The following is a 56,020-nucleotide window of genomic DNA, read 5'->3' as shown; positions in this document are numbered from 1 at the left end:
ACCTGCCGTACGCCAGGAGAACTCCCTGTTCGACGGCCGGGACCTGGTCCGCGCCACCGTGGCCCGACTCGGCGCCGCACTGCGCCGGCACGGCCTGACCGAGCTGCCGCCGCCGGCCGCCGCCCTCGCCGTGGCCCCGCCCAGCGTCGCCACCCAGGGTGGCTGGCCGATGCGCTACACGTCCTACGTCGGTGGCGGCGAGCTGCCGGCCTGGCTGCGCGAACCGGGTGAGCGCCCCCGGATCCTGGTCACCCGCAGCACGTTGACCGGCCCGGGCGATCGAGGGCCGATGCCCGCCGTGGTCGCCGCCGCCGCCGAGGTGGACGCCGAGATCGTGCTGGTCCGCCCCGACGAGCGGTCGGCCCGTTCGTTGCCCGGCAACGTGCGGGTGGTCGACTGGATTCCGCTCGACGAGGCGTTGCCGGCGAGCGCGGCGCTGGTGCACCACGGCGGGGCGGGCAGTGCCTTCGGCGCCCTCGCCGCCGGCCTGCCCCAGCTGGCCACCACCGGTCCGGGGGACCGGCGGCACAACGCCGAGTTGGTGGCCCGCCGGGGTGCCGGCCTGGCGCTGCGCCCCAAGGACATCACCGCGCGGGCGCTGACCCAACTGCTCACCGACGACCGCCTGCGTACCGCTGCGGCGCAGGTCAGCCGTGAGATCGCCGCGATGCCGCCACCGGCCGACCTGGTCGCGCGGCTGGCGGCACTGGTCTGACTCTTAACTTGCGGGTCACGTCGTAACGACGGACCGCAGGGATGGCGGCCTGGTCGCAGAGTTGCCGGCCTGAAGTAGCTCCCGCCACGGGACGCGCGGGGTGGCGTGCCCATCCCGCGCGCACACAGGTTGAGGACACATGCGTACCACCACGATCGGCGACGTGAAGGTCCTGCTGCCGGACCTCGAACCGGACGACCTCGACACCACGACGAACCTTGCCGACGGCCTCACCGACGCGCTCGTCGAGGGTGCCGCGTGGCACGGCTCGCACCTTGAGGACGCTCGCATCCGCAGCAGCCTGATCACCGGCGTGGACGTGAGCGGGAGCACCTGGGAAGCCGGCGGCCTCTACGGTTGCGAGATCACCCGCACCGACTTCTCCGGGGCGACCCTGACCGGCCTCACCATGGAACGCTGCGCCATCACCGGCTCCCGGTTCACCGGCACCAGGCTCACCGACGTACGCCTCAAGGACGTCCTGTTCGACGGCTGCCGCTTCGACTACGCCACCTTCCAACGCCTCACCGCAGCCGGCTCGGTCGCCTTCACCGACTGCACTCTCACCAACGGCGTGTGGTCCTCCTGCCGACTACAGCGCATCGTCCTGCGGTCATGTGACCTCGCCGGCCTGGAATTGGACGCTTGCCACCTCGACGGCACCGACCTGCGGGGCAGCCGGCTCCAGGGCCTCAATACGCCGCTGGACAACCTGCGCGGGGTCACCCTCGGCGAGGACCAACTTCCTGACCTCACCCGGCTGACCGTCGCCGCCCTCGACCTCACCGTCCGCAACAAATGAGGCTCACCGAGGACAACCGGGTCCTTGAAGCTGCAGCCGCCCGCTCGAACAGCCGCTGCCTCGACAAACGCCTCGCCGACCTCGAAGCCGAACTCCTCGACGCCCAGATGTCGAAGCCGACAAGGAGCTCCGCTTCTTCCTCACGGTGACCAACCGCAAGTCCCAAGAGTCACGGCACAGCGGGCGGATGTTCCTCTTTAAACTCGTCTGAGCTGACCTCCAGCATCTTGCCGGCCGGGCCCATCCGGAACATTCGCGGCGGCCCCATGTCGCGCCTCGCCTGTTCGTAAGCCGCCTCGCGGGCTTCCTGCTCCTGACCGGAAGGGTCACCGACGCGGAAGACATGCATGTGAACGCTGTCGGCATCGATGCTGTCCGGATCAGGCACGCCTTCAATGACGAAGCCGAACAACGCGCTCAGCGCTACCTCGCCTAAATCCAAGGGATGGAACGGCAGCGGATAGGGATCTTGGTCCTCCCACGCCGGATCCAGCTCGACCGGATGCAGGCCGTTCCAGTAAGGGCGCTCGAAGTCGAACGGCTCACCGATGTTCTCCTCAATGCCGCCGTCGGGCGACAGGCTCAAGGAGCGGATCAGCTTCCCGTCCTCCCAGACAGCGAAGCAGAGCCAGTCCACGACCGAGTGCATGCCGTGCATGATGATCCGCCTGCCGGCACCGGCTCGGAGCAGGTGCTCAGGCAGTTCCGACGGACGGTCGAGGACAAGTCTGCGATCGCACAGCAGCTCAGCTCCGGGCAGGACCGTGGCATGAATGATGTCGTCGGGCGGATAGGTCACATCGAGAGTGCTGTGGCCCTCCGGCGTCACGTCGTACCCGGGAAGAATCTCCCGGACAACGGCTTCCGCCTCTGCTACGTCGGACGGGGTCGCACCCAGCAACGCCGGCCGCAAGTCGCCGTCGGTGAAAGCCAACAGAGCAGTCTTCGCCCCCATGACGCCTCCTGATCTGCCTGCGCCTGCCCGCACCATACCCGGGAATGATCATGGCTGACTGTCCGGCGAGGCTCGCTAGGGGCTCGATCAACCGGATGAGCTCACCGCCGAGCACCTGAGCGGCTGGCACGTCGCCCACGACGTCCTGGGCTGGCCCGACGAAATCGTCCTACCCCGAGACCACCGGACTGAGCGAGGCCGTCGTGACCATCGCTGCCGTGGCCGGGCCGCCCCAGACAGGACGCGATGACGATGCGCCTCCGAGCTTTCCGTCCCGGTAGAGCAGCTCAGCCGGCTACCGATGTCGCCGTTGGCCAACATCGGTCCCGAGTGGCTCCCCGATGCCTAGACTCGACCATGATCATGCTTCCGCTCCGCGTGGCCACACCGGACGGCCGGTCGGCTGCGGCAGGATGACCGGATGCGACACGTCGTGCTGTTCCACTCCGTGTACGGGCTGCGGCCCGCCGTGCGCGCCGCCGCCGACCGGATGCGCGCCGCCGGGCACCAGGTCAGCACCCCTGACCTGTACGGCGTCCCGGCCGCCGACACCGTCGAGGAGGGGTTCGCGCTGCTCGACAAGATTGGCCACGAGGTGGTGCTGGACCGGGCCCGGGCCGCGCTGCGTGACCTGCCACCGGAGACGGTCCTCGCCGGGTTCTCGATGGGCGCCGGGGTGGCCGGGGCGTTGCTGGCCGAACGCCCCACAGCAGCCGGTCTGCTCCTGCTGCACGGTACCGGCGGGGCCCCGGACGCGGTCCGGCCCGGGTTGCCGGTGCAGCTGCACCTCGCCGACCCCGACCCCTATGACGCGCCGGACGAGGTCGACGAGTGGCAGCAGGCCATGACCGATGCGGGCGCCGACCTGACGGTCTTCCGCTATCCCGGCGTGGGCCACCTGTTCACCGACCCGGGCGTGGCCGAGTACTCCCCGGACGCCGCCGCGGCGGTCTGGCCGCGCGTGCTGGCCTTCCTGGCCGCCGGCTGAGCACCCGTCCCGCGGACCGCGGGCGACCACCCCCGGCCGCTCGCTCGGGTTGGGTGGACCAAGGCGGGGTGGGGCGCCCTACGGCGTCAGCACGATCTTGCCGCGCGCATGGCGGGACTCACTCAACTCGTGGGCGGCGGCCCCCTCGTCCACGGAGAACACGGCCGCGACGGGCACAGTGAAACGACCCCGTTCGGCGAGTTCGCCGGCGGCGGCGATTCCTTCGAGAGCCGGTGTGTCCGCGCCGGGGCCAGAGCCGCGCGACAGGTGCACGCCGTGGGTCGCGGCGTTGATGTCGGCGATGCTCACGACCCGGTCCGGGCTCGCGACCAGGCCGACCAGGTCTGGCACAGAACCAGAGCCGGCACAGTCGAGTACGACATCCACCCCGCCGGGCAGCAGAGCGTGGACCCGCTCGGCCAGCCCGGGGCCGTAGCTGGTCGGGATCGCCCCGAGCGAGGCGACGAATTCATGGTTGCGGTCGCTGGCCGTGCCGATGGCAGCCGCGCCGCGAGCGATCGCGAGCTGGATCGCGGTCGTACCGACCCCGCCGGCCGCGCCCTCGATCAACAGCGTGGTGCCGTCCTTGACGCCCAGCCGGTCGAGCACTCGGGTGGCCGTCTCGATGTTGCCCGCCGCGCCCCCGGCCTGCTCCCAGGTCAGGGCGGCCGGCTTTCGTGCCCACGCGGCCAAGACGGCGTATTCGGCGTTCGCTCCGCCCATCTGGGCGTAGTCCGTTATCCCGAAAACCTCGTCGCCTATCCGAGCCGTGGTCACCCCGTCACCGACCTCATCCACCACGCCCGCGGCGTCGACACCGGGCACGTGCGGCAGGCGGAGCGGAATCCAATCCTGGAATCGGCCGGCGCGGACGTACGTGTCGGCCGGATTGACGCCCGAGGCTCGAACCGCCACCCGTATCTGGCCGGGTCCAGCGTGCGGCTCCGGTGCCTCCGAGACCTCAAGGACACTCGCGGGACCGTACTTCGAAAATTGCAAAGCCCTCATGCGGACGGACGCTAACGCACGCCGCTGTCCGCCTCGCTAAAGTGAGAGTCGTGACCGATCGTTTGCCTCACGCTCTTCGCTCCGACGCCCTGGACAACCGCGAGCGCATCCTCGAGGCCGCCCGCGCGGTCTTCGCCGTTGACGGCCTGGACGTGCCGATGCGGGAGGTCGCCCGGCGCGCCGGGGTTGCGCCCGCCACCCTGTACCGCCGATTTCCGACCAAGGAGATGCTGGTCACCGAGGCATTCGCAGAACAGATGCACGTGTGTCGCGCCGTTGTCGACGAGGGCCTTGCCAATCTGGATCCATGGCAAGGTTTCTGTCTCGTGATCGAGAAAATGTGTGAACTGCACGCACGCGACCGAGGCTTTACCGCAGCCCTTGTTTCCACCTTTCCGCATGCGGTTGATTTCGACGCGCGCCGTGAATACGCACTCAGAGCGATCGACGAACTGGCCCGGCGCGCCAAGGAGGCGGGTCGCCTGCGCCCCGACTTCGTCCTGGACGACGTACTCCTCGTGCTCATGGCCAACAGCGGTATCCACGCGACCTCGCCGGCCAGCCAGGTCAGCGCTTCCCGGCGCTTCGCCGCGCTCGCCATCTCGGCGTTCCAAGCCTCCCCGGACGCCTCGCCGCTCCCGCCCGTAGCGCGGTTGGCGCCGCCGCCATCGGTATCCGGACGCAGCCAGGTGGGCTAGGACCCCGATGACACTTCGCCGGCCCGGACCGTCGCGTCGATCATGTTCAGGGCGACGCGGGGTTTGGTCGCGAAGCCGACCCAGCCGGGTCGGGCGAGCCCCCGACTCGGCTGGGTCGATGACTCGCCGACCTCGCTCAGCGGGCGCTGGCGCCGATGCGCGGGGGAGTGGCGGTGCCGTGCACCCGCTTGGCGTGCCGGGCGTAGAGCCGGGGCGCGATGATCGGCATGAGCAGCCGGGCCGGCAGCGGGGCGTGCGCCAGCACCGCCTTGACCACCTCCGGGTCGCCCTCGTACATGGCCAGGCCGAAGGCGAGCGGCAGCTGCTTCTTCGGGGACTTGCTCATGCCGTGCTCGCCGAGTTGCATCCACTCCCGGGCGGTGACGTGCCGTTCCGCCAGCGGCAGGATCTGGCTCTCCTCCAGCGCCATGTGCTCGATCAGCGCGGCGCGGAGCTGCTCCAGGGCGTCGGTGAGCTGCTCGCCGCCGCGTCCGGTGCGGCGCCACTGGGGGAGCAGGGTAACCACCGCCGCGTGGGCGTCCTCGATGGCGTGGTGCTGCGCCTCCATGGTGGGGACGATCGCCGCGGCCTCCGCGCCGCCGCGCTCCAGCAGCCGAGGCCACAGCAGCAGGTCCTCGCCCTCGTGGTGCAGGTGCAGGATGTGGCAGAGCATCTCGGCGTGGGCGCCGACGACCTCCGCGCGCGTGGCGTCGCCCGGCGTGACGCCGCTGACGAGCTGCGGTAGCAGGCTGAACTCGCGACGGAGCGCCGAGTGCGCCATGTACATGTCGCGTACGTCGGCCATGGCTTCGCGGTGGTTCTGGTTCACGGTGACCTTTCCGAGGGATCAACTGGCACAGATGTGTTGATCATGCTCGGTGTCACTTGGAACCGGCTTGGAATCCACAAACCGTGACGGTCAGTCGGCCAGGGCCGCCGTCGCCTCGGCCAGCCAGTGCGGCGACTCCCACCGGCGGGCCACCCGCGCGGCGAGGGTGAAGTGCCGGGTCGCCTCCTCGGTGCGGCCCAGGAGCCGGAACAACTCCCCGAGCGTCAACGCGACCGGCCGCACCACGGCCGCGGTGGTGGAGAAACCGGCAAGTTGGTCGCCTACCGGGAGCAGCGCGTCGATCACGGGTCGGGCCAGGTCCCGTCGACCCAGCGCCACGATGACCATCCCGCGTACGGTGAGCAACGCCGACTCGAAGTAGTCCGGGCGGTAGGTGTGCCGCCCGACCGGCATGGCCCGCGCCTCGTCCACGCGTCCGCTTCCGATCAGCGCCAGCGCCAGCAGGTCGTCCACGATCGGGCCCAACGACCTCCGTATCCGGCGGGTCGCCTCCAGGTGCTCACCGAAGCGCCCCTGGCTGATCAGCAGGGTCCCGGTGGAAAAGTAGTGGAAGGCCTCGGCGTGCAGCGAACCCTGCCGCCGCATCTGCACGGCGACCTGGTCGTAGTGTCCCCGTGCGGCGGCGAAGTCGCCGGCGATGTGCGCGAGGGCGCCCAGCGAACACAGGTTGATCGTCTGCGCCTCGTTGAGCTGGTACGTCTCGGCCAGCCACCCCTGCCGGGCGACGCTGAGGCGCAGTTCGTCCGGCTCGTTGAGCGCGGCCGCGCAGTGGCCCAGCGCCTGCTCGGCGACCGAGCGGTAGGCCACCAGCGCGTGCTCGTCGGCGAGGTCGCGCAACTCCACGGCGAACGCCCGCCGTTCCGGCGCCTCCCGCTCGTAGCTCATGGTGCGCAGCCGCGCGGCCAACCCGAGGGCGCGCAGCTCGGGGTCGTCCAGCCGCCGCGACAGGGTCAGCGCCTCCCGTCCGGCCGCCACGCCTCGCGGATCGGATTCGCCGTCCAACTCGGTGGCCAGCGCATCGAGCAGCCGGCAGCGGGCGACCGGGTCCAGGTCGTCGGCGCGCAGAAGCCGGGTGAGCAGCTCGACGACGCGGTGGTCCACCACCCCGTACTCGTGGGTCAGCCACGGGGTGGGGACGGTCCACGCGGTGAACGCCGCGACCAGCAGGTCGTCCCGGTCGGCCTCCGCGGCGACGTCGATCGCCCGGGCCCGGGTCAGCCGGGCGCCGGCCACCGCACCGGCCCGCGCCTGGGCGCGCAGCAGTCGTCCGAGCAGGTCGACCCGGAGCGCGTCGCGGTCCCCGGCGACAGTGGCGGCGGCCTCGACGGCGTTGCTGAGCAACTCGATCGCGGCGTCGTACGCGTACCGCCGCTCGGCCAGTTCGGCGGCCCGGACGCCGTAGTCGACAGCCAGTGGCGCGGTGTCGGCCGACGCGGCGCGGGCGTACTGGTGGGCCAGGGCCGGGTAGTCGTCGGGCCGCAGCCGGCGGGTGGCGGCGGCGATCCGCGCGTGCAGGCGGGTGCGGCGCAGCTGCGGCAGGTCGGTGTAGATGGTGTCGCAGACCAGGCCGTGTACGAACCGCACCCGCCCGGGCGCCGGTTCGGTGAGCAGCCCGGCGGCCAGTCCGGCCTCCAGCGCCCGCAGGACGGTGCCCTCGTCGGTGCCGGCGGCGTCGACGAGCGTGCGCACGTCAGCCTCCCGCCCGACGGCCGCGGTGAGGCGCAGCACCGACACGGCCGTCGCCGGCAGGCGGGAGAGTCGTCGGCGCAGCACGTCGCGTACACCCTCGGGCACGTCGGAGGTGGCGACGAGCGTGCCCTCGGCGGCGAGCAGCCGCGCCGACTCCCGGACGTAGAACGGGTTGCCACCGGTCCGCTCGGCCAACGCGGTGACCGTGTCCGGGTCGACGGTGGTCCGGGCCAGCGCGCCGAGCAGCCGTTCGACCTCGGGTGTGCTCAGACCGCCCAACGGGATCCGCTGCGGTGACCGGCGGGCCAGGACGGCCATCGTGTCGCCGAGCCGCTCGGCGTTGTCCGCGGGCCGCAGCGCCGCGACGAACAGGACGGTGCCGGTGGTCATCTCGGTGACGCTCTGCAACAGGAGCAACGTCTCGGCGTCGGCGGCGTGCAGGTCGTCGAGGATCACGGCGACCGGCCTGCGGGTCGCGGCGGTGTCCAACCAGGCGCCGACGGCGCGGTGCAGCCGGAACCGGCCGGCGGTGACGTCGCCACCGGGCTCAGCGTCGCCCCCGCCGAGCAGCGGGGCCAGCGCGGGTGCCATGTCGCCCGGGGGTGCCTGCTCGGCGAGTTGGCGCAGCGCCTCGACCCAGGCCCAGGCCGGCGGGGCGCCCTCGACCTCGGGGCAGCGGCCGACGGCGACCAGCCAGCCGTGGGCGCTGAGCTCCTCCCGGAAGCGAGTGAGCATGCTCGTCTTGCCGGCCCCGGCCTCCCCGCTGACCAGCGCGACGCGCGGCCCGCTCGCCACCGCGTCGGCGGCGGCCCGCCGGAGCGCCTCCAGCTCGACCTCCCGACCGACGAAGACCTCCTCGGACACCTGTCGCTCGGCGCGAGCCGTCGTCGCCGGCACGGGTGGCAGCAGGTCGAGCCGCTGGCCCAGGATGGCGGACTCCACCTCGACCAGCGCCGGGCCCGGGTCCAGTCCGAGTTGGTCCGCCAGGGTCGCCCGCGCCCGGCGCAGCGCGGCGAGCGCGTCGCCCTGCCGACCGGTACGCCACAACGCCAGCGCCAGCAGCCGCCAACTCTCCTCCCGCAGCGGCGCCTGCCGGGTCAACAGTTCCGCCTCCGGCACCGCCTCGGCCGCGTCACCGCAGCGCACCGTCGCGTCGAGCAGCAGCTCCCGGGCGCCGAGCCGCAACTCCTCCAGCCGCAGCACCTCCGGCTGCGCCCACGGCTCACCGGCGAACTCGGCGTACGCCCGACCGCGCCACAGCTGGAGCCCGCCGCTCAGCAGTTGACGTGCCCGGCCCGGATCGGCGGGGCCGACCGCACGTGCCTCGGCGAGCAGTGTCTCGAACCGAAAGGCGTCGACGGCGTCGGCGGGCAGCCGCAGCGCGTAGCCCGGTGGCGCGGTGATCAGAACCCGGGCCGGCGCTCGGCGCTCGCGGGCCGGCTCCAGAACGCGGCGCAGATGCGAGACGTACGCCTGGAGGGAGGCGATCGCCCGGGGCGGCGCATCACCCCGCCACAGATCCTCGATCATCTGACCGACGGAGACGACCTCGCCACGAGCCGCGAGCAGCAGCGCGAGCACGGCGCGTTGACGGGGGCCGCCGAGGTCGACCGGCCCGCCTGTGTCGATCTCGACCTCAAGCGGCCCGAGCACCCGTAGCAGCATGACGGAACCAATCCTAGTCACGCTGGTGGACGGCTCACCCGTTCCTGCTGGGCAGTGAGCAGCCAGCTCACCACTGCGCGGAGTCAGGCGGAGGCTGCCAGGCCGTCCGGTCGGCGGACCAACGGCGGGCGGGGTATCGCCCGTACCCTGCCCGGCGGAGCGCCAACGTCGGCCCGCGTCCACCGCCCAGCCGAACCCAGTGGCGTCGGCGCGGCGGGCCGTCCGATGTCCCGGGGCGCATTACCGCCCGCCCCGAGCGGAGACAGCGACGCCGCCGTGGCCTGCGTCGGCGCTACGTCGTCCATTGCGGTGACGGCTCGAAGCCGGCGTGCGACAGCCCTACGGTCGGTGCCGGGGCCCGACACCGCGGGACGGGCGGCCATCGTCGGGGCGGGATTGGGTCGCCTCAGCGCCGTCGGGTCGGTGGCACCGCCCGGCCCCACCGGGGTCAGCGCCGCGAAGACGGCGTCGAGGCGTCCGGCCCGAGCGCCGACCGTGTCGAGGCGCACGATCTCGGCGCTCCTCGCCGCCGGGCCGTTGAGCGCACCGGCGCGAACGGCGCCAGTGTGCTGCCCGGACGGGTCGGCGTCCCGGTGCGCGCTGTCGAGGTGCGGGACGCCGGCGACCCGGCGCTGGAAGACGGCCCGTAGGGCGCGGGGCAACCGCTCGGCGGCGACCTGGCGCAGCGCGGGCGCGGCGAACGCGTACCCGTCGACGTGGTGGGGGAGCAGCAGCCCGGTGGCGACCAGCCCGCGCAGCGCGGGTGCGGACCGGCCGGGCCTCCAGCCGAGTGCCCGGTCCACGGCCGCGCCGGAGATCAGGCCGCCGAGGGTGCCGGCGGCCATCAGCACCGCCCGCCGCTCACCGTCGAGGTGGTCCAGTTCCGCGCCGACGGCCCGGCGTACCGCCTCGGGCAGCGGGAGCGCCGCCGGGTCGGCACCGTCCACGACCGACGTGACGTACGCCGCCGCGTGCCCGGGCCGGCCTCCCACCAGCGGCAGCAGCCGGTCGACCAGGGCCACCGGCTGCCCGGCCCGGGTGAGCAGGTGGCGCAGCAGCCGTCCGGACTGCACCGTGGCCAGCGGTCCGATCGTCACCCGTCGGGCCGGGCCGGGCCGGGCGTCGGCCCACTGCGGCTGGTGCACGGTGAGCAGGGCCAGTGGCAGCCCGCGTTCCGTCGCCGCGCCGAACAGCGCGTGCAGGAACCGGCTCACCGCCGGCGCGGCCCGGTCCAGGTCGTCGACCGCCACGACCAGCGGCCGGTGGGCGGCCAGACGCAGTAGGACCTCCCGGCAGATCGCCGCGCCGGCGAGGGCGGCGGCGGAGTCGTCCGGTGTGGTCAGCATCCGCTGGAGCACCGGGACGGCGGTGGCCACCCTGGTCGGCGGGAACAGCGGCGTCAGGGCGGCGACGAGCCGGTCATGGACCGCCGCCGGGCCGTCGCTGGGCCGGATCCCGGCGAGGCCGCGGAGCAGGTGCGCGACCGGCGCCAACGCCTGATCGGGGTACGGCTGGCAGGGCGCCACGCACCAGCGGACCGACAATCCGTCCACCGTGGTCAGCCCTCGGGTCAGTTCGTGCAGCAGCCGGCTGCGTCCACTGCCGGTGGGACCGACCAGGGAGATCCACCGTGGCGTCCTCTCCCGGATGGCCCAGCCCAGCTGATCGCGGATGGTCGCCAGCTCGCGGCGTCGACCGATCAACGGGCCGTCGTGCCGCTCGGCACTGGGGCGTACCGGGCCGACGGCGTGCCAGATCGGCATCGGCGGCACCCGGCCGGCGACCGGCACCGGCGCCAACTGGCGTTGGGCGATCAGGCCGGCGGTGGCACGGGCGGTGACCGCGCAGAGCGCGACGGCGCCGGGTGCGGCGTACTCCTGCAGGCGGGCCGCGGTGGTGATCACCGCGCCGCTGGCGACGCCGTGCCCTCCGGTGACGACGTCGCCCAGGTCGACCACGACCTCGCCGGTGGCGACTCCGACCCGGACGCGCAGCCTGATGTCGCCGACCATGGGCCGCCGGTCCAGCGCGGCCTGGATCTCGAGGCCGGCGCGCACCGCCCGGTACGCGTCGAAGCCGTCGGAGTGCCGAGCGCCGAAGAGCGCCATCACGGCGTCGCCGACGTACTTCTCCACCACCCCCTGCCAGCGGTGCAGCACACCGGCGACGGTGTCGAAGTAGGCCCGCTGCAACGCTCGGACGTCCTCCGGGTCGAGTCGGTCCACCAGGGCCGTGGAGCCGACGATGTCCGCGAAGAGGACGGTGACGACGCGCCTCTCCTGAGGCACCGGCCAGAGCGGGGTGACGGTCCGTTGCGTGTCGACGATGATGCTGGTGGTCATGGGTGTCGCACCGGCCCTTCTTCCCGCTGTTGCCTGATCACCTCCGGAGGTTGGCATTCCTGGGCCGACGGGGGATCTGCAGAACGACGTATGTCGGCCACCTGCAACCTTTAGTCGCAAAGTCGACGCGAGGAGTACCACAAGCGGTAGGCGGCCGTAGAACGGTGTGGGGCCCTGTGATTAGGCTGCGTGGCATGGCCAGCGATGTGGACACCGCACCGCTCGTGGGCCGGACCGAGCTCGTGCAGACGGTTCGGTCCGCGTTGCTCGGTGACGCCGCGCACGGGCAGACCGCGGCGGTCTTCCTGACCGGCGAGAGCGGTGTGGGAAAGACCCGGCTGTTGGGTGAGATCGGCGACCGCCTGCGGGAGCGGGGCGCCGTGGTGCTCACCGGCAGCTGTCTGGACATCGGCGACGCCTCACCGCTGCACCCGCTGTTGCAGGCGCTGCGCCGCTTCGACGCCGAAATGTCCACCTCGCACGCTCGCACCTCCTCGGCCGTGCGGGGGCTGTTGCAGATGTTCGCCGACGAGACCGCCGGCCCGGACGGCGCGGGCGCGTTGCTGGAGCGGGTCTCCCGGGGCCTGCACCTGATCGCCGAGGGACGTCCGCTGGTGCTGATCCTGGACGACCTGCAGTGGGTCGACCGCAGCACCCGGCAGCTCCTGCTCTACCTGCTCGCCGGCTTGGGCGATCTTCAGCTGTCGGTGCTGGCCGCGGTGCGCGCCGAGTCGTTGCAGGGCGCGCACCCACTGCGCCGGGTGCTCACCGAGCTGCGTCGGCTGCGCACGGTGCGGGTGCTCGACCTGGCGCCGCTGGGTCGGGCCGACACCGAGACGCTCGCCGCCGCGGTGGTCGGCCGGACGCTGGCCGCCGACGCCGCCGAGCAGGTGTGGCAGCGCAGCGGAGGCAACCCGTTCGTCATCGAGGAGCTGGCCCGGGATCTGCGCGACGGCCGCGACGGCCTGTCCGAGACGCTGCGGGAGATCTTCCTCGACCGGGTTGACGCGCTGCCCCAGCACGCGCACGCCGTGGTGCACGCGGTGGCCGCCGGTGTCGAGCCGGTGCAGCACTGGCTGTTGGCCGAGGTGCTGCGGATGCCGGAGGACGAGCTGATCGCCGCGGCGCGGGCCGCGGTGGCGCACCGGCTGCTGGTCGGCGCCGACGACGGCTACCGGCTGCGGCACCGCCTCGTCGCCGAGGTGCTGGCCCACGAGCTGCTGCCGGCCGAGCGCTCCGGGCTGCACCGCCGCTACGCCGAGGCGCTGACCACGGCGCCGGGCGAGCTGCACCAGGCCCGGCTGGCGCACCACTGGCGGCTGGCCGGCGAGCCGGCGCGCGCCCTGCCGGCGGCGGTGGCAGCCGCCCAGGAGGCCGAGCGGCTGCACGGTTACGCCGAGGCGCACCGGCACTGGTCGGCGGCGTTGCAGTTGGCCGCCGAGCCGGGCCCACTGACGGTGGACCGGGTCGAGTTGCTCGAGAACGCCGCCGAGGCGGCCCACCACTGTGGGGAGCACGCCCGGGCGCTGGCCCTGCTGGAGGAGCTGGCCGCGCTGCGGGGTGGCGAGCCGAGTTGCGCGCTGCACATCCGCCGCGCCCGCTACCTGGCCGCCGCCGGTCGCTCCGCGCTGGCCGAGGAGGAATACCAGCGGGCGCTGAAGGCGGGGGACTGCTCCCCCCGGGACCGGGCGAGCGCGGCCGCCCGCCTGGCCGAGCTGCTGCTGCACCTGGGTCGGTATGCCGACGCCGGCGAGCGGGCCCGCGAGGCGCTGGCGTTGGCCGAGAACGTGGAGGGCTCGGCCACCGAGGTGGTGCTGGCCAGTTCGGCGCTGGGCTTCAGCGACGCCTGTCTGGAAGACCCGGACGCCGGTCTGGCGGTCATGCGCGACGCCCTCGACACCGCCGAGCGCGCCGGTCAGCCCGAGGACGTGGCGTGCGCGTACCTGCATCTGGCGGAGCTGCTGACCGGGCCACTGAACATCCTCGAAGAGGGCGTCGTGGTGGCCCGGCGGGGCGCCGAACGGGTGGCCGAGCTGGGGCTGGGCCGCACCTGGGGCACCCGACTGCTGGCCATCGCCATCAACGGGCTGTTCCGGGTGGGCCAGTGGGCCGAGGCGGAGAAGGTGGTGGCCGCGGCCCTGCGACACCGACCGTCCGGTGCGGACGCCGTGGAGCTGCTGCTGGCCCGGTGCCGGCTCTCGGTGGGCTACGGCGACATCGAGGCCGCCGATCGGGACCTCGACGCGGTGGCGACCCTCCTCGCCGGCGGCGGGGCGCGACACGTCATTCCGCTGCTCACCCTGCGCTCCGGGCTGGCCATGTGGGAAGGCCGGCACGACGTGGCGCGGCAGGCGGTGCAGCGCGGCCTCACCGAGAGCCGCTCCGACGACGTGATGATCCTCTCCGCCCTGGTCTGGCACGGCCTGCGCGCCGAGGCGGAGGCGCACGCCAGCCGCACGGTGGAGGTGGACCCGACGGCGGTACGCCGGCTGCGCGACGTGGCCGAGCGGGTGGCCCGCAAGAGCGCCGGGGCCGCCCGGCCGGTGCGCTCGGTGGTGGAGGGCTTCCTGGCTCTGTGCGCCGCCGAGGTGAGCCGCCTCGACGGCAGCGACCCGGAGCTGTGGGCCCTGTCGGCCGCCGAGTGGGATCGACGCCATCACCCCTACCCGGCCGCCTACTCGCGGCTGCGGCAGGCCGAGGCGCTGCTGGCCCGCCGCAGCCGGGTGGCCACCGCCGGCAAGCTCCTGCGGGAGGCGTACCGGGTCGCCCAGGGGTTGGGCGCGGTGCCGTTGACCTCGGAGATCCGCGAGCTGGCCGGGCGGGCCCGGGTGTCGCTGGACGAGCGGGACGCCACCCCCGGCACGCGGAGCGCGCCGGGGGTGGCGTCCGACGACGAGTTGACGGCGCTCACCGCACGGGAGCGGGAAGTGCTCGCCCTGGTCGCGGAGGGGTTGACCAACAAGGAGATCGGCCAGCGGCTGTTCATCAGCGAGCGGACCATCGGCGTGCACGTGTCGCACATCTTCGACAAGCTCCAGGTCCGTACCCGGGTGCAGGCCAGCGCGATCCAGTTGCGCAACCAACGGGGCTGACTGGCCTTCGTACGTATCCCGGCGCGTGTGCGCGCCGGGATACGTCGTTCTACTGATCCGGCGGGCCGGTGTCGGCTGAGAGGCTGAGCCGCGTCGACGACGGCACGGGGGATGCCGCCGACACCGATGGAGGAGAAATGATCGAACCGGTCTGGGGGCCCGTGCACCGGGACATCGTCGACCTGCTCGCCGATCATCCCGCGGACGTGCCGGCCGTGGTCGATCACCTGACCAAACTCCAGGACATGTTGGTCCGGCTGCCACCGTTGGAGGCCAGTTGCCCACTGGCCGACTTCAACAGGCTCTACCTGACCATCACCAGCAGTGTGCTGGACGGGCTGTACGACGACCGCTTCGTCGATCCGGCCTTTCTCTCCCGGCTCGACGTCGAGTTCGCCGCCCGCTATTTCGACGCGATGCGTCTCTGGACCGACTCCAGCCCCGGCACCCCGAAGGCGTGGTCGTGCCTCTTCGAGCGGATGCGGGGGCCGGACGCCCGGCCGTTGCCCTCGGCGGCGGCCGGGGTGAACGCGCACATCAACTTCGACCTGCCGTTCGCCCTGGTGACCACGTTCGACCACCTGGAGTCGGAACCGGTCGACGGCAGCGACCAACACCACGACTACCTGGAGATCAACAAAATCTTCGCCGACAAGATCCCCGGCCTGCGTCGGGGCTATCTGGAGCGGTGGCAGCTGCTCATCGACATGCTCAACGGCGACATCGACGACTGGTACCAGGGGGAACTGGTCGAGTACACGCGCGATGTCGCCTGGCGCAACGCGCAGAAGATCTGGCGGTGCCGGCACGATCCGGACGCCCGCGAGTGTGAGCGCACACGGTTGGACGACAACGCCGCGGCGCTCGGCCGGCTGCTGCTCTCGCCCCTCGGGGCGTTCCTGCAGTAGCCGGGACGGGGGGTCCCCGCGTTCCGCCCCGTGGGGGGCGGCGGAGCGCGGGGACGCGTCCCACAAGTTCCACCCGGTGTGGCCGCCGAGATCGGTTGGCCACGTTGGGGGACAGCCGGTCGGCCCGGGGGGTGTCGACCGTCTGCCACCGTCGGCCGGCCCGGGGGGTGCCGGCCGGCGGTGGGGGAGCGCCGGGCTGGGGCTGGGGGGCGGTCACGTCGACGGCGTGCGGATCCGGGGTGTCGGCGGGCTCGGATCGGGTACGCCCGCGCCATGACCGTCCTGGCCCGGCGTCGGCCCGCCGCCCGCCCCCGGCCCGCGCGTCCCGGCCCTCTGCGGCCGGGTGGCCCGGTGTCGCGACCCACCGCTCGGCCCGATGCCCGATGACCGGCGTCGCGACGCGGTTCCCGTTCCGCTTCGATCCGATGTTCCGCCCGGCGCTGGCGCTGCTGGGGGTCCGCCCGGCGACGGCGTGGGTCGCCGTCTCCGAGCGGGATCTGCTGATCCGGTACGGGCCGTGGCGGCTGCGGACCGACCGGGACAACGTCACCGCCGTCGAGCTGAGCGGGCCGTACCGCTGGTGGCGGGCGATCGGCCCACACCTGTCACTGGCCGACGGCGGTGCGACCTTCGGCAGTAGTGCGGTCGGCGGGATCTGTCTGCGCTTCCGCGCGCCGGTGCCGGCGCTGGTGCCCGGCGGGCGGCCCCGGCACCCGGCGGCCACCGTGACCGTCGCCGACCCACCCGCGCTTGCCCGGCTGCTCGCCGTCCCGGACCTGTCCTGAGCAGGCCGGACAGGTGCCCGGTTCCGCCGACCGGGCGCCGGGGCAGCGCCTACCGTCGGATCAGGACCTGTGAGGGTGGAACTGGCGATGGGTGACGAGCACCGAGCGAAACCACGACGCTGGAGCGGACGCCGCCACGCGCCGAGCGGGCCGGACCCGGCACTGCGGGCGGCCCGCGACCCGGCCCGCCCGCACCGCGGCGGCCGGCAGGGGGTCGTGGTGCCCGAACGTGTGGCCACCCCGTCCCGCTCGGCGCCGACGGCCAGTCCGCTGCGTCGGTGGCTCTTCCAGCACCAGGTGCAGCCGCCCGGCCCGGAGGCGACCGAGGGGCAGAACCGTCGGCACGCCTGGTGGCAGGTGATGTGCCTGACCGGCGTGGACTACTTCTCCACGCTGTCGTACCTGCCGGGTATCGCGGCGGTGGCGGCCGGTGCGCTCTCCCCGCTGGCGACCCTGTTGATCGTCGTGCTCACCCTGTTCGGCATGCTGCCGATGTACCGGCGGGTGGCCCACGAGAGCCCGCACGGTCAGGGTTCGGTGGCGATGCTGGAGCGGTTGTTGCCGTTCTGGCGGGGCAAGATCTTCGTCCTCGTGCTGCTCGGCTTCGTGGCCACCTCCTGGATCATCACGATCACCCTCTCCTCGGCCGACGCCACCGTGCATCTGTTGGAGAACCCGTACCTGCCGGACGCCCTGCACGGGTCCCTGGTGCCGGTCCTGGTGACGGTGGTGCTGCTGCTCGTCCTCGGCGGGGTGTTCCTGCTCGGGTTCCGCGAGGCGGTGGTCGTGGCCATCCCGCTGGTCGCGGTCTTCCTGGTGCTCAACGCGGTGATCGTCGTGGTCGCGGTGGCCCGCATCGCCGAGGACCCGGGCATCGTGTCGAACTGGACGGCCGCGGTGACCTCGACCGGCGGCGGACCGGGGCACGTGCTGCTCACCGCCGTGTTGGCGTTCCCGTTGCTGGTGCTGGGGCTGTCCGGTTTCGAGACCGGGGTCAGCATGATGCCGCTGGTCGCGGCCGACGGCCCGGACAAGCAGGCCCGGCTGGCCGCCCGGATCCGCAACACGCGTCGGCTGCTCACCACCGCCGCGCTGATCATGTCGGTGTACCTGATCTCGACGACCTTCGTGACCACTGCGCTCATCCCGAAGGAGGAGTTCCGGCCGGGCGGCGCCGCGAACGGGCGGGCGCTGGCGTTCCTGGCGCACACCTATCTCGGTGAGGTGTTCGGCAGTGTCTACGACGTGAGCAGTGTGCTCATCCTCTGGTTCGCCGGCGCCTCGGCGATGGCCGGGTTGATCAACATTGTGCCGCGCTACCTGCCGTCGTACGGCATGGCGCCGGAGTGGGCGCGGGCGGTCCGCCCCGTGGTGATCGTCTACACCGTCGTCAGCGTCGCCATCACGATCGCCTTCCGCGCCGACGTCAACGCCCAGGCCGGCGCGTACGCCACCGGGATCCTGGCGATGATGGTCTCCGGGGCGGTGGCGGTGACGATCTCGGCGGCCCGTCACCACCAGCGTGGCTCCGCGATCGGCTTCACGGTGCTGACGCTGGTGCTGTTGTACGCGCTGCTGGAGAACGTCATCGAGCAGCCGGACGGGATCACGATCTCCGCGCTGTTCATCCTCGGCATCATCGTGGTCTCGTTGGTCTCCCGGGTCACCCGGACCACCGAGCTGCGTGCCGAGCGGATCGAGTTCGACGAGCCGGCCCGGCGGTTCATCACCGAGTCGCTGGCGCACGACGGGCAGCTGCACCTGATCGCGAACAAGCGGCAGAAGGGGTCGGTGAAGGAGTACACGCTCAAGGAGCGGGCGCAGCGCGGGATGAATCCGGTGCCCGGGGCCGCTGACGTGCTGTTCCTGGAGATCGATGTGGTCGATCCGTCGGAGTTCAGTCAGGTGCTGCGCGTGCACGGGATCGAGGTGGGCGGCTTCCGGGTGCTGCGGGCCAACAGTCCGGCGGTGCCCAACGCGATCGCCGCGATCCTGCTGGCCCTGCGGGACGCCACCGGGGTCCGGCCGCACGCGCACTTCGAGTGGTCGGAGGGGAGTCCGATCGCCCACCTGGCGCGCTACCTGATCCTGGGCCGGGGGGACACCCCGCCGGTGGTGCGGGAGATCATCCGTCGGACCGAACGGGACCCGTTGCGCCGGCCCGGCATCCACGTCGGCGGGTGACGTCGATGCCGGTATGCCAGCTTTGAAGATGAAAGAGGGCACTATTCACGTTCACACCTTCCTGTCCGTATTAGGGACCTATCGTGACGTTTGGTGGTCGGCGAGCACGTCGAGCCCCCGCGCCCGGATCGGCGCGCGGTCACGTCAGGTAGGCAGGAAGGTAGGCACCGTTGATGTCCACGTACCGAGAGGGAGACCGCGCCACCCGGCCCAGACGGCGGTCCCGATGGTTCTTAGCCAGCGGTTTGCTGGCGGGGAGCCTGGTCGTGGGAGCGGCCGGAGCGGCTGCCGCCGCCGACCGCGCCCTCACCCTCCCAGGTCTGGCCCGGCTGACCCCGGCGGCCGACGACGACCGCCGCGACGGTGACCGGCAGGCGCCGCAGCAGGGCCAGGACGGTGCCGAGCGGGCCCGTCCGGCTACCCCCGGCACCGGCAAGCGGGGCGTCGTGTCGGTGCCGTGCGACGCCGCGAAGCTGGTGGCGGCGCTCGTGACGGCCAACGCCGAGGGCGGCGGCGAACTCCGCCTCGCGCCCAGGTGCCGCTACACCCTCACCGAGGCGTTCCACGAGACCGACCAGTACGACGGCGGGATCCGCGACGCCCGGGAAACCGCCGACGCGGCGGAGACCCCCGGCGACGCCGACGCGCCGCCGCACAACCCGGCCGACGACACCGCCGGCCTGCCGGTGATCTACCAGGCCATCACGATCGACGGCGCGGGCGCCACCATCGCCCGGGATGCCCAGGCCGCCCCGTTCCGCTTCTTCACCGTCCGCGACGGCGGCGAGCTGACGCTGCGCGACATGGAACTGCACAACGGCCGTTCGGCCATCGAGGGCGGCAGCGTGCACGTGGTGCACGGCGCCACGGCCGTGGTGGAACGGGTCACCGTCACCCAGAGCACGTCGCTGTCGCCCGAGGGCGGCGGTGGCGGCATCTTCAACGACGGCAACATGGTGGTCACCGACTGCACGTTCGTCGGCAACAGCGCCTCCGGCGCCGCGGGCAAGGGCGGGGGCCTGCTCAACGGTGGTGTACTGACGCTGAAGCGCTCCGAGTTCCACCGCAACAGCGCCAACGGGTACGGCGGCGGGCTCGGCAACTACCGCGGTGCCGCCGACGTGGAGAGCGTCTCCTTCACCCACAACAGCGCCGGTCAGGGTGGTGGGCTGGCCAGTTTCTCGGCCCGCACGAAGGTCTCCGACACCGAGTTGCTGAACAACACCGCGCAGGTCGGCGGCGGTGCCGCCAACTCCGACGCGGTGCTGGTGATGCGCACGATGACCATCCGCGGCAACACGTCCACAGTCAACGGGGGCGGCATCTCGACCGTGAAGGGCCTGACGCCGATCGACGACAGCGTGGTCGAGGGCAACACCACTCACGGCTTCGGGGCCGGCATCTACGCCGAGAAGGCCAACCTGCTGGTCCGCGGCAGTGACGTGACCAAGAACGAGGCCGTCGGCGCGGCATCCCAGGGAGGCGGTATCTACGCCAACGCGGGCTCGGTGGCGATCTACACCAGCAAGGTCACCCACAACGCGTCGACGGTGAAGCCCGGTGGCATCTTCGGCATGCACGCCCAGGTCAAGATCGACGATGAGAGCGAGGTCGTCGAGAACGAGCCGACCAACTGCGAGGGCAGCCAGGTGCCGATCGCGCACTGCTTCCGCTGAACGTCGACACGCGCACCTCATCCCGCGCAGGCGAGCCGCCCCGATGATCGGTCGGGGCGGCTCGCCGCACCCTGCCCGGGTCGGGCGCTGCCCGCCGGCGTCAAGCCATCGCGCGCCGGCGTCAAGCCATCGCGCGCAGGCGGCCGGACAGGTCGCCGGCGAAGAAGTCGAGGAAGCCGTCCGGGTCGGGGCCGGCGTTCTGCAGGACGATGTGGTCGAAGCCGGCCTCGACGTACGACCGGACCTTGGCGACGTGTGGCTCCGGGTCCGGGCCGACGGCGAAGAGTTGCCGGATGTGCTTCTCCTCGACGTACGCGCTGGCCGCGTCGAAGTTGACCGGGTTCGGCAGCTCGCTCATCACCTTCCAGCCGGTCACCATCCACCGGCTCGTCTGCAACACCGCCTGCACCGCCTGTCGTTCGTCGGTGGCCCAGGCCAGTGGCACCTCGGCGTAGCGCGGGCCGGAGCCCTGTGCGCGTCGGTAGTGCTCGACGATCGACGGTTCCGGTTCGGTGGCGAACAGGCCGTCGCCCAACTCGGCGGCGAGCCGCGCCGACGCCTCACCGCTGGCTGCCACCGCGATCACGGGCAGGGTGTCCGGCAGATCGAAGACCCGGGCGTCCTCCAGTTGCAGGTGCCGGCCCTCGTACGACTGGTAGCCGCCCTGCCAGAGCAGCCGGATGATCTCCAGCGCCTCGCGTAGTCGCTCGTGTCGGCCCCGCACGCTGGGGAAGCCCTGCCCGACCACGTGCTCGTTGAGCCGCTCGCCGGCGCCCACCCCGAGGGTGAACCGGCCGTCGGAGATCAGTGCCATGGTCGCGGCGGCCTGCGCGATGATCGCCGGATGGTAGCGGACCGTCGGGCAGGTGACACCGGTGGCCAGTCGCAGGGTGCTGGTCTTGGCCGCGATGGCGCCGAGGACGCTCCAGGTGAAGGACGAGTGCCCCTGAACGTCCAGCCACGGGTGGAAGTGGTCGCTCATCTCGACGAAGTCGAAGCCAGCCCGCTCGGCCAGGACGGCCTGTCGGATGATCTCCTGCGGGCCGTACCCCTCCGAGGCCAACTTGTAGCCGATCTGCATGCCCACACCCCGATCGCGTTCGCCGACTGAGGCATCGGCGGTTCCCGGCCCGGGCATGGGCAAACGCCCGGCGAGCCGCAAACCAGCCTCCTAGGATGCTCTAGGCGGTGTGCGGCCCGCGACGACGACCGTCTTCACCCATCGGCCAGCGTCAGCTCATGCCACCGTCACCCACCAGCAGATCGATGACGCCCGTCAGGTCCTCCTCGCCGCCGCCCTGCGCCAGGCGGCGGCGCATCAGATCGAAGTAGGGGCTGAGCAGTTCAGGGCTGACGCCCTGCTGTTCGGCGGTGCGCAGAAAGGTCGGCGTGCCGGCCACCTGCATGGCGAGCGGGGAGACGACGCCCCTGGTGTAGTCCCCGGCGCGCAGTTGGTCGGCGGTCTGGTGAACCGCCGGGATCATCGCGACGAGCCAGTCGGCGAGCAGTGCGGCGAGCGCGCTCGGGTCGATGTCCTCTCGACGGATCAGGGCGAAGGCGTGTGCGGCCCCGGCGAACATCCCGTACATGGCGCTGAGGAGAGCCACATCGTGCAGGGCCGCGAAACCCGCGTCCTCGCCGACGTAGGTGGTGCCGAGCGGGACGCCCAGAGTCTCCTGGTGCCGTTCGAACAACTCTGGCGAGCCGCTGTAGAAGACGTAGCCGCCGGCGCCCGGGACGCCGATCATCGGCGGGACGGCCATGATTCCGCCGTCCAGGTAGCGTGCGCCATGGCTGCGGGCCCAGGTCGCGCGGGCCCGGGCTTGGGCCGGGGTGCTGGTGGTCAGGTTGACCAGGTCCCGGCCAACCACGTCGACACCAGCCAGCACCTCCTCGACCGAGGTGTCGTCCAACAGGCAGACGACGACCAGGGCGCTCGCCGCGACCGCCTCAGCGGCGCTGTTCGCGACCCTTGCCCCGTTGGGCGCGAGCGCTGCGGCCCGGGCCGGGGTGCGGTTCCAGACGGTGAGCGGGTAGCCGGCGGCAAGCCAGGTGCGGGCCAGCGCGGTGCCCATCGCGCCGAGCCCCAGCATCGTGACGGAGGGCTTCTCCACAGTGTGCGGTTCCATGCCGATTAGGCTGGTCATCGGTCGCCTGGTGATCAAGTACGCACTTTGAGGTGCGTGGTTACCCGGGGGTGAGCGAGCACGTCGGAGGGGTGGGCATGGCGACGTTGAACCGGCCGGGCACCGCAGACGGACACGCCTGCGGTATCGACACGGCGATGGAGGTGATCGGCGGCAAGTGGAAGGTGCTGATCCTCTGGGCGCTCCACGAGCACCCCCTGCGCCGCTTCGGCGAGCTGCGTCGACTGCTTCCGGGAATCACCGAGAAGGTGCTGGCCTCTCACCTACGGGAGATGGAGGCGGACGGCGTCGTGCACCGCGTCTCCTACGACGAGGTGCCGCCCCGCGTCGAGTACTCGTTGACCGAGGACGGCACGCGCCTCAACGACGCCCTCGAGCCGCTGGCCGCCTGGGGCCGTGACCGGGCGACCGTTCGAGGGTTGGCGGAGGAGCCGGGCCGGCGCTCCTGAGCGACCTCGCCGAACGACGCCGGCCCGTGCCCCCCCGAGGGGGACACGGGCCGGTCGACGACTGTCGTCCTACTTGGAAGGCTCGGGCAGCTTGCAGTCGACCTTCGGGTTGGCGCCGATGTAGTTCAGCGGCCCGGCCACGATCGTGACCAGGATGGTGCCGGCCTCGGCGCAGTTGGTGTCGTCGCCGCTGTAATAACCGCGCTGGCCAGCGGCGATTGCGCCGATCACCAACCAGATCACGACGATGACTCCGAGAATCGAGGTGCCGCGCATCGCTGCCTCCTGAGGTATGTGGTGGATCTGAGGTGCAGCCGTTGTACCCAATCGGGTCGCGCGGCTAACGGTGGCGTGCTACGGCCCACCGTCGGATCCTCCATCCGGTTGATGCGGTCCGCCGTTGTGTACCGCCCGGGCATCCGCCGCCCGCACCGGGTAGCGCCTGTCGGCTATCGGATCGGCGACCGACCCCGCCGTCATCCGGGTGAGTGGACGTAGAACTGCCTCACGGCCCCGCCGAGGAGGACTCATGGACGCCCCGACACCGCCCCTCTACATCGACCGCCCCGAAGACGTCGCGGTCGCGGCCCGCGCGCTGGCTGGCGGCGCGATCGTCGCGGCGGCGTTCGCCAACTTCTACGTCATCGTCACGCGTCCCGACGCGGCCACCGTACGCCGGGTCAACCTGGCCAAGGGGCGACCGGTCCACCAGGTCGGCAGCATCACCACCGCGATCGGCCGGATCCCGGGGATGTTCGACTGGACGCGGATCTCGCCGCGTCTGCCGGTCGGTCGGGTGCGAGCGCTGATGGACGCCCTCTACGGGGCGGGTCCGTTCGGCTTCCGGGGGCCGGCGGCCGAGCGGCTCCCGGACCACCTCACCCAGGTCGACCAGGGGGTGCGGACCACGCAGGTGATCGCACCGGGTCTGACCTGTCCGTCCAACGCCTTCTTCGAGAGGGCACTCGCCGAGACCGGAACGGAGCATCTCTACATCACCTCGGCGAACCGGTCCCGGCACCTGACCGGCGCGGCGGAGGAACCGGCGCACTGGAAGGCGGGAGCCCTCGCCGCCGACTTCGCCCACCTCGACGATCTGGTGGTGCTCGTCCACCGGGACGAGGCGGCCGCCCGCGCCGCGTACCCGGGTTACCTCACCACGTCGGTCACCCTGCTCTCGTTCCACGCGCCGGAGGGTGACCTCGAAGAACCGCCGGTGCTCACCGTGGACCGGCACGGGTCGCTGCACCTGGACGACGTCCGCCGGGCCGCCGCGCCGCTCGGCCTGCAGGTGCGCCTGGCCGGCAGCGCCCGCGAGCGGTTGCAGGTCCGGGGGTACGCCGGGGCACTGGTGTGAGCGGCTACCGTGTCGGCCTGGTGGTGCCCAGTTCCAACACCACAATGGAGACCGAGATCCCGGCGATGCTGCTCCGACGCGAGGCCGTCGATCCGACGGTCCGCTTCACCACCCACGCCAGCCGGGTACGGCTGCGTCAGGTGACCCCCGACGAGCTGGCCCGGATGAACCGCTCGGCCCTACGGTGTGTCGCCGAGCTGGCCGACGCCCACTGCGACGTGCTCGCGTACGCCTGCCTGGTGGCGGTGATGTGCGAGGGCGCCGGCGCGCACGAGCGGGCCGAGCGGCGGTTGGGTCGCGCGGCCGGTCGCGCCGGGCACGACATGCCGGTGGTGACCAGTGCCGGCGCGCTGGTCGCCGGGTTGCGGGTGCTGGGTGCCCGCCGGGTGGCCCTGATCGCGCCGTACCTGCCGCCGTTGACCGCGACCGTCGCCGCCTACCTCGCCGCGTACGGCGTACAGGTGACCGACGCGGTGAGCCTCGGCGAGCCGGACAACGTGGCGGTCGGGCGCATCCCCGCGACGCGTCTGGTCGAACTGGCCGATCGTCTGGACGTGACCGACGTGGACGCGGTGGTCCTCTCCGCCTGCGTGCAGCTGCCGTCGTTGGCGGCGGTGCCGCTGGTGGAGGCCCGGCTCGGTCGTCCGGTGCTCACCGCGGCGACCGCGACCGTGCATCAAGTGCTCACCGGTCTGGGTGTCGAGCCGTACGTGCCCGACGCGGGCCGGCTGCTGGCCGGCCCGATCGCGGGGTGAGTGCGGGGTCGAGGAAGAGCGATTGGCGCAGGGCGGTGGAGTCCGTCGTCGCGTCCTAGGCCTCCGGTTCCCAGGCGATCAGCTGGTCGAAGACGCGCCGGTCGCCGTCGAGCCGCAGCGAGTCCATCGCAATGCGGCCGTAGCAGAACATGACCAGCTCGTTGGCCGTGCCCCGGGCGGAGGCATAGGCCACCTCCGGGCCCTCGTCGGCGACCGGCCTGCGGAGGCGGGCGGCCCGGGCGCCGTCGGCGGAGAACCAGAGCCGCCAGGAACGGCCCTCGGTGGCGTGGTAGTCGATGACCGCGGGCTGGTGCGGCCACGCGGCCGTCGTCGCGACGCAGGTGGTCACGAACTCGTCGACACCGTCGAGGGCCACCTCGGCCGGCAGGGGTTGCGGGGCGCCGACGGCGACCTGGGCGTCGTAGGTGTGCACGGCGACCTGCTGGAGCTGGTGCCGCGCGACGGCACCAGTCGTCTGCGGCGACTGCGAGTCACCCCACCACGTCCAGCAACCACGATCCGGGCCGGCCTCCCGCAGCGCGGCCAGCAGCTCCTCCGTCGACGCGGCGAACCAGGCCAGTAGGGCCTCGCGCTCGCGGGGCGCCACCGGGGCGGACATCGCCGGTGGAGCGTCGGCGGGCCCCGCGGCCACGGTGGCGGCCCACCTGCGACGCCCATCGCCCAGGTGCTGCACCAGGTCGAACAACGTCCACTCGGGGCAGGTCGGGACCCGCACGTCGAGGCTGGGTGCCGCGGCGACCGCCGCCCGGAAGGCGGTCGATCGTTCGTCCATCAGCCGCAACAGGTCAGCGAACGCCAGAGTCTCTTCCACCGCGGCTTTGTAGCACCCCGCTCCGACAACCGACAGCGGATTTCCCCACCCCCGCGGCGGAGCCACTCAGTGCGGCGGTGACGGAGCCTCCGGCGGCTTGCCGTGGCTACGCCGGAAGTCCGCGTAGGCCACGCCGACCAGCACCAGCAGCCCGCCGAGGGAGGCGAAGACCGGGGGCAGGTACAGCAGGCCGGGGGCGATGGTCAGCAGCGCCAGCACCCCGCCGGGTCGGGACCAGGACACCCGACTGAACACCTCGTACTCGAAGGAGGCTCGGCCGGCCAGGAACAGCGCCGGGCCGCCGAGGATCACTGCCAGCCAGGCCGGCGGCGTGCGCCCGGTCGGCTCGTGCAGCACCAGGTGGAAGCCGGCCGCCGTGGTGACCACGCCGGCGATCATCAACAGATGGGTGTACGGGGCGCTGAACAGGAACTTGCTGGGTGACTTGGCCGCCTGGATGGCGGTCGGCAGCAGCTCGCCGGACTTGTGCACGTAGATCCGCCAGAGCAGCAGCGTGGTCAGGAACGCCACCGCGAACGCCCCGATGTTCTCGGCCTCGTTGTGCTCCATGCTGAACATGGTGCCGATCGTCAGGATGGCGTCGCCGAGCGCGATGATGAAGAACTGCTGGTATCGCTCGGAGAGATGCTCCGCGGTGACGTTGCGCTGCTGCTCGGGCACCACCCCGAGCCCCGGTACCGGGTACGCGAGCCGGAAGCCGACGTAGTCGATGGCGAGTGCGATGGCCCAGTACGCGATCCGGGCGTCCCCGCTGACGAATGCGCCGACGAGCCACGGGATCGCCGACACCGCGAACCAGAGGAAGATGCGGGCCGCCCGGCGCTGGGTCTGCGGTTCGCGGCGTACCGCCGGCATCAGGAACAGCCCGCGTCCCAGGTGGATCGCCACGTAGGTGCCGGCGAAGACGAGCCCTCGATCGTTGAACGCCTCCGGGATCGCCGTGGTCATCAGCAGCGCGCCGAACATCACGGCGCTGATCAGCAGCTTGATCTCGGTGCGTTCCGGGTTGTACAGGTCGGTGACCAGCGTGGTGATCGTCCAGGTCCACCAGACGGCGGCCAGCATGATCAGTGCCTCGGCGGCTCGGTGCCAGTCGAGCTGGTCGACCATTCCCCGGGAGATGAGCGCCAGCGCGACCACGTACACCAGGTCGAAGAAGAGTTCGAGGAGGGTGACCCGGCGCGGGCCTTCCGGGTCGCGCACCGGCGGACCGCTGGCCCGCGGCGACCCGGGCTCCGGGGCGGCGAGATGCACGGGTACTCCTGCGGAACCGCTCGACTCGACGGACCTGTCCGGTCCGCCTCAAGGCACGGTAACGAGCGGGGGAGCGCGGGATCCCGCGTTCGCCCCCGCTTCCCCCGACCGTGTTGATCGACAGGGGTTACCCCGGTTGCGGGGATGTCGAGTGGATCTCGTGCCCACGGGGTGCGGCGAGGGCGTCGACCAGGCGGCGGGCCGAGCCGGCCAGGTTCCATCGTTGGGCGAGGTCGAGCAGCCGGTCCGGGTCGGCCGGCGCGGTCGGCAGCGCGGTGGGCAGCTCCGGCAGGGGCACGTCCAGGGCGACCCGGACCACCGTCGGCGCGACGCCCAGATAGTCGCGTGCCGCGACCAGTTTGGCGCGCAGGCCCGGTGCGAAGGACGAGTCGGAGTCGTCGAGCGCGGCCAGGATGCCGTCGATGCTGCCGTAGCGCTCGATCAGCCGGGCGGCGGTCTTGTCGCCGACGCCGGCCACCCCGGGCAACCCGTCACTCGGATCGCCGCGCAGCGCGGCGAAGTCGGCGTACCTGTCGGCCGGCACGCCGTAGCGGGCCCGCACCGCCGCGTCGTCGCAGTCGTCGAGCTTGGCGACACCGCGCCCCACGTAGAGCAGTCGGACCGGTCGGGCGTCGTCGACGAGCTGGAACAGGTCCCGGTCTCCGGAGACCACCTCGACCGGACCGGGCTGGGTCACCGAGAGGGTGCCGAGCACGTCGTCCGCCTCGTAGCCGGTCGCGCCGACCGCGGTGATGCCCACCGCGGCCAGCACCTCCAGGATCATCGGCACCTGCGGGGAGAGGGTGTCCGGAACGACCTCGCCGCCCTCCGGGGCGACCCGGTGCGCCTTGTACGACGGCAGCAGGTCGACCCGCCACGCGGGGCGCCAGTCGTAGTCCAGTGCGCAGACCATCCGGTCGGCGCCCCGCACCCGGATCAGGGTGGCGAGCATGTCGAGGAAGCCGCGCACCGCGTTGACCGGGGTGCCGTCCTCGGCCCTGGCGGCGGACTCCGGTATGCCGAAGTAGGCCCGGAAGTAGAGGCTGGCTGCGTCGATCAGCAGGATCGGGGGTCGGTGTGCCACGCCGGACAGCCTGGCACAACCGTCCGACGATCTGGCGTACGCCCGGCCGCCCGGTGGTGTCAGCGTCGCTCGTCGGGCTGGTAGACGGTCTCCCGTCGAGCCAGGTGCTGCACGATGTAGCTGGTCACCAGCAGCAGGAGCGCGACTACCACCTCGACCCAGGCGGCGACGCCGTCGGCGGCGGTGACGCCGATGATCAGCAGGACCAGGCCGACGAGTGCGAGGACCCCGGCCCAGAGTTGGCGGCGACGGCGGGTCGCCGCCCGGCTCGCCTGGTTCCCTGCCACGTCGGTCCTCCCGGTCGGGGCGCCCGCGCGGGCGCCCCGATCCCAGGCTAGGGCCGCAGGGACGCGCCGGGCCGGAAAACGCAGGCGGAGCACCTGCCCGGCTGGTGCGCCGAAGTCGGTGACGTGCGCAGCGTCGATGTCCTCAGCGAACGGAACCGGTCGACGGCGGGGTGTGAAATCGCCGTTGTGGCAGAGAACAGGAAATTCCCTTTCCCGCCGCTGATGTCGTTCGGTGCGGAAACACCGTGCCGCTGATGCTGCGTCGAAGCCAGGGTGCCACGGTCACCACCTGGGGCGGTGCGGCCAGGTTTGCCGCGGCATCTCCTTGTCGGCGCACCGGCGAGAGCCGGCGCTATCACCTCTGTCATTAATGCGTCACCCTCAGTGACGGTGACTGCGCGTTCACCGATGGAAGGCTGTCGATGGCACCCGGCCGGCTGCGCGAGCCGTCCAGGGCCGAGCCGCCCGCCAAGGGGCAGGCCTCCCGGTGTTCTTCTTCAGAAGAGGTGTCACATGCGAGATGGATTCGCCGATCGAACCAACGACGAGTTCCTGCAAGAGGTGCTGAGCAAGGTCAACGAACTGCGGGCACGGCACGGATCGCCGCTGCTGACCCTCGACCCGGAGCTCGTCGAGTACTCGAAGTCGCGGGCGGCCTTCATGGCCGAGAAGGACAACCTCACCCACGAGGGTCTGCGATCGGGCACCGGTGAGAACGGGTCGTGGGCGGGCGCCTCGACTGGTCCCACGGCAGGCTCCGGGATCGCCGCGGTCGACTCCTGGTACAGCGAAATCAGCAACTACGACTTCGCCACGGGTAAGGCCATCGACTCCACGAAGGCCATCGGGCACTTCACCGCACTGGTCTGGAAGAGCACCACGAAGCTGGGCGTGGGGCGGGTCGCCGGCCAGGGCACGAAGTGGTGGGAGACCTACATCGTGGCCAACTTCTCGCCGCCCGGAAACATGGGAGGTCAGTACGTGATGAACGTGGTGCCCGCGAGCTGAGACACCGACCCTCGCGGTGGGCGTACCGACGGCGATCGGTGCGCCCCCCGCTGCTCGGTCCGCACGAGCGGGCGGACCACCCGATGCCAGGCCGCGACCGTCGGCCGGTTGTCCGTCTCGCACGCATCCGGATCCGTCCGTTCCAGACTGAAACTGACTATAGTCGGAGCGGGACCAATGGAGGTAGCCGGTGCGGCGAGAGGATCTTGCCGATGCGGACTGCGGCATCGCGCAGTCGCTAGGCGTGCTGGGGGACTGGTGGACGTTCCTCATCGTGCGGGACATCGCCGGCGGGACGACCCGCTTCGACGCGCTCCACCGCGAGCTGGGCGTCAGCCGGCGGGCGCTGACCGAACGCCTCGCCGCCCTGGTCGAGCACGGTGTGCTGGAACGCCGACCGTATTCGCCTCACCCACCGCGCTACGACTATCTGCTCACCACGAGGGGCGAGGGGCTGTTGCCGGTGCTGATCGCCCTGCAGGACTGGGGGACGAGGCATCTGATGGGTGACGGCGACGTGACCGCGACGGCCGACGCCAGCTCGGCCGAGGCGCGCCGCGCGCACGACCTGGTGGGTCGACGGCTGCCCGAGGTCGTCCTGCCCGCCGCCGACGGGCAGCCGGTGGCGGTGGCCGCGACGGACGCGTGGACGGTCCTCTACCTGTTCCCCGGGGCGTACGCGCCGGAGGCGCACGGCTATCCGCCCGGCTGGGCGGAGATCCCCGGTGCCCGCGGGTGCACCCTGGAGTCGACCACCTACGCCAAGCGTCATCCGGACTTCCTGGCCGCCGGTGTCCGGGTGCACGGCGTCAGCACCCAACGGCCCGACCAGCTCGCCGACTTCGCCGCGTACGCCGAGTTGCCGTTTCCGCTCCTGTCCGATCAGGACGGTCGGCTGGCGGCGGGGCTGCAGTTGCCGGTGTTCCGCGCGGGCGGGGTGACTCGGTTCAAGCGGCTGACGCTGCTGGTCGACGCGACGGCGGTGGTGCGGGCCGTGCAGTTCCCGGTCACCGACCCGGCCGGCTCGGTGCAGGAGATGCTCACAGTGGTCCGTGAGCACGCGGGGGCCCCCGGCTGACGCCTTCGCGTCGGCCGGGGGCTCTACCAGCCACCTGGCGGTCAGGCCGGGAGCGTCCAGCGCTGGTTGGCGCCGGCGAAGCAGTCCCAGATCTGCAGCCGGGTCCCGTCGGCGGAGCTGTTGTCGCTGGCGTCGAGGCACTTGTTCGACTGCGGGTTGCGCAGCGTGCCGTTGGACTGCGCCTGCCACACCTGGGCGCCGCTGCCGTTGCAGTCCCAGAGCTGGACCTTCGCGCCGTTGGCGGTGGAGCCGCTGGTGATGTCGGCGCACTTGCCGAGGGCGCGCAGCGTGCTGTCGCTGGCCACGGTCCAGGTCTGCGCGTTGGTGCCGTTGCAGCCCCAGAGCTGGACGGCGGCGCCGTTGGCGGTGCTCGCCGAGGCCACGTCGACGCACTTGCCGCCGAGCCCGGTGATCCGGCCGGTGCGACCGGTCGGCGGCGGGGTGGTGCCGCCCATGATGGTGTCGTACATGGCGCTGAGCAGTGAGGTCGAGCCGCTGGTGTCCTGCGACAGCTCCCAGTTCATCACGCCGCCGGCGTTGGCCAGCGCCCACTGCGTCTTGCGCTTGACCGTCGGAATGCCGTTCCAGCACTGCTGGCTGCCGCCGATGGTGGCGCAGTCCCGGTTGGCGTTCGCCGGGTCGAGTCCGACCAGGTACGAGTAGTTGTAGTAGACGGGGCGGCTGTAGAACGGGATGCCGAGGACGGCCTTGCTGGCCGGCAGGCCGCGGGCCTTCCACAGGTTGATGCTGTTGATCGACCAGTCGTAGTTGGCGTGCGGGCTGCCGCCGTCGTACGCCATGATGTTGAGCCAGTCGACCTGGTTGAACACGGCCGTCTGGACGCCCTGGACGCTGCCGCCCTCGCTGACCACGGCGGCGGTGAGCAGCTTGCCGCGACTGTGCAGGGCGCTGCTGAGCTGCGTCATGAGCGCCGTGTAGTTGTTGGCCGAGGCGCCCGGGTCGGGGTACTCCCAGTCCATGTCGACGCCGTCGAGGTTGTACTGGTTGACGAAGTTGATCAGGTTGTTGACGAAGTTGGTGCGGCTGGTGGCGTTGGCGGCGAGCGCCTCGAAGGCCGAGTCGTTGCCGTCGTTCCAGCCGCCGACGGCGACGGAGACCTTGACGTTGTTGGCGTGCCCCTGGGAGACCAGCGAGGAGAGCCGCGCCCCGTCCACCCCTTGCAGGGTGCCGTTGCTGTTGGGCAGGACGAAGGCGTAGTTGATGTGGGTGAGCTTGTTGTACTGGATGGTGTTGATGTTGCCGGCCCAGGAGGGCATGTAGCCGACGCTCTTGAAGTTGTTGGGCAGCACCACGGCCTGCGCGGCGGTGGAGGTGACGGTGAGGGTGGCGCCAGCCGTGGCCAGCGCGAGCAGGCCGGCGGCGAGGGCGCGGCGCAGTGGTGAGGACATCGGGGGCCTTCCCGTGGGCGGGGGACGACGCCCGCCCGCGCAGGGTTGTCGCGGGCGGGGGGTGCGGGGACGCAGGGACGGGTGGGCCTCGAGGCAGCCAAATCTTAAAGAGTGTTAACTGTCCGAGTCAATCCACATCTGTGGATTTCCGGTCGGGCGGTGTCAATGGGGGGTTTGCCCAAACGACCGTTAAGCTGGCGGGGTGGGAATCGACGAGCTCCATCCACCCGATCGGCTGATCGCCGCGCAGCGCGCGACGGCCGCCGCCGGGCTGGACGCCCTGCTGCTCACGCCCGGCTCCGACCTGCGGTATCTGACCGGGTACGACGCCCACGCGGGGGAGCGGCTGACCTGTCTGGTGCTGCCCGCCGAGGGCGAGCCGACCCTCGTCGTGCCCCGGCTCGAACGCCCGGCCGCCGAGGCGTCCCCGGCTCCGGCGACCGGGGTACGCATCGTCGACCACGTCGACGGCACCGACCCGTACCCCCTTGTCGTCGCCGCCCTCGACGGCCCGGTCACGGCGGTCGGGCTCGCCGACCGGATGTGGGCCGAGCAGGTCCTCGGCCTGCGCGCGGCGCTGCCCGACGCCGCGCAACGGCTCGCCGGTGAGGTGCTGCGCGAGCTGCGGATCCGCAAGTCCCCGGCGGAGGTCGCGGCGCTCGCCGAGGCCGGCGCGGCGATCGACGAGGTGCACCTGCGGATGGGCGATTGGCTGCGCCCCGGGCGCACCGAGGCCGAGGTCGCGACCGACATCGCCACGGCGATCCGCGCCACCGGGCATGTCACAGTCGACTTCGTCATCGTGGCGGCCGGGCCGAACGGAGCCAGCCCGCACCACGGCACCTCCGACCGGCCGATCGGCGTCGGTGAGCCGGTGGTGGTCGACATCGGCGGCACGATGGCGTCCGGCTACCGCTCGGACTGCACCCGTACCTACCTGGCGGGCGGAGCGGCGCCGGCCGACTTCCTGGACTACTACGCGGTGCTGCGCGACGCCCAGCGCGCCGCCGTCGAGGCGGTGCGGCCCGGCATCACCGCCGCGGCGGCCGACGAGGCGGCCCGAGCGCCGATCGCCGCCGCCGGCTACGGTCCCGCGTTCCTGCACCGCACCGGCCACGGCATCGGTCTGGACGGGCACGAGGAGCCGTACCTGGTGGCCGGCAACGACCGACCCCTCGATGCCGGCATGGCGTTCTCCATCGAACCGGGCATCTACCTGGCGGGCCGGCACGGCGCCCGCATCGAGGACATCGTCGTCTGCACAACGGACGGCGTGCAACGGCTCAACACCACCCCCACGGAGCTCATCGCGCTATGACTGTCGACCGGATCCTCCCCACCGACGAGGCCCACGACCTGCTGGGTCTCGCCACCGAGCTCGCCGACCGCGAGCTCGCGCCGAAGGCCGCGGCCTTCGAGGAACGCGCCGAGTTCCCCCGCGAGGTGCTGCGCACGCTGGGCCGGGCCGGCCTGCTCGGCCTGCCCTACCCCGAGGAGTACGGCGGCGCGGCGCAGCCGTACGAGGTGTACCTGCAGGTGCTGGAGATCCTGGCCAGCCGCTGGCTCGCGGTCGCCGAGGCGGTCAGCGTGCACACCCTGTCCTGCTACCCGGTGGCGGCGTTCGGCACTGACGAGCAGCGCAAACTGCTGCCGGACATGCTCGGCGGCGAGTTGCTGGGCGCGTACTGCCTCTCCGAGCCGCAGGGTGGCTCGGACGCGGCGGCGCTGACCACCCGGGCGGACCGCGACGGCGACGCGTACCTGGTCTCCGGCACCAAGGCGTGGATCACCCACGCCCGGACGGCCGACTTCTACAACGTCTTCTGCCGTACCTCAGGGCCCGGCCCGAAGGGAATCTCCTGCCTGCTCGCCGACGCGGGCACGGCCGGCATCACCCCGCAGGCGGCCGAGCGGACGATGGGGTTGCGTGCCTCCCCGGTGGCGCAGATCGCCTTCGACGCGGCGCGGGTGCCGGCCGACCGGCTGATCGGCGGCGAGGGGATGGGCTTCACCATCGCGATGTCCGCGCTGGACTCCGGCCGGCTGGGCATCGCGGCGTGCGCGGTCGGGCTGGCCCAGGCCGCCCTCGACTACGCGGTCTCCTACGCCCGGGAGCGGCAGCAGTTCGGGCGTTCCATCATCGACTTCCAGGGGCTGGGGTTCCTCCTCGCCGACGCGGCCACCCAGATCTCCGCCGCCCGCGCGCTGACCCTGGCGGCGGCCCGCCTGCGCGACGCCGGCCGTCCGTACTCGATCGAGGCGGCCAAGGCGAAGCTCTTCGCCACCGACATGGCGATGCGGGTGACCACCGACGCGGTGCAGGTCCTCGGCGGCGCCGGTTACGTGGCCGACCACCCGGTGGAGCGGTACATGCGCGAGGCGAAGGTGTTGCAGATCGTGGAGGGCACCAACCAGATCCAACGGATGGTGATCTCCCGGGCGCTGGCCAAGGACTGACGGCGGTGCGTGGTGGTGCGGCTGCGGTGGGCGCGTTCCGGCCCGTCGCGGCCCGCCACCCGGGTACCTCGTCGCCGTGCGGCGGTTTTCCCGGTAGGTTGCACGCCGTGGAGGAGATCGACCGCGCTATCGTCGCCGCGCTCACCGCCGACGGCCGTCTGTCGTACACCGACCTGGCCGAGCGGGTGGGGCTGTCGGTGTCCGCCGTGCACCAGCGGGTTCGCCGGCTGGAGCAGCGCGGGGTGCTCAAGGGGTACGCCGCCCGGGTGTCGTTCGAGGCGTTGGACCTGCCGCTTACCGCGTTCGTGGCGATCCGGCCGTTCGACCCGTCGCAGCCCGACGACGCCCCGGAGCGCCTCGCCCACCTGCCGGAGATCGACTCCTGCTACTCGGTGGCGGGGGAGGACTTCTACCTGCTGCTGGTGCGGGTGGCCAGTCCCACCGACCTGGAGCGGGTGCTGCAGGAGATCCGTACCTCGGCGAACGTCACGACCCGGACGACCGTGGTGCTGTCCACGCCGTACGAGAACCGGCCGCCGAAGATCAGCGCTGGGGCACCGAGTCGGTCGCGGTCCCGGGTGCCGGAGGAGCCGGCTGGTTCCACCGCAGGATGACCTGCCGGCCGTGTTCGTGACCGAGCGCGCTGACCGTGGCGGTCTCCAGGCGTAGCCGTCCGCCGGCGGACGGGGGCAGCCCGATCCAGCGGGCGCCGAGCACCCGCAGGCTGTGCGCGTGCCCGACCAGCGCGACGGTGCCCCGGTCGAGCAGCGGGGTGACACGGGCCAGCACCCGGTCGAGCCGTTCGCCCACCTGCGCGGGGGACTCCCCGCCGGGGCAGCCGTCGGTCCAGATGTTCCAGTGCGGATCGTCCTCGTGGATGTCGACGGTGGTGCGGCCCTCGTAGTCGCCGTAGTTCCACTCGCTGAGGTCCTCGTCGACGCCGTCGACGGTGAGCCCGGCCAGCTGCGCGGTGCGCAGCGCCCGGGAGCGGGGGCTGGCCAGCACGGTGACGAAGCGCCGGCCGGCCAGGAACGCGGCCAGGGTGCGGGCCTGTCGCTCGCCGTCGGGAGTCAGCTCCAGGTCGGTGTACGAGGTGTGCCGCAGGCTGGCGCTCCAGCTGGTTTCGCCGTGCCGGATCAGCAGGAGCTCTCCCATGCGGTCAGTTAACCATCGTGGGGCCGGGTCGACAGGCGACCCCGCCACTACCTATCTTCCTAGGATGCCTTACCGGGTGTGCCGACCGGCACCGCCGGTTTCGGCACCCGGAGAGCGGGCAAGCAAGCCGGGACAACCGCCAGACCGAGGAGGCCCGATGAGCTTCACCGAGAAGGCCAAGAACAAGGCTGAGCAGATGGCCGGCGCCGCGAGGGAGCGCGTCGGCGACATGACCGACAACGAGCGGATGCGTGGCGAGGGCGCCAGCCAGCAGAGCGACGCGCGCGCCAAGCAGGCCGGTCAGAACGTCAAGGACGCCGGTCGCAACGTGAAGGACTCCTTCACGAAGTGACCTGAGCGGTCCGCGGGTCCCCGGGTGGCATTGCCGCCCGGGGACCTGTCGCGTGCTGCGGCTAGGGTCGGCCGGTGACCGTGCTGCGTTCCCTGATGTTGTTCGCGCTGGCCGCGCTGGCCGAGATCGGCGGCGCGTGGCTGGTCTGGCAGGGCTGGCGGGAGCAGCGCGGGCTGTGGTGGATCGCGGCCGGGGTGGTCGCGCTGGGCTGTTACGGCTTCGTCGCTACGTTCCAGCCGGACGCGAACTTCGGCCGGATCCTGGCCGCGTACGGCGGGGTGTTCGTGGCCGGCTCGTTGGGCTGGGCGATGGTGGTGGACGGCTTCCGCCCGGACCGGTGGGACGTGACCGGCGCGGCGCTCTGCCTGCTCGGCGTGGCAGTCATCATGTACGCCCCGCGCGCCGGCTCCGCGTAACCCCGCACCCCGCCCGCACCCCTGCTCCGCGCTGGGGTCAGGGGGACAGTGAGGTTGTTTCGCTTCTGCGATGATCTGCGGCGTGATCCGACCTTGGCTCCGCCCATTATGGTGTGGCGTACTGGTGGCGGTGGGCCTCGTCGGCGGTGTCGCGTGCTCGGCGTCCCGGGTGCCGCCGCCGGACCGTCCTGTCTTCGTCGGGGCGTCCGCCTCGCCGGCCGTGCCGACGGCCAGCGGCACGGCATCGCCGGCGGTGGCGACGCCAACGGCTCCCGCCACCCCGCAGGCTGTCCCGGGGGCGACGCGGGTGGGGACCAGGGCGCCGGTGGTGGATCACGGCCCGCGCGCCGGCACCAAGGTCGCGTTGACCTTCGACGCGGACATGACCGACGGGATGCTGGCCAGCCTGCGGGCCGGCCGGGTGAAGTCGTACGCGAACCTGCGCATCCTCGACCTGCTGGAGCGCGAGCGGGTGCCGGCGACCTTCTTCCTGACCGGCAAGTGGGTGCAGCGGTATCCGGACGTGACCCGGCGGATCGCCGGTAACCCGCGCTTCGAGTTGGCCAACCACACCTACGGGCACGCGGCGTTCACCGCCGACTGTTATGACCTGCCTCGGTTGCCGGTCGACGAGTTGGCCGCCGATGTGGCGAAGACGTTCGAGGTGATCGAGCCGTACGGGGGTCGGCAGACCCGGTACTTCCGGTTTCCGGGGTTGTGCCACGACCCGGCGACGCTGGACGCGTTGGCGCCGTTGGGTGTGACGGTGGTCGACGGGGACGTGGTCAGCGGTGATCCGTTCGCGACGGCGTGGAAGCCGTTGGTGCGGGCGGTGTTGGACCACGTCCGCCCCGGGTCGGTGGTGATCATGCACGTGACCGAGGCGAACGCGGCGATGACCGATGAGGCGTTGCCGCACATCCTGGCCGGGTTGCGTGAACGCGGGCTGGCGCCGGCGCCGTTGTCGGAGGTGCTGGCCGGCGCCTGAGGCGTGCGGCGAGGCGTCGGCGGGTGCCCGCGACGCTCAGCTTCCCGGTGTGTCGTCGACGGTCAGGACGATCTTGCCGCGGCGGGGTCCGTGCTCGGCCGTCCGGTGTGCGTCGGCCGCCTTTTCCAGGGGGAAGGCGGCCCCGATCGGCACCGTGAGCCGGCCCTTGGTGAAGAGGTCGGCTGCGGCGGGCAGGCCGTGGCGGCCGTCGGGTTCGCCGGCGAGCTGCCCCATGGAGAGGCGGATGCCGTGCGTGGGGGCGGTGAAGTCGGCCAGGGTGAGTACCGCTGTCGGGTCGCCGGTGAGGTGGAGCAGTTCGGTCAGGGAGCCGGCGCCGGCGACGTCGAGGGCGCGGTCGATCCGGGTCACGTTCAGGGCGTCGAGGCGGCCGGGGAGGTCGGGGCCGTAGGTGACAGGTGTGGCCCCGAGGGTGCGGAGGAAGTCGTGGTTGTCGGTGCGGGCGGTGCCGATGACGTGGACGCCGCGGGCGGTGGCGAGTTGGACGGCGATGCTGCCGACGCCACCGGCGGCGCCATCGACGAGCAGTGTCATGCCGGGTCGCAGGTGCAGTAGGTCGAGGGCGCGGGTGGCGGTCTCGGTGCTGGTGCCGGCCGCGCCGGCCTGGGTCCACGGCATGGTGGTGGGTTTGTGCGCCCAGAGCTGTAGTACCGCGAACTGTGCGCTCGCGCCGCCGAGTGTGGTCAGATCGACGATGCCGAAGACGTGGTCGCCGAGGGTTACGCCGTCGACGTCGTCGCCGATCTCGTCGACGATGCCGGCCGCGTCGACGCCGGGGATGTGTGGCAACGGCAGTTGGGCGCTCATCGGGGTGCGGCCGGAGCGGAGGCCGACGTCGACGGGGGAGACCCCGGCGGCGTGGACGCGGATGCGGATCTGGCCGGCCCGGGGCCGTGGCGCGGTGGTGGTGCCGAGGTGGAGTACCTCGGGGCCGCCGAACCGGTCGTACTGCAGGGCGAACATCAGGAGCTCCTCTGCCTGGGGTGACGTGCTGGTGGTCGTACCGTAGGTCGGAAACGGAGCACCTGTTCCGTTGTGGGGTCAAGTGAGAGGAAGGCCGGTCGGAGATGTCTCAGATGCGGCGTGCCGATGCCCGGTCCAACCGTGATCGGGTGGTGGCGGCGGCCCGGGAGGCGTTCGCGTCGGAGGGGCTCGAGGCGCCGATGCGGGAGGTGGCGCGACGGGCGGGGGTTGGGGTGGCGACGCTGTACCGGCATTTTCCGACGCGTACGGAGTTGGTGGCGACGGTCCTGGCCGAGCGTGTGGAGGCCTGCGGTGTGCAGGTGCGTCGCGCGCTTGACGATCCGGACCCGTGGCGGGCGCTGTCGGGGGTGGTGCGGGAGTTCGCTGAGCGGCAGGTCCATGATCGGGCGCTCAACGAGGCGTTGTTGGGGCCTGGTGAGGTGGGTGCGGCGTTTCAGCGGGAGCGGCGTGAACACGCGCAGGCGTTGAATGTGCTGGTGGTGCGGGCCAGTGCGGCGGGTGTGCTGCGTGAGGGGGTCGGCGTCGACGACGTCCGGGCCGGTCTGTTGGCCATCGCGTCGCTTCGGCGGTTGCCGGCGGCGACGAGTGCCCGGGTGATCGGTCGGGTCGCCGACCTGGTGCTCGCCGGTATCAGCGCCTGACTGGTGTGGGTGTTAGGTCGGCGGTCGGGTGAGTTTGGCGGCGACGGCGTCGAGGACCCAGTCCAGGCCGGTCGCGAAGGATGCCTCGGCGTCGACGTCTGTGGCGTCGTGCACGGCCTTGGTCAGCGTGGGGAAGCGGCCGGTGGCCAGCATTGTTGTCACGTGCGGGCCGTTGGCGCGCTGCCAGTCGCGCTTGGACAGGCCGGTGGCGCGCTCGGCCCGTAGGTTCGCGATCTCGCGCCTGATCGCGCCGGTGGTGTAGGCGCTGACGGTTTCGGCGGCGCGCATGATGGTGTCGATGTCGGCGAGGCCGTCGAGGGCGGCCAGGTTGGCCTCGGTGACGGCGAGGCCGTTGGGGCCCAGGGTGGGGCGGCCGCCGAGCAGGTCGGCCAGCCATTCGTGGCGCAGGGCGGTTTGCCTGGTGCGGTGGGCGAGGGTGCGCAGCGCTTCCCGCCAGTCAGTGGGCTGCTCGTCGGGGAGGATCTCGGCGTTGACGGCGTCGATCATGAGGTCGAGCAGTTCGTCCTTGGTGGAGATGTATCCGTACAGCCGCATCGGGCCGGCGGTCAGCCGGGCGGCGACCTTGCGTAAGGACACCGCTTCCAGCCCGCCCTCGTCGGCGAGCGCGATGGCGGCGGCGATGATCTGCTCCCGGTCGAGCGGCACGGGGGGAGTCGGCGGCTCCGGCCGGTCCCACACGGTCATGGTCACTCCCTGCTGCTGTTGCGGTGCATTCTACGGGGGCGATACGGTGTATTGCCATGAGACACCGTATCGCTGTGGTCGGGGGCGGTCCTGCCGGCCTTACCTTCGCCCGTGTCCTCCACCGCCACGGTTACCCCGTCACCATCCTCGAACGCGACAGCGCGCGCGACTCCCGTCCCCCGGGCGGCACGCTGGACCTGCACGAAGGGCTGGGCCAGCTGGCCCTGGCGAAGGCGGGGCTGCTGGCAGAGTTCCAGGCGCTGTCTCGTCCCGAGGGGCAGGCCATGCGCATCCTGGACACTGCCGGGGCCGTTCTGCGGGACTGGCGACCGTCGCCGGATGAGCGGGCCAACCCGGAGATCGACCGTGGGCAGCTCCGCGACCTGCTGCTCGGCTCTCTCGACGTGCAGTGGGGGCGAGAGGTGGCGCAGGTGGTGCCGGGGACCGGGGATGGCGTGCTGGTTCAGTTCGCGGACGGGCGGCAGGAGTCCTTCGATCTCGTGGTGGGCGCGGACGGCGCCTGGTCCCGGGTCCGCCCGGTGGTCTCGTCGGTGACGCCGCGGTACACCGGCGTCACGTCGGTCGAGACCTCCCTCGACGATGTCGACAACCGCCACCCTGACCTCGCTGAGTTGATCGGCGACGGTTCGGTGGCCGTGTACGGCGTGAACCGGTCTATCGTCGCCCAGCGCAACAGCGGCGGTCACGTCAAGGTGTACGTCAAGTTCCGCGCGCCGCGGGACTGGCACGGCGACCTGGACCTGGCCGACGTCGAAGCCGCGCGGTCGGGGCTTCTGTCGTTGTTCGACGGGTGGGCCGCTCCCGTCCTGGACCTGCTCGGCCACGGCAGTGCCTTCGTCCACCGCCCCATCTATGTGCTGCCCGAGTCGCACACCTGGGCCCATGTCCGCGGGGTGACCCTACTGGGCGATGCCGCCCACCTGATGGCGCCGTTGGGAGCCGGCGCGAACCTCGCGATGCTGGACGGCGCCGAACTCGCGGAGTCCATTGCCGACGACCCGCAAGACCTGGACGAGGCCGTCCGCGCCTTCGAGGAACGGATGTCGGCGCGGGCCGGCAGGTGGGCGGCGATCACGATGGCCGGTCTGGAACGCCTCGTGAGCCCGGACCCCGCCGATGCTCTCGCCCTGTTCGACCAGGTCCAGCCGTCCTGACCGTCCGGAGCGCTGCTTCGCGAGCGGGCGGAGGGGACAGGCGACGACACCCCGGGGCGTGGCCGGGGTGTCGTCGGTGGGGTCAGTCGTCGCGGTGGTCGGCCCACCACTGCTGGCCGTCGGCGGGGAGGGTGTCGATCGGGTCGTAGTAGGCGTAGCGCTTGTTGAGCGCCTCCAGGTCGGCGGACTCGATGGAGGTGCGGTAGTTCTTCGTCCAGTAGGAGATGCCGCGCTCACGGTCGTAGTCGGTGAGCATGTGCACCCAGCGCTTGCCGACGAAGGGGACGTCGCAGACGATGCGCGGGGTGGCGTAGCCGGGGAGGTAGCCCATGATGTCGTGCTGGAGAAGCTGTGCGTGCCAGACCGGGACTCGCCAGTGTTCGGCGTTGGGGATCATGTCGCACATGTAGAAGTAGTACGGCAGGATCCCGGCTTCGCCCTGGAGGGCGAAGCAGAGGTCGAGCAGATCCGGGGTGGTGGCGTTGACGCCGCGCATGAGGACGCCCTGGTTGCGGACGTCGCGGACGCCGACGTCGAGGGCGGTCTGGGTGGCCTTGGCGACAAGTGGGGTGAGCGACTGGGCGTGGTTGACGTGGGTGTGGATGGCGAGGTTGACGCCGCGGCGGGCGGCGGTGCGGGCGACGCGTTCCAGGCCTTGGACGACGTCGGGCTGCAGCCAGTGTTGGGGTAGGCCCATGAGGGCCTTGGTGGCGAGCCGGATGTCGCGGACCGTCTCCAGTTCGAGCAGCCGCATGAGGTACGACTCGAGGTTGCGCCAGGGGACGTTGGCGACGTCGCCGCCGGAGACGACCACGTCACGGACGCCGGGGTGGGCCTTGAGGTAGGCGATGTGGGCGTCGTAGCGCTCGACGGGCTTGAGGGTGAGTTTGAGTTTGTCGACGGCGGGGGTGGAGTTGCCGACGAGGTCCATCCGGGTGCAGTGCCCGCAGTACTGGGGGCAGGTGGAGAGCAGTTCGGCGAGAACCTTGGTGGGGTAGCGGTGGGTGAGTCCTTCGGCGACCCACATGTCGTGCTCGTGGAGGCTGTCGCGGCTGGCGTAGGGGTGTGAGGGCCAGTCGGTGCGCCGGTCGGAGGCGACGGGGATCATGTAGCGGCGGATGGGGTCGGCGAGCAGCGCCTCGGTGGTGGGCGTCGCGAACGGCACCATCGTGTTGATCATTTGGGGTGGCACCAGCATGGACATGGTGGCCAGGGCCAACTGGTCGGCCTCGAGGTCGGCGTAGAAGGTCTCGTCGATCAGGTCACCGAAGACGGCGCGGAGCTGCTTGATGTTCTTGACGCAGTTGACGCGCTGCCACTGGGCGGATTCCCACTGGTCGCGGGTGACGTGGCGCCAGCCGGGGAAGCGGGTCCAGTCGGGTTCGACCAGGGGGCGGCGGTGGTATTCGTAGGGCTGCCCGGCGGTCGGTGCGGCGACCGGGGCGTGACGGGGTTGAGGGATGGTCTCAACCGGTTGGGTCTGGGTCACGGCCCCTCCTCGGTGTTACGGCTGGTCAACGAAGCCCGAAGGCTACTGGAAAATATTCGGTACAGAAACTAGTCTGCCGTAAGTTTTCCCGTTACGCGAGCCTTGACCGGGGCTTCGGACGGCTGGCAGGGGGAGGTTGGCGTGACGTCACCGGTGGGACTGCACCGCGTCGTGCAACCGGCGGGGGTGCTGCCGCAGGCGGCCTGGCGCCTGGACACGTCGGCGGCGATCGCGCCGAACGAGGTGCGGATCCGGGTGCAGCGGCTCAACCTGGACGCGGCGAGCTTCCGGCAGTTGTCGGAGAAGCACGGCGGGAACGGTGACGCGGTCCGCGCCGAGGTGCTGGAGATCATCGCGACCCGGGGGAAGATGCAGAACCCGGTGACCGGGTCGGGCGGCATGTTGATCGGCACGGTCGAGGAGGCCGGTCGGCGGTCCCCGCTGGGGCTCCGGGCGGGGCAGCGGGTCGCCTCCCTGGTGTCGTTGACGTTGACGCCCCTGGTGATCACCGACGGGTTGGCCCGTTGGGACGGGCGCAGCGAGCAGGTGCCCTGCGACGGGTGGGCGATCCTGTTCGCGCGGTCCATCGCCGCGGTGCTGCCCGAGGACGAGGACCCGCAGTTGTCCCTCGCCGTGCTGGACGTGTGCGGGGCGCCCGCGCTGACCGCCCGGGTGGTGTCGCGCTATGTCGAGGAGCGTCGGCGTGGCGGTGATCCGACGCCGGTGCGGGTCGCGGTGATCGGTGGGGCCGGTAAGAGCGGGTCGCTGTCTCTCGCCGCGGCACGGCGGGCGGGCGCCGCGCGTACCGTCGGGGTGGTGCCGGTGGCGGCGGAGCGCGACGCGCTGACGGCCGCCGGCCTGGCGTCGGTGGTGGCGTTGGCCGACGCGCGCGACCCGGTGGGGTTGTCCACGGCGGTGACCACCGCGCTGGGTGTGCCGGCGGACGTGACGGTGGTCTGCGTGGACGTGCCGGGGTGTGAGCACGGCGCGGTGTTGGCCACCGCGGACGGCGGCACGGTGATCTTCTTCTCGATGGCGACGAGCTTCTCCGCGGCCGCGTTGGGCGCGGAGGGGTTGGCGGCGGACGTGACGATGCTGGTCGGCAACGGGTACGTGCCGGGGCACGCGGAGTTGGCGTTGGGTTTGCTGCGGGCCGAGCCGGGGGTGCGTCAGCTGTTCGCGGCGCGGATCGCGGCAGACTGAGGTCATGACGAACCCCTCGACGTTGTACCGCGGCGGCGTGCTGCACTGCCCCGCCGACCCGAGCGCCACCGCGCTGCTGGTGTCCGGTGGGCGGATTGCCTGGTTGGGAACCGACGATGACGCGCCGCCGGCCGACCGGGTGGTGGACCTGGGTGGGGCGTTGGTGACGCCGGCGTTCGTCGACGCGCACGTGCACGCCACCGACACCGGGTTGGCGTTGTCCGGGTTGGCGTTGTCCGGGGCGCGCTCGGCGGGGCAGCTGCTCGACGCGGTGGCGGCGTTCGCGGCGGGCCTGCCGGCGGACGCGGTGGTGCTGGGGCACGGTTGGGACGAGTCGGGTTGGTCGGATCCGACGCTGCCGGACGCGGCGGCGCTGGACCGGGCCGGCGGTGGTCGGCGGGTGTACCTGTCGCAGGCGTCCCTGCACGCGGCGTTGGTGTCGTCGGCGTTGCTGGCGGCGTGCCCGCAGGCGGTGCGGGCGGTCGGGTACGACGCGTCGGGGTGGCTGCGGCGCGACGCGCATCATGTGGTGCGGGCGGCCGCGCAGGGGTCGGTGAGTCGGGCGCAGCGGGTGGCGGCGCAGCGGGTGGCTCTCGCCCACGCGGCGTCGTTGGGGATCGCGGCGGTGCACGAGTGTGGTGGCCCGGAGATCTCCGACGAGGAGGACTTCACCGGTCTGCTGGGCGTCTCCGGCGCGGGGTTGCCGGAGGTGTACGGGTACTGGGGTGAGTTGGGTGGCGCGGCGCGGGCCCGGGAGTTGGGTGCGGTGGGCGCCGGAGGTGACCTGTTCGCCGACGGGGCGTTGGGGTCGCGGACGGCGCACGTGTCGCAGCCGTACGACGACGGCGACGGTGACGGTTGCGGGCACGGGTACCTGTCGGCGGAGCAGGTGCGCGATCACCTGCTGGGCTGCGCGGCGCACGGCATGCAGGGCGGGTTCCACGCCATCGGTGACGCGGCGATCGGCACCGTCCTGGACGGTTTCGCGGCGGCGGCGCAGACGGTGGGTGTGGAGCGGTTGCGGGCGGCCCGGCACCGCATCGAACACGCGGAGATCATGAACAAGCGGTTGATCGCGCGGTTCGTGGAGTACGGGGTGGTGGCGAGCATGCAGCCGGCGTTCGACAGGTTGTGGGGCGGCGCGGGCCGGATGTACGAGACGCGGTTGGGGTTGGACCGGGCGTTGGAGTCGAACCCGATGGGTGCGATGCACTCGGTGGGGGTGGCGTTGGCGTTCGGGTCGGATTCGCCGGTGACGCCGCTGGACCCGTGGGGGTCGGTGCGGGCGGCGGCGGCGCACCACAACCCGGCGCAGCGGATGGGTGTGCGCTCCGCGTTCGCGGCGCACACCCGTGGTGGGTGGCGGGCGGTGCACCTGGACGTCGAGGGGGTCCTCGCGTTGGGCGCGCCGGCGACGTTCGCGGTGTGGTCGACGCCGGCGGGGGTGGAGCGGGGCCTGCCGGTGTTGCTGGCCGAGGACCCGGAGCAGCGGGGTCCGGACGACCCGACGCCGCTGCCGGTGTGCCGGCGTCTGGTGCTGCGCGGTGAGGTCATCTATGAGGAAGGGTCGTCATGACCGGAAAGCTTGATCTTGATCCGGTGCTGGTGGCGCGGGCGCGGGAGTTGGCGCGTCGGGCCGGGCAGCCGGTGGTGGACCTGGCGCGCAGCCACACCACGGTGTCGGTGGAGCGGGCGGTCCTGCGGTTGGCGGGGGTGAGCGGCGCCGACCCGGACGGCATTCCGTGGGTGAACCGGCTCGTCGACGCGGTCGCCGCGGACGTGGGGTTGGGCCACGGGGTGGCGGTGCCGGTGTTCGACGCCCTGGTTCGCGACGGCAGCACCGATGTGACGTTGCTGGCGCAGAAGGCCGCCGCCGGGTCGGTGCGGTTCAGCCAGCCCACCGGGCGGGCGGCGACGGCGGCCCGGTCGGCGGCGCGTAAGGCGGTCGGCGCGGGTGTCCGGCGCATCGACCGGCGGCGCGCCGAGCGGGACCGTCTGATCAAGCGGCACGGCGACCCGAAGCAGCGGCCGTGGATCTACCTGATCGTCGCCACCGGCGACATCTACGAGGACATCCCGCAGGCGCAGGCGGCGGCGCGGGCCGGCGCGGACGTGATCGCGGTGATCCGCTCCACCGGGCAGTCGCTGCTGGACTACGTGCCCGAGGGCGCGACCCGGGAGGGGTTCGCCGGCACGTACGCCACGCAGGAGAACTTCCGGTTGATGCGCGCGGCGTTGGACGAGTCGTCGAAGGAGGTGGGCCGCTACGTGCGGTTGACCAACTACGCGTCCGGGTTGTGCATGCCGGAGATGGCGGCCCTGGCCGGGCTGGAACGCCTCGACATGATGTTGAACGACTCGATGTACGGGATCCTGTTCCGCGACATCAACCCGGTGCGCACGTTCGTCGACCAGCGGTTCTCCCGGCAGGTGCACGCCCGCGCCGGGATCATCATCAACACCGGTGAGGACAACTACCTGACCACCGCCGACGCGGTCGACGAGGCGCACACGGTGACGGTGTCGCAGCTGCTCAACGAGTTCTTCGCGCACGAGGCGGGGTTGGCGGACTGGCAGTTGGGGTTGGGGCACGCGTTCGAGATCAACCCGGAGGTGCCGGAGTCGTTCCGGTTGGAGTTGGCGCACGCGTTGCTGGCCCGGGAGTTGTTCCCCGACGCGCCGTTGAAGTGGATGCCGCCGACGAAGCACATGACCGGTGACGTGTTCCGGGGCAACCTGCTCGACGGGTTCTTCAATCTGGCGGGCGCGCTGACCGGTCAGGGCATCCTGCTGGTGGGGATGATGACCGAGGCGGTGGTGACGCCGTGGTTGTCCGACCGGGACATCGCCCTGCAGAACGTGCGTTACGTCCTCGGCGCGGCCGGTGGGCTGCACGAGGACTTCGTGCCGGCGCCGGGCGGGTTCATCCGCCGGCGCGCCAACCAGGTCCTCGGTGAGGCACTGGACCTGCTGGAGCGCATCGGGGAGCAGACGCTGCTGACGGCGATCGCCGAGGGCACCTTCGGGATCATGAAGCGGCCCGCGGACCGCGGTAAGGGTCTCGACGGGGTCGCCGCGCACGAGGCCGACTACTGCAACCCGGCCACCGACATCCTGGAGGCGGCGGCGTGAGCCAGCACAGCGGCGTGAAGCAGATCGTGCGCCCGTACGGGGACACCACCGGCGACGGGATGGTGCAGGTGTCGTTCACCCTGCCGGTGACCCACGACAAACGCGCCGAGGGCGCGGCGGTGCAGTTGGCCAACAAGATGGGCATCGACCCGGCGATGGTGGTGCACGCCAAGCCGATGGGCGACGGGTTCACGTTCTTCGTCGTCTACGGGCGGGCCAACCACCTGGTCGACCTGGGCGCCGTGCAGGTGGTGGAACGCGACTTCGCGCTGCTGTCGGCGAAGGACGTCAACACGGTGATCAAGCAGCGGTTGCGGCGCAAGCTGTCAGTGGTCGGGGCGTGCATCGGCACCGACGCGCACACCGTGGGCATCGACGCGATCCTCAACGTCAAGGGCATCGCGGGGGAGAAGGGCCTGGAGTACTACCGGGAGTTGAAGGTCACCAACATGGGCGCGCAGGTCAGCGTGCCGGAACTGGTGGAGACCGCCCGGGCGGAGAAGGCCGACGCGGTGCTGGTGTCGCAGGTGGTCACCCAACGCGACGCGCACCTGCACAACACCCGGGAGATGTCGGCGGCGTTCCGCGAGGCGATGCCGGCGGGGCGGCGGCCGCTGCTGATCGTCGGTGGTCCCCGGTTCGACGAGACGATGACCGACGAGTTGGGCGTGGACCGGATCTTCGGTCGGGGCACCACGCCCGGCGAGGTGGCCAGCTACCTCGTGCACGCCCTGATCACGCAACGGAAGGCGATGGCATGACCGACGCACGGCTCGGGTTGACGGTGACGCACCGGCGGTATGTGCCGTACTCGCACGCCCACTACGCCGGCAACCTCGTCGACGGGGCGTACGCCCTCGGGTTGTTCGGCGACGTCGCCACCGAGGTGTGCATTCGCACCGACGGCGACGAGGGCCTGTTCGCCGGGTACGCCGACGTGCGGTTCCACGCGCCGATCCACGCCGGGGACGTGGTGCAGGTGACCGCGCAGGTGTCGCGGGTGGGCACCCGCAGCCGCACCCTGGAGTTGAGCTGCGCGGTGGTGTGCCGGGGCCGCCCGGACCGTTCCGCGTCCGCCGCCGAGGTCCTCGACCCGCCGATCGTGGCGGTCACCGCGACCGGCACCGTGGTCGTCCCCGCCGCCACAACGTGAGCCGGGGTTGCGAGCCCCGCAGTCGCGAACAGGGCAAGTCGTGACCCTGGCGGTCTGCGCGGACGTCGGCTCCACGTACACGAAGGTGGCGGTGGTGGAACTGGCCGCCGGTGTCCTCGTCGGCGCGGCGTCGGCGCCCACCACGGTGGGCACCGACGTGTTGCACGGCCTGGACGCCGCGGTCGCGGCTGCCACCGCCGGGCTCGGGGTCCGCGACGTGCCGTGGTACGTGTGCTCGTCGGCCGGTGGCGGGTTGCGACTGGCCGTGATCGGCTACGAGCCGCTGGTCACCGCGCAGGCCGGCCGGCGGGTCGGGTTGTCCGCCGGCGCGCACGTGGTGCACGTCGCGGCCGGTCGCCTCGGCGCGGCCGACCTGACGGCGTTGCGGGCGGCCCGGTGCGACGTGGTGCTGCTCGTCGGCGGCACCGACGGCGGCGACGCCGACACCGTCACCCACAACGCCACCCGCCTGGCCCGGGCCCGGTGGCGCACCCCCGTGGTGTACGCGGGCAACGCCGACGTACGCGAGCAGCTGACCGGGCTGCTGCGCGACGCCGGGGTGCCGGTCACCGACGCGGACAACGTCCTGCCGCGCATCGGGGTGCTCGCCCCGGCGTCGGCGCGGGCGGCGATCCGCGCGGTGTTCCTGCGCCACGTCATCGGTGGTAAACGACTGTCCAGGGGCGCCCGGTTCGCGCGGCTGGTGCGGGCGGCCACCCCCGACGCGGTGCTCACCGGTGTGGAGGTGCTCGCCGACACCCTCGGCGGTGACCTCGCCGTGGTCGACGTGGGTGGGGCCACCACCGACGTGTACTCGGTGCTCACGCCCGACGAGCGGGCCACCGGGCCGGGCCGGGAGGTCGCCGGCAGTCTGTGGCGGGCCCGCACCGTGGAGGGTGATCTGGGCATGCGGTGGAGCGCCCCCGGGGTCGTGCGCGCCGCCGCCGAGGAGCGGCTGCTCGCCGCCGACGAGTCCGACGAGTTGGGCGCCGCCGCGGCGCGCCGGGCGGCCGACCCGGCGTTCCTGGCCGCCGACGACGTCGAGCAGGCGGTGGACCGGCGCATCGCCACCCTCGCCGCGACGGTGGCGATGCGCCGGCACGCCCGGGGCGCCGCCACCGGTGAGCGGGCCGGACGGGACCTGCGCGACGTGCGGCTGCTGGTGGGCTCCGGTGGGGTGCTGCGGCACGCGCCGGCAGGCGTGTCCGGGCAGGTGCTGACGGCGGTCCTGGCCGACCACGCCGGCGGGTGGGCGCTGCCGCGCGCCGCCGCGGCGGTCATCGACGCCGACTACGTGCTGGCCGCCGGAGGGCTGCTCGCCGAGGAGCACCGGGCGGCCGCGCAGGCACTGCTGCGTCACCATCTGCGTACGCATTGAGACTCGCCGACCCGACACGCCGTGGCGCATCACACGACAGGCCGGGTGCGGGTTGACAACCGACGGGGGTTGGCACGTACCGTCTTTGAGTCCTACCACGGGAAGCGGCTGTTGTTCGCTTCGTCCTCTCGTCCGCTGGCCGAGCGACATTTTTCAGCGTCATCGTCGCGGCGGCCAGGTCCAGCGGGCGGGGGTCGGCGGGGCGGCGCGAACCGGCCGCGGTTACCGGTGTACGGGCAGGGTGAGGTGCACGGCCAGTAGACAACGGCCCGGCGGGGGCAGCCAGTCCACGTCCGGTCGGTCCGAAGGTCGTCGTGCCCCATCCTCGCCACACCGGCCGGGAAGGGCCTGGGAGCATCGGGGCGCGGCGCGAGCCGCGCCCCGATTTCATGTCTGCCGGGCGGTTCGTGCCCGACGGCCCGACGCGTCCGGTGCACCCGCCAGCCAGGTAACCTTCGCCAGGTGATCGAGGTGAAGCGGTGACGACCCTGGACCGGGATGAGACGCACACCCCGGCGGCGCTGCCCCGGCCGGTCGTCGCGGGTCGGCCGTTGCCGCTGCGGGTCGCCGTGCCCCTGGCCGTGGCCGCCGGGCTGGCCCTGCTGGTGGCGTTCCCCCCGTACGGGGTGTGGCCGCTCGCGCCCGTCGGGGTGGCGTTGCTGGCCGCCGCCGCGCACCGGCGGCGGTTGCGCGCCGGCGCCGGCCTGGGCTTCCTGACCGGGGTGGCGTTCTTCGCCCCGCTGCTGGCCTGGACGAACCTGCACACCGGTTACCTGCCGTGGGTGCTGCTGTCGCTGTTGCAGGCCGGCTACCTGGCGCTGCTGGGCGCGGCCACCGCCTGGGTGTCGCCGCTGGCCGACCGTTCCCGCTGGGCGTGGCCGGCGCTGACCGGGCTGCTCTGGGTCGGGCAGGAGGCGCTGCGCGACCGCACCCCGTTCGGCGGGTTCCCGTGGGGGCGGTTGGCGTTCAGCCAGGACACCTCACCACTGCTGCGCCTGGCCGCGCTGGGCGGCGCCCCACTTGTCACCTTCGCCGTGGCCCTCGTCGGCGGGTTGCTGGTCACCGCCGCCTGGCGGGCCTGGGCCACCGCCGCACGCCCCGCACCCCCGCACACCACCCCGCCGCCCCCGGACGGCCCGCTGGACGCCGCGCCGGAGCCAGACGGCCCGCTGGACACCCCGGCGGGCCCGGACAGGCCTCTGGACGCCCCGCCGCGCGCTGGCGTCCCGGCGGCACGCCGGTGGTCGCCGGTGGTCGTACCGGCCGTCGTGGCCGTCGCGCTGACCGCCGGGGGTCTGCTGGTGCCGGTCGCCACCGCCGGGTCCGGCGCCACCGTCACCGTCGCGATCGTGCAGGGCAACGTGCCCCGGCTGGGCCTGGACTTCAACGCCCAACGGCAGGCGGTGCTCAACAACCACGTCGACGCCACCATCGAGCTGGCCGCTCGGGTCGCCGCCGGGCAGCAGCGCCAACCCGACGTGGTGGTGTGGCCGGAGAACTCCAGCGACATCGACCCGCTGCGCAACCCCACCGCCGGGGCGCGGATCTCCCAGGCCGCCGACACCGTCGGCGCGCCGATCCTGGTCGGCGCGGTGCTGCTCGGCCCGGGCGCCGGGGAGGTCCGCAACGCGGGCATCCTGTGGCGCCCCGGCACCGGAGCGGACCTCGACCAGCTGTACACGAAACGCCACCCGGTGCCGTTCGCCGAGTACGTGCCGCTGCGCGACGTGGCCCGGATGGTCAGCAAACAGGTCGACCTGATCCGCGCCGACTTCGTGCCCGGAAGCACCCCGGGCGTGGTACGCGCCGGCCCGGCCGTGCTCGGTGACGTGATCTGCTTCGAGGTCGCCTACGACGAGGTGGTCCGCGACACCGTCACCGGCGGCGCGCAACTGCTGGTGGTGCAGACCAACAACGCCACCTTCGACGTGGCGGAGGCCCGCCAGCAGATGGCCATGGTGCGGCTGCGGGCGGTGGAGCACGGACGGCCGGCGTTGATGGCCTCCACGGTCGGAGTGTCCGGGTTCGTCGCACCCGACGGGCGGGTAAGCGATGCCACCGGGTTCAACACCCGAGAGGTCGTGGTGCGGCAGTTGCGCCTCGACGACGGACGCACCCTCGCCACCCGCCTCGGCTGGTGGCCCGAGGTGGCGCTCGCCGCGCTGGCCGCGGCGGCCCTGCTCGGCGCGGCGGTGCTGCGCCGGCGGCAGCGGGTCATGCCCGGATAGCAACAGCCGGTACGCCGGCGGGAGCGGAGGAACCGTGATCCAGGCGACCGATACGATCCGACGCCCGGACGAGGTGCCCGGGGTGGGCCGGGTGCTGGTGGTGATCCCCACCTACAACGAGGCCGACAACATCGCCGCGATCGTGGGCCGGGTCCGGCGCGCCGCCCCGGCGGTGCAGATCCTCATCGCCGACGACAACAGCCCCGACGGCACCGGCGCGATCGCCGACGCCCTCGCCGACGGCGACGCGCACGTGCAGGTGCTGCACCGCCACGGCAAGCAGGGTCTCGGCGCGGCGTACCTGGCCGGGTTCGGGTGGGCGCGCGAGCGTGGTTATCAGGCGGTCGTGGAGATGGACGCCGACGGCTCGCACGCCCCGGAGGACCTGCCGGCGCTGCTCGACGCCGCCCGCGACGCCGACGTGGTGATCGGCTCCCGGTGGACCAGCGGCGCGCGGGTGGTCAACTGGCCGCTGCGGCGGCTGCTGCTGTCACGCTGCGGCAACCTGTACGCGCGCCTGGCGCTGGGCATGCCCGTGTCGGACGCCACCGGCGGTTACCGGGTGTACCGGATCAGCGCCCTCGACGCCATCGACCTGGAGTCGGTGACCTCGCAGGGCTACTCGTTCCAGGTGGAGCTGTCGCGGCTGGCGCACCAGGCCGGGGTGCGGATCGTGGAGGTGCCGATCACCTTCGCCGAGCGGGAACGCGGCGACAGCAAGATGAGCCCGAAGATCGTGGCCGAGGCGCTGTGGCGGATCACCGCCTGGGGTGTGCGCGACCGTCGTCAGGCGGTCCGTCGGGGCCTGCACGGCACCGCCACCGGTCAGGCACGGTGGCCGTGAGCGCGGCCGTGTCATGCTGGATGGGCGGGGCACGTCCGTGGTGTCCGCAGGATTGGCGATGAGGTGAGATGCGCCGAGGACTGAGGTTCGTACCGTTGGCCCTGTTGCTGGCGGTGGTGCTGGAGCTGGCGGTGTTCGTCGGTGTGGGACGGGCGCTGGGGTTCGGGGCGGCGGTGTTGCTGGTGTTCGCCGCGTCCCTGCTGGGGTTGGTGCTGCTGCGCCGCGAGGGCATGCGCGCCTGGCGTGGGTTCCGCTCCGCGGCGGCGGCCGGGCAGCCCCCAGGTGGGCAGGTGACCGACGGGCTCGTCGGGTTGGCGGGCGCGCTGTTGCTGGCGGTGCCCGGTCTGGTCAGCGGGCTGGTCGGGTTGCTGCTGCTGGTGCCGCCGGTGCGTCGACTGGCTCGCGCCGGGGTGCGCCGTGCCACCGAGCGGCGGGTGTCGTCGATGGTCGCCGGTGACCTGTTCGGCCCCCGCACGGTGCGGGTGCGTCAGGGTGCGCCGCAACCGACTCCGCAGCCGGAACAGCCGGTGGTGGTCGACGGCGGCCGCGCCATCGAGGGCGAGATCGTGGAGCCCGGCCGGCACTGAGAGCAGGCCACCTACCGCGCGCAGACACACGACGGCGCCCCCGGGGAGAACCCCGGGGGCGCCGTCGTTGTGCGTCGTGCGGCTCAGGCGCGGCCGCGGCGGGTCCGAACCTCCTGCAGGCGCTCCTCGAGGATGTCCTCCAGCTCGGCGATCGAACGCCGCTCCAGCAGCATGTCCCAGTGGGTACGCGGCGGCTTGGCCTTCTTCTGCTCCGGCTCGTTGCCGTCGACGAGTCGGGCGACGCTGCCGTCGAACTTGCATTCCCAGGTCATCGGGACCTCGGCGTCGACGGCGAACGGCACCTCGAACTGGTGGCCCTTGGCGCAGAGGTACTCGCGGGTCTGACGCGGCGCGAGCTCCGTGTTGCGGTCGGATTCGTAGCTCACCGCGCCAAGGCGGCTTCCGCGCAGCATACGCTCGCCCATGATCGACTTCCCCTCGTTCGTGGTGCTGGTCTTCTGGGTGTAACGGTGCGTCCCCGCCGAGCCATTCCCGCCCGAGGGCGTGAGGCGTCCACGGGTGGGCCGGGACCAAGGGTAGCCGGCCGGGACGGTCACCCGGTGAGGTGATCCCCAGGCCGGTCGCGACAACGGTGTGTGTCCGCGGCCACCGGGGAGGTTAACCGCCCAAGCCTACCGAAGGTTGCGCCACGATCATCGGGTGGCGTCGCCGGGAGCTGTGGCGCCGAGGCGGGCCAGCGCCAGCGCCAGGTCGCTGACCTGGTCACCGAGCTGCGCCACTCGCCGCTGGGCCAGGTCCCGATCGGTTTCGGCGGCGTCGAGTCGTACCGTCAGGGCGGTGCGGTGGCCCTCGGCGGTCACCGCGGCCTGCCGGGCCACGGCCAGTTCGGCGGTGAGCGTGTCGCGGTGGGCGGCCAGGGCGGCCAGCTCCGCGCGCAACCGCGCGGCCAGCTCCGCGGCCTCCTGCCGGGCCTTGTCGGCCTGCCGGGCGGCGACCTCGGCGCGGTCGCGGGCCCGGTCGGCCTGCTCACGCGCCCGGGCGGCGTCGGCGGCCTCGGCACGGGTGCGTGCCGCGTCGGCGCGGGACTGCTCGATCTGGCGTCGGACGTCCTGCACCTCGGCCTGCCAGCGCCCGGCCCGCTCGGTCGCCTCGGCGGCGGCCCGGGTGGCCCGTTCGGCCTCGGCGCGCAGCGCGTCGCGTTCCACGCTCAGGTCGGTCACCCGCTGCCGTTCGGCATCGCGTTGCGTGCGCAGGTCCCGCACCTCGGCGCGGGCCTGGTCGCGGTCGCGCTCGGCCTGGGCGCGCAGCGCCTCGGCGGCGCTGGCGTCGTGGCGCGCCTGGTCGCGGGCGGCCTCGGCGTGCTGCGCCCGCTCGTCGGCGGCGGTGGCCTGCCGCTGTGCCTGCTCGGCGCGCTGGCGGGCGTCGTCGGCCTCGGCGCGGGCGTCGCGGGCCTGCTCGCGGGCGCGCGCCGCGTCGGCCGCCGCCGCCTCGGCGTCGTCGCGGGCCTCGTCGCGTTCGGTCTGCGCCGCCGCGACCTCGGTGGCGGCCTCGGCGCGGGCCTGGGCGAGCTGCCGCTGCACACCCACCGGGGACAACTCGGCGTGCAGCGACTCGGTCAACGTCTCGACGATCTGGTCGAGGCGGTCCACCGCCTCCCAGGTGCGGGCCACCTGCCCCGGCAGACCGGGGGCGTTGCGGTGCCGCATCCGGCTGTTGCGGGAGGCGCGCTGGCAGTCGCCGTCGTTGTCGCGGCAGTAGCGAAACGGTCGACCCGCGCCGACACGCTGCGGCACCGGCCGTCCACAGTGGGCGCACGGGCGGGTCTCGGTGGTGCTGGGCTGGGGGTCCATCGAGGGCGAAGTCTAGTGCCGGTCGGTCAGCTCGTCGCCCGGGCCGTCGCGTCCAGGGTGTAGCGGCGTTGCAGCAGCAGCGCCGCGAGCATCGCCACCGCCGGCAGCAACCCGAAGCCGTAGCGGACCGCCGCGAGCGCGGCGTCCGGCTGCGCCGGCGACTCACCGGCCGTCGAGGCCACGAAACCACCAACGGCCAGGCACAGCGCGTACGCGTACGGGCCCAGCGCCGCGCCGGTGGCCTCGGTGGCCGTCCACACCCCGGTGTAGGTGCCGGCCCCGGTGCCGCCAGCGTCGGCGCTGGTCGTGCTGGCGGCGCGGATCACGTCGGGCAGCATCGAGAACGGCAGCAGCTGCATGCCGGCGAACGCCACCCCGAGCACCGCCACCGCGGCCACCAACACCGGCAGGCCGGCCGGGCGGCCCACCGCCAGCACCAGCGAGCCGGCCGCGAACGCGCCCTGCGCGCCGAGCAGCGCCCGTTGCTTGCCGACGCGTCGGGCCACCGCCAGCCAGACCGGGGTGACCAGCAGCGCCGGCGCCACGAAGGCGGCCACCAGCACCGTGGTCAGCCGGGGCGCGCGCAGCTCGTACTCGGCGTAGTAGGGCACCCCGGCGAGCACCAGGTGGGTGGTGGTGGACATCGCCAGGTACGCGGTGACCAGCCACCGGAACTGCCTGTCGCGCAGCGCCGTGCGCAGGGCCCGCCACCCGCCGTGCCCGGCCGCGGCGGCGGCCGGCGCGGATCCGCGCAGCCGGGCGATGCCGGCGACACCGACCAGCATGGCCACCAACATCCCCACGGCGAGGACCACGCCCATGCGCTGGTAGCCGCCCCGCGTCGCGGCGTCGCCGCCGGTGAGCAGCGGGGCCAGCAGCCCGGAGACCAGGATGCCCAGGGTCAGCACGACCATCCGGAACGCCATCAGGCGGGTGCGTTCGTGGTAGCCGATGCGCAGGTCGGCGGGGGTGGCCAGGTAGGGCACCTGGTAGGCGGCGAAGAGCAGGTTGCCGGCGATGAAGAACACCGCCACCCACGCGGCCGCTGGCGCGCCGGTCAGGCCGCCGGGCACGGCGAAGAGCGCGGCGAACGCGAGCGGCAGGACGCAGCCGAGCAGCAGCAGGCGACGACGGTCGCCGCGTCGGGTCTGCTCCACGTCGGCGCGGTGCCCCACCCAGGGGTGCAGCAGCACGTCGGCGATCTTCGGCAGCAGCAGCGCCAGGCCGGCCAGCCACGGCCCGACGGCCAGCACGTCGGTGAGGAAG

At 72.5% G+C, this 56,020-nt stretch carries 51 protein-coding genes (2 of these 51 running past the window's edge); 31 read left to right on the top strand and 20 right to left on the bottom strand.

Features of this window, described 5'->3' with window-relative positions; genetic code table 11:
• Positions 1 to 715 carry the 3' portion of a nucleotide disphospho-sugar-binding domain-containing protein gene (locus tag ACLQ3B_RS28480; RefSeq protein ID WP_425783764.1) on the top strand. Its footprint begins 392 nt before the window's first position, so only the last 715 of its 1,107 coding nucleotides appear in the window; its start codon lies off the left edge, out of view; the stop codon is at positions 713 to 715.
• A gap of 139 nt (positions 716 to 854) precedes the next feature.
• A complete protein-coding gene (locus ACLQ3B_RS28475) occupies positions 855 to 1,517 on the top strand; it encodes a pentapeptide repeat-containing protein (protein ID WP_425783763.1) in 663 nt (220 codons plus the stop codon).
• Between the two features lie 169 nt (positions 1,518 to 1,686).
• On the opposite strand, the gene ACLQ3B_RS28470 is transcribed toward ACLQ3B_RS28475, so the two are convergent.
• The gene (locus ACLQ3B_RS28470; protein WP_425783762.1) at positions 1,687 to 2,472 is read right to left on the bottom strand and encodes a DUF6928 family protein; all 786 of its coding nucleotides are present in this window, start codon (positions 2,470 to 2,472) and stop codon (positions 1,687 to 1,689) included.
• A gap of 421 nt (positions 2,473 to 2,893) precedes the next feature.
• Here ACLQ3B_RS28470 and ACLQ3B_RS28465 point away from each other — a divergent pair, with 421 nt between their 5' ends.
• Positions 2,894 to 3,460, top strand: coding sequence for a dienelactone hydrolase family protein (locus ACLQ3B_RS28465; protein WP_425783761.1), 567 nt, complete (start codon positions 2,894 to 2,896; stop codon positions 3,458 to 3,460).
• A 78-nt stretch (positions 3,461 to 3,538) separates the two neighbouring features.
• Here ACLQ3B_RS28465 and ACLQ3B_RS28460 read toward each other — a convergent pair whose 3' ends face one another.
• Positions 3,539 to 4,468: an NADP-dependent oxidoreductase gene (locus ACLQ3B_RS28460; protein WP_425783760.1), complete on the bottom strand. Its 930-nt coding sequence runs from the start codon at positions 4,466 to 4,468 to the stop codon at positions 3,539 to 3,541.
• A 50-nt stretch (positions 4,469 to 4,518) separates the two neighbouring features.
• Here ACLQ3B_RS28460 and ACLQ3B_RS28455 point away from each other — a divergent pair, with 50 nt between their 5' ends.
• Positions 4,519 to 5,166, top strand: a complete 648-nt coding sequence (locus ACLQ3B_RS28455) for a TetR/AcrR family transcriptional regulator (RefSeq protein ID WP_425783759.1) — start codon at positions 4,519 to 4,521, stop codon at positions 5,164 to 5,166.
• A 136-nt stretch (positions 5,167 to 5,302) separates the two neighbouring features.
• Here the strand turns inward: ACLQ3B_RS28455 and ACLQ3B_RS28450 are convergent, their stop codons facing one another.
• From ACLQ3B_RS28450 to ACLQ3B_RS28440, 3 genes are all read right to left on the bottom strand, one after another.
• The gene (locus tag ACLQ3B_RS28450; RefSeq protein ID WP_425783758.1) at positions 5,303 to 5,995 is read right to left on the bottom strand and encodes a hemerythrin domain-containing protein; all 693 of its coding nucleotides are present in this window, start codon (positions 5,993 to 5,995) and stop codon (positions 5,303 to 5,305) included.
• Between the two features lie 90 nt (positions 5,996 to 6,085).
• Positions 6,086 to 9,370 carry an ATP-binding protein gene (locus ACLQ3B_RS28445; RefSeq protein WP_425783757.1) on the bottom strand — a complete coding sequence of 1,095 codons (3,285 nt, stop codon included), beginning with the start codon at positions 9,368 to 9,370 and terminating at the stop codon, positions 6,086 to 6,088.
• 83 nt (positions 9,371 to 9,453) lie between these two features.
• Positions 9,454 to 11,712, bottom strand: a complete 2,259-nt coding sequence (locus ACLQ3B_RS28440; RefSeq protein ID WP_425783756.1) for an AAA family ATPase — start codon at positions 11,710 to 11,712, stop codon at positions 9,454 to 9,456.
• A 194-nt stretch (positions 11,713 to 11,906) separates the two neighbouring features.
• Between ACLQ3B_RS28440 and ACLQ3B_RS28435 the strand changes: the two genes are divergently transcribed.
• From ACLQ3B_RS28435 to ACLQ3B_RS28415, 5 genes are all read left to right on the top strand, one after another.
• Positions 11,907 to 14,804: a helix-turn-helix transcriptional regulator gene (locus ACLQ3B_RS28435; RefSeq protein WP_425783755.1), complete on the top strand. Its 2,898-nt coding sequence runs from the start codon at positions 11,907 to 11,909 to the stop codon at positions 14,802 to 14,804.
• Positions 14,805 to 14,941: 137 nt separating this feature from the next.
• A complete protein-coding gene (locus tag ACLQ3B_RS28430; RefSeq protein WP_425783754.1) occupies positions 14,942 to 15,712 on the top strand; it encodes a DUF5995 family protein in 771 nt (256 codons plus the stop codon).
• A gap of 383 nt (positions 15,713 to 16,095) precedes the next feature.
• Positions 16,096 to 16,497 (top strand): hypothetical protein, encoded by a 402-nt coding sequence (locus ACLQ3B_RS28425; protein ID WP_425783753.1) that lies wholly within the window; start codon positions 16,096 to 16,098, stop codon positions 16,495 to 16,497.
• A gap of 87 nt (positions 16,498 to 16,584) precedes the next feature.
• The gene (locus tag ACLQ3B_RS28420; RefSeq protein WP_425783752.1) at positions 16,585 to 18,681 is read left to right on the top strand and encodes an amino acid transporter; all 2,097 of its coding nucleotides are present in this window, start codon (positions 16,585 to 16,587) and stop codon (positions 18,679 to 18,681) included.
• A 173-nt stretch (positions 18,682 to 18,854) separates the two neighbouring features.
• Entirely contained in the window at positions 18,855 to 20,357 is a 1,503-nt protein-coding gene (locus ACLQ3B_RS28415) for a hypothetical protein (RefSeq protein ID WP_425783751.1), read from the top strand.
• Between the two features lie 121 nt (positions 20,358 to 20,478).
• Here ACLQ3B_RS28415 and ACLQ3B_RS28410 read toward each other — a convergent pair whose 3' ends face one another.
• Positions 20,479 to 21,438 (bottom strand): TIGR03557 family F420-dependent LLM class oxidoreductase, encoded by a 960-nt coding sequence (locus ACLQ3B_RS28410; RefSeq protein ID WP_425783750.1) that lies wholly within the window; start codon positions 21,436 to 21,438, stop codon positions 20,479 to 20,481.
• Between the two features lie 151 nt (positions 21,439 to 21,589).
• Entirely contained in the window at positions 21,590 to 22,486 is an 897-nt protein-coding gene (locus tag ACLQ3B_RS28405; protein ID WP_425783749.1) for an NAD(P)-dependent oxidoreductase, read from the bottom strand.
• A 95-nt stretch (positions 22,487 to 22,581) separates the two neighbouring features.
• On the opposite strand from ACLQ3B_RS28405, the gene ACLQ3B_RS28400 reads away from it, so the two are divergent.
• Positions 22,582 to 22,953, top strand: a complete 372-nt coding sequence (locus ACLQ3B_RS28400) for a winged helix-turn-helix transcriptional regulator (RefSeq protein ID WP_425783748.1) — start codon at positions 22,582 to 22,584, stop codon at positions 22,951 to 22,953.
• A gap of 69 nt (positions 22,954 to 23,022) precedes the next feature.
• Here the strand turns inward: ACLQ3B_RS28400 and ACLQ3B_RS28395 are convergent, their stop codons facing one another.
• Positions 23,023 to 23,229 carry a hypothetical protein gene (locus ACLQ3B_RS28395; protein ID WP_030327576.1) on the bottom strand — a complete coding sequence of 69 codons (207 nt, stop codon included), beginning with the start codon at positions 23,227 to 23,229 and terminating at the stop codon, positions 23,023 to 23,025.
• Between the two features lie 253 nt (positions 23,230 to 23,482).
• Between ACLQ3B_RS28395 and ACLQ3B_RS28390 the strand changes: the two genes are divergently transcribed.
• Both ACLQ3B_RS28390 and ACLQ3B_RS28385 read left to right on the top strand, forming a co-directional pair.
• On the top strand, positions 23,483 to 24,310 hold the full coding sequence (locus tag ACLQ3B_RS28390; protein WP_425783747.1) for a hypothetical protein: 828 nt from the start codon (positions 23,483 to 23,485) through the stop codon (positions 24,308 to 24,310).
• Positions 24,307 to 25,065 carry a maleate cis-trans isomerase family protein gene (locus ACLQ3B_RS28385; RefSeq protein WP_425783746.1) on the top strand — a complete coding sequence of 253 codons (759 nt, stop codon included), beginning with the start codon at positions 24,307 to 24,309 and terminating at the stop codon, positions 25,063 to 25,065. The genes ACLQ3B_RS28390 and ACLQ3B_RS28385 overlap by 4 nt, the downstream gene beginning before the upstream one ends.
• A 55-nt stretch (positions 25,066 to 25,120) precedes the next feature.
• Here the strand turns inward: ACLQ3B_RS28385 and ACLQ3B_RS28380 are convergent, their stop codons facing one another.
• From ACLQ3B_RS28380 to ACLQ3B_RS28365, 4 genes are all read right to left on the bottom strand, one after another.
• A complete protein-coding gene (locus ACLQ3B_RS28380) occupies positions 25,121 to 25,897 on the bottom strand; it encodes a maleylpyruvate isomerase family mycothiol-dependent enzyme (RefSeq protein ID WP_425783745.1) in 777 nt (258 codons plus the stop codon).
• Positions 25,898 to 25,963: 66 nt separating this feature from the next.
• Positions 25,964 to 27,172 (bottom strand): low temperature requirement protein A, encoded by a 1,209-nt coding sequence (locus ACLQ3B_RS28375; RefSeq protein ID WP_425783744.1) that lies wholly within the window; start codon positions 27,170 to 27,172, stop codon positions 25,964 to 25,966.
• Positions 27,173 to 27,299: 127 nt separating this feature from the next.
• Positions 27,300 to 28,256: a 5'-3' exonuclease gene (locus tag ACLQ3B_RS28370; RefSeq protein ID WP_425783743.1), complete on the bottom strand. Its 957-nt coding sequence runs from the start codon at positions 28,254 to 28,256 to the stop codon at positions 27,300 to 27,302.
• A 59-nt stretch (positions 28,257 to 28,315) separates the two neighbouring features.
• The gene (locus ACLQ3B_RS28365) at positions 28,316 to 28,543 is read right to left on the bottom strand and encodes a hypothetical protein (RefSeq protein ID WP_425783742.1); all 228 of its coding nucleotides are present in this window, start codon (positions 28,541 to 28,543) and stop codon (positions 28,316 to 28,318) included.
• A 513-nt stretch (positions 28,544 to 29,056) separates the two neighbouring features.
• Between ACLQ3B_RS28365 and ACLQ3B_RS28360 the strand changes: the two genes are divergently transcribed.
• Both ACLQ3B_RS28360 and ACLQ3B_RS28355 read left to right on the top strand, forming a co-directional pair.
• Positions 29,057 to 29,551, top strand: a complete 495-nt coding sequence (locus ACLQ3B_RS28360) for a CAP family protein (protein WP_425783741.1) — start codon at positions 29,057 to 29,059, stop codon at positions 29,549 to 29,551.
• 190 nt (positions 29,552 to 29,741) lie between these two features.
• A complete protein-coding gene (locus ACLQ3B_RS28355; protein WP_425783740.1) occupies positions 29,742 to 30,629 on the top strand; it encodes a winged helix-turn-helix transcriptional regulator in 888 nt (295 codons plus the stop codon).
• 41 nt (positions 30,630 to 30,670) lie between these two features.
• On the opposite strand, the gene ACLQ3B_RS28350 is transcribed toward ACLQ3B_RS28355, so the two are convergent.
• Positions 30,671 to 32,038: a glycosyl hydrolase family 18 protein gene (locus tag ACLQ3B_RS28350; protein ID WP_425783739.1), complete on the bottom strand. Its 1,368-nt coding sequence runs from the start codon at positions 32,036 to 32,038 to the stop codon at positions 30,671 to 30,673.
• Positions 32,039 to 32,240: 202 nt separating this feature from the next.
• On the opposite strand from ACLQ3B_RS28350, the gene ACLQ3B_RS28345 reads away from it, so the two are divergent.
• The 3 genes from ACLQ3B_RS28345 (at position 32,241) to ACLQ3B_RS28335 (ending at position 35,109) form a co-directional block, all read left to right on the top strand.
• On the top strand, positions 32,241 to 33,356 hold the full coding sequence (locus ACLQ3B_RS28345; protein WP_425783738.1) for a M24 family metallopeptidase: 1,116 nt from the start codon (positions 32,241 to 32,243) through the stop codon (positions 33,354 to 33,356).
• Positions 33,353 to 34,495, top strand: a complete 1,143-nt coding sequence (locus ACLQ3B_RS28340; RefSeq protein ID WP_425783737.1) for an acyl-CoA dehydrogenase family protein — start codon at positions 33,353 to 33,355, stop codon at positions 34,493 to 34,495. Before ACLQ3B_RS28345 ends, ACLQ3B_RS28340 begins: the two co-directional genes overlap by 4 nt.
• A 107-nt stretch (positions 34,496 to 34,602) precedes the next feature.
• On the top strand, positions 34,603 to 35,109 hold the full coding sequence (locus tag ACLQ3B_RS28335; RefSeq protein WP_327035942.1) for an Lrp/AsnC family transcriptional regulator: 507 nt from the start codon (positions 34,603 to 34,605) through the stop codon (positions 35,107 to 35,109).
• Here the strand turns inward: ACLQ3B_RS28335 and ACLQ3B_RS28330 are convergent.
• On the bottom strand, positions 35,039 to 35,650 hold the full coding sequence (locus ACLQ3B_RS28330) for a histidine phosphatase family protein (RefSeq protein WP_425783736.1): 612 nt from the start codon (positions 35,648 to 35,650) through the stop codon (positions 35,039 to 35,041). The genes ACLQ3B_RS28335 and ACLQ3B_RS28330 overlap by 71 nt on opposite strands.
• 157 nt (positions 35,651 to 35,807) lie before the next feature.
• Between ACLQ3B_RS28330 and ACLQ3B_RS28325 the strand changes: the two genes are divergently transcribed.
• From ACLQ3B_RS28325 to ACLQ3B_RS28315, 3 genes are all read left to right on the top strand, one after another.
• Positions 35,808 to 36,002 carry a CsbD family protein gene (locus ACLQ3B_RS28325; RefSeq protein ID WP_196926602.1) on the top strand — a complete coding sequence of 65 codons (195 nt, stop codon included), beginning with the start codon at positions 35,808 to 35,810 and terminating at the stop codon, positions 36,000 to 36,002.
• A gap of 74 nt (positions 36,003 to 36,076) precedes the next feature.
• Positions 36,077 to 36,418, top strand: a complete 342-nt coding sequence (locus ACLQ3B_RS28320; protein ID WP_425783735.1) for a YnfA family protein — start codon at positions 36,077 to 36,079, stop codon at positions 36,416 to 36,418.
• Between the two features lie 124 nt (positions 36,419 to 36,542).
• Complete coding sequence (locus ACLQ3B_RS28315; protein ID WP_425783734.1) at positions 36,543 to 37,406, top strand: polysaccharide deacetylase family protein; 864 nt, start codon at positions 36,543 to 36,545, stop codon at positions 37,404 to 37,406.
• Between the two features lie 36 nt (positions 37,407 to 37,442).
• On the opposite strand, the gene ACLQ3B_RS28310 is transcribed toward ACLQ3B_RS28315, so the two are convergent.
• Positions 37,443 to 38,387 carry an NADP-dependent oxidoreductase gene (locus ACLQ3B_RS28310; protein ID WP_425783733.1) on the bottom strand — a complete coding sequence of 315 codons (945 nt, stop codon included), beginning with the start codon at positions 38,385 to 38,387 and terminating at the stop codon, positions 37,443 to 37,445.
• A gap of 113 nt (positions 38,388 to 38,500) precedes the next feature.
• On the opposite strand from ACLQ3B_RS28310, the gene ACLQ3B_RS28305 reads away from it, so the two are divergent.
• A complete protein-coding gene (locus tag ACLQ3B_RS28305; protein ID WP_425783732.1) occupies positions 38,501 to 39,049 on the top strand; it encodes a TetR/AcrR family transcriptional regulator in 549 nt (182 codons plus the stop codon).
• Between the two features lie 12 nt (positions 39,050 to 39,061).
• On the opposite strand, the gene ACLQ3B_RS28300 is transcribed toward ACLQ3B_RS28305, so the two are convergent.
• Entirely contained in the window at positions 39,062 to 39,754 is a 693-nt protein-coding gene (locus ACLQ3B_RS28300; RefSeq protein WP_425783731.1) for a TetR/AcrR family transcriptional regulator, read from the bottom strand.
• Positions 39,755 to 39,810: 56 nt separating this feature from the next.
• Here ACLQ3B_RS28300 and ACLQ3B_RS28295 point away from each other — a divergent pair, with 56 nt between their 5' ends.
• Positions 39,811 to 40,929, top strand: a complete 1,119-nt coding sequence (locus ACLQ3B_RS28295) for an FAD-dependent oxidoreductase (RefSeq protein ID WP_425783730.1) — start codon at positions 39,811 to 39,813, stop codon at positions 40,927 to 40,929.
• An 82-nt stretch (positions 40,930 to 41,011) separates the two neighbouring features.
• Here the strand turns inward: ACLQ3B_RS28295 and ACLQ3B_RS28290 are convergent, their stop codons facing one another.
• On the bottom strand, positions 41,012 to 42,418 hold the full coding sequence (locus ACLQ3B_RS28290) for a KamA family radical SAM protein (RefSeq protein WP_425783729.1): 1,407 nt from the start codon (positions 42,416 to 42,418) through the stop codon (positions 41,012 to 41,014).
• Between the two features lie 153 nt (positions 42,419 to 42,571).
• Between ACLQ3B_RS28290 and ACLQ3B_RS28285 the strand changes: the two genes are divergently transcribed.
• The 9 genes from ACLQ3B_RS28285 to ACLQ3B_RS28245 all read left to right on the top strand — a co-directional run bounded on the left by ACLQ3B_RS28285 (position 42,572) and on the right by ACLQ3B_RS28245 (position 52,943).
• Positions 42,572 to 43,621: a zinc-binding alcohol dehydrogenase gene (locus ACLQ3B_RS28285; RefSeq protein ID WP_425783781.1), complete on the top strand. Its 1,050-nt coding sequence runs from the start codon at positions 42,572 to 42,574 to the stop codon at positions 43,619 to 43,621.
• Between the two features lie 4 nt (positions 43,622 to 43,625).
• Complete coding sequence (locus tag ACLQ3B_RS28280) at positions 43,626 to 45,197, top strand: amidohydrolase (protein ID WP_425783728.1); 1,572 nt, start codon at positions 43,626 to 43,628, stop codon at positions 45,195 to 45,197.
• Positions 45,194 to 46,753: a lysine 5,6-aminomutase subunit alpha gene (locus tag ACLQ3B_RS28275; protein WP_425783727.1), complete on the top strand. Its 1,560-nt coding sequence runs from the start codon at positions 45,194 to 45,196 to the stop codon at positions 46,751 to 46,753. The genes ACLQ3B_RS28280 and ACLQ3B_RS28275 overlap by 4 nt, the downstream gene beginning before the upstream one ends.
• Complete coding sequence (locus tag ACLQ3B_RS28270) at positions 46,750 to 47,514, top strand: OAM dimerization domain-containing protein (protein ID WP_425783726.1); 765 nt, start codon at positions 46,750 to 46,752, stop codon at positions 47,512 to 47,514. Before ACLQ3B_RS28275 ends, ACLQ3B_RS28270 begins: the two co-directional genes overlap by 4 nt.
• The gene (locus ACLQ3B_RS28265; protein ID WP_425783725.1) at positions 47,511 to 47,906 is read left to right on the top strand and encodes a hotdog domain-containing protein; all 396 of its coding nucleotides are present in this window, start codon (positions 47,511 to 47,513) and stop codon (positions 47,904 to 47,906) included. The genes ACLQ3B_RS28270 and ACLQ3B_RS28265 overlap by 4 nt, the downstream gene beginning before the upstream one ends.
• A 40-nt stretch (positions 47,907 to 47,946) precedes the next feature.
• Positions 47,947 to 49,284 (top strand): glutamate mutase L, encoded by a 1,338-nt coding sequence (locus tag ACLQ3B_RS28260; protein ID WP_425783724.1) that lies wholly within the window; start codon positions 47,947 to 47,949, stop codon positions 49,282 to 49,284.
• A 479-nt stretch (positions 49,285 to 49,763) separates the two neighbouring features.
• Entirely contained in the window at positions 49,764 to 51,512 is a 1,749-nt protein-coding gene (lnt, locus tag ACLQ3B_RS28255; protein ID WP_425783723.1) for an apolipoprotein N-acyltransferase, read from the top strand.
• 34 nt (positions 51,513 to 51,546) lie between these two features.
• On the top strand, positions 51,547 to 52,356 hold the full coding sequence (locus ACLQ3B_RS28250; RefSeq protein ID WP_425783722.1) for a polyprenol monophosphomannose synthase: 810 nt from the start codon (positions 51,547 to 51,549) through the stop codon (positions 52,354 to 52,356).
• Positions 52,357 to 52,424: 68 nt separating this feature from the next.
• Positions 52,425 to 52,943 (top strand): FxsA family protein, encoded by a 519-nt coding sequence (locus ACLQ3B_RS28245; protein ID WP_425783721.1) that lies wholly within the window; start codon positions 52,425 to 52,427, stop codon positions 52,941 to 52,943.
• An 83-nt stretch (positions 52,944 to 53,026) separates the two neighbouring features.
• Here ACLQ3B_RS28245 and ACLQ3B_RS28240 read toward each other — a convergent pair whose 3' ends face one another.
• The 3 genes from ACLQ3B_RS28240 to ACLQ3B_RS28230 form a co-directional block, all read right to left on the bottom strand.
• On the bottom strand, positions 53,027 to 53,368 hold the full coding sequence (locus tag ACLQ3B_RS28240) for an RNA polymerase-binding protein RbpA (RefSeq protein ID WP_030489777.1): 342 nt from the start codon (positions 53,366 to 53,368) through the stop codon (positions 53,027 to 53,029).
• Positions 53,369 to 53,596: 228 nt separating this feature from the next.
• Complete coding sequence (locus ACLQ3B_RS28235; protein ID WP_425783720.1) at positions 53,597 to 54,754, bottom strand: hypothetical protein; 1,158 nt, start codon at positions 54,752 to 54,754, stop codon at positions 53,597 to 53,599.
• Positions 54,755 to 54,780: 26 nt separating this feature from the next.
• A protein-coding gene (locus ACLQ3B_RS28230) for an MFS transporter (RefSeq protein ID WP_425783719.1) crosses the window boundary here: on the bottom strand, positions 54,781 to 56,020 show its 3' portion. 131 nt of this gene lie beyond the right edge of the window; the window shows 1,240 of its 1,371 coding nt (coding positions 132-1,371); the start codon falls outside the window, past its right edge; the stop codon is at positions 54,781 to 54,783.

The sequence above is a fragment of the Micromonospora sp. DT53 genome, assembly GCF_049841535.1.
In the GTDB taxonomy this organism is placed as follows: domain Bacteria; phylum Actinomycetota; class Actinomycetes; order Mycobacteriales; family Micromonosporaceae; genus Micromonospora.
Note: the sequence above shows the minus strand (reverse complement) of the source record. Positions and strands in the feature narration are given on the sequence as shown.

Excerpts from the sequence above, each read along its gene's own strand:
- ACLQ3B_RS28475 (WP_425783763.1), top strand. The coding sequence starts at position 855 with ATGCGTACCACCACGATCGGCGACGTGAAGGTCCTGCTGCCGGACCTC.
- ACLQ3B_RS28470 (WP_425783762.1), bottom strand. The coding sequence starts at position 2,472 with ATGGGGGCGAAGACTGCTCTGTTGGCTTTCACCGACGGCGACTTGCGG.
- ACLQ3B_RS28465 (WP_425783761.1), top strand. The coding sequence starts at position 2,894 with ATGCGACACGTCGTGCTGTTCCACTCCGTGTACGGGCTGCGGCCCGCC.
- ACLQ3B_RS28460 (WP_425783760.1), bottom strand. The coding sequence starts at position 4,468 with ATGAGGGCTTTGCAATTTTCGAAGTACGGTCCCGCGAGTGTCCTTGAG.
- ACLQ3B_RS28445 (WP_425783757.1), bottom strand. The coding sequence starts at position 9,370 with ATGCTGCTACGGGTGCTCGGGCCGCTTGAGGTCGAGATCGACACAGGC.
- ACLQ3B_RS28440 (WP_425783756.1), bottom strand. The coding sequence starts at position 11,712 with ATGACCACCAGCATCATCGTCGACACGCAACGGACCGTCACCCCGCTC.
- ACLQ3B_RS28435 (WP_425783755.1), top strand. The coding sequence starts at position 11,907 with ATGGCCAGCGATGTGGACACCGCACCGCTCGTGGGCCGGACCGAGCTC.
- ACLQ3B_RS28430 (WP_425783754.1), top strand. The coding sequence starts at position 14,942 with ATGATCGAACCGGTCTGGGGGCCCGTGCACCGGGACATCGTCGACCTG.
- ACLQ3B_RS28425 (WP_425783753.1), top strand. The coding sequence starts at position 16,096 with ATGACCGGCGTCGCGACGCGGTTCCCGTTCCGCTTCGATCCGATGTTC.
- ACLQ3B_RS28420 (WP_425783752.1), top strand. The coding sequence starts at position 16,585 with ATGGGTGACGAGCACCGAGCGAAACCACGACGCTGGAGCGGACGCCGC.
- ACLQ3B_RS28415 (WP_425783751.1), top strand. The coding sequence starts at position 18,855 with ATGTCCACGTACCGAGAGGGAGACCGCGCCACCCGGCCCAGACGGCGG.
- ACLQ3B_RS28410 (WP_425783750.1), bottom strand. The coding sequence starts at position 21,438 with ATGCAGATCGGCTACAAGTTGGCCTCGGAGGGGTACGGCCCGCAGGAG.
- ACLQ3B_RS28405 (WP_425783749.1), bottom strand. The coding sequence starts at position 22,486 with ATGGAACCGCACACTGTGGAGAAGCCCTCCGTCACGATGCTGGGGCTC.
- ACLQ3B_RS28400 (WP_425783748.1), top strand. The coding sequence starts at position 22,582 with ATGGCGACGTTGAACCGGCCGGGCACCGCAGACGGACACGCCTGCGGT.
- ACLQ3B_RS28395 (WP_030327576.1), bottom strand. The coding sequence starts at position 23,229 with ATGCGCGGCACCTCGATTCTCGGAGTCATCGTCGTGATCTGGTTGGTG.
- ACLQ3B_RS28390 (WP_425783747.1), top strand. The coding sequence starts at position 23,483 with ATGGACGCCCCGACACCGCCCCTCTACATCGACCGCCCCGAAGACGTC.
- ACLQ3B_RS28360 (WP_425783741.1), top strand. The coding sequence starts at position 29,057 with ATGCGAGATGGATTCGCCGATCGAACCAACGACGAGTTCCTGCAAGAG.
- ACLQ3B_RS28350 (WP_425783739.1), bottom strand. The coding sequence starts at position 32,038 with ATGTCCTCACCACTGCGCCGCGCCCTCGCCGCCGGCCTGCTCGCGCTG.
- ACLQ3B_RS28340 (WP_425783737.1), top strand. The coding sequence starts at position 33,353 with ATGACTGTCGACCGGATCCTCCCCACCGACGAGGCCCACGACCTGCTG.
- ACLQ3B_RS28330 (WP_425783736.1), bottom strand. The coding sequence starts at position 35,650 with ATGGGAGAGCTCCTGCTGATCCGGCACGGCGAAACCAGCTGGAGCGCC.
- ACLQ3B_RS28325 (WP_196926602.1), top strand. The coding sequence starts at position 35,808 with ATGAGCTTCACCGAGAAGGCCAAGAACAAGGCTGAGCAGATGGCCGGC.
- ACLQ3B_RS28310 (WP_425783733.1), bottom strand. The coding sequence starts at position 38,387 with ATGTTCGCCCTGCAGTACGACCGGTTCGGCGGCCCCGAGGTACTCCAC.
- ACLQ3B_RS28305 (WP_425783732.1), top strand. The coding sequence starts at position 38,501 with ATGCGGCGTGCCGATGCCCGGTCCAACCGTGATCGGGTGGTGGCGGCG.
- ACLQ3B_RS28300 (WP_425783731.1), bottom strand. The coding sequence starts at position 39,754 with ATGACCGTGTGGGACCGGCCGGAGCCGCCGACTCCCCCCGTGCCGCTC.
- ACLQ3B_RS28295 (WP_425783730.1), top strand. The coding sequence starts at position 39,811 with ATGAGACACCGTATCGCTGTGGTCGGGGGCGGTCCTGCCGGCCTTACC.
- ACLQ3B_RS28280 (WP_425783728.1), top strand. The coding sequence starts at position 43,626 with ATGACGAACCCCTCGACGTTGTACCGCGGCGGCGTGCTGCACTGCCCC.
- ACLQ3B_RS28275 (WP_425783727.1), top strand. The coding sequence starts at position 45,194 with ATGACCGGAAAGCTTGATCTTGATCCGGTGCTGGTGGCGCGGGCGCGG.
- ACLQ3B_RS28265 (WP_425783725.1), top strand. The coding sequence starts at position 47,511 with ATGACCGACGCACGGCTCGGGTTGACGGTGACGCACCGGCGGTATGTG.
- ACLQ3B_RS28245 (WP_425783721.1), top strand. The coding sequence starts at position 52,425 with ATGCGCCGAGGACTGAGGTTCGTACCGTTGGCCCTGTTGCTGGCGGTG.
- ACLQ3B_RS28240 (WP_030489777.1), bottom strand. The coding sequence starts at position 53,368 with ATGGGCGAGCGTATGCTGCGCGGAAGCCGCCTTGGCGCGGTGAGCTAC.
- ACLQ3B_RS28235 (WP_425783720.1), bottom strand. The coding sequence starts at position 54,754 with ATGGACCCCCAGCCCAGCACCACCGAGACCCGCCCGTGCGCCCACTGT.